Annotated in this window: 70 protein-coding genes and 1 other annotated feature (1 of these 71 only partly in view); all 70 genes read left to right on the forward strand. The window is 51.3% G+C overall.

All coding sequences use genetic code 11. The annotated features are described in order from the left end of the window. Positions 1-255: 255 nt before the first annotated feature. Positions 256-717, forward strand: a complete 462-nt coding sequence (locus PEH01S_RS20880) for a CtsR family transcriptional regulator (RefSeq protein ID WP_025850999.1) — start codon at positions 256-258, stop codon at positions 715-717. Between the two features lie 49 nt (positions 718-766). Beyond that, positions 767-1,285: a UvrB/UvrC motif-containing protein gene (locus tag PEH01S_RS20885; RefSeq protein WP_025851000.1), complete on the forward strand. Its 519-nt coding sequence runs from the start codon at positions 767-769 to the stop codon at positions 1,283-1,285. A 25-nt stretch (positions 1,286-1,310) separates the two neighbouring features. Further along, entirely contained in the window at positions 1,311-2,378 is a 1,068-nt protein-coding gene (locus PEH01S_RS20890) for a protein arginine kinase (protein WP_025851001.1), read from the forward strand. A gap of 61 nt (positions 2,379-2,439) precedes the next feature. Beyond that, positions 2,440-4,884, forward strand: coding sequence for an ATP-dependent protease ATP-binding subunit ClpC (gene clpC, locus PEH01S_RS20895; protein ID WP_025851002.1), 2,445 nt, complete (start codon positions 2,440-2,442; stop codon positions 4,882-4,884). Positions 4,885-5,189: 305 nt separating this feature from the next. Then, positions 5,190-6,557 carry a DNA repair protein RadA gene (radA, locus tag PEH01S_RS20900; RefSeq protein ID WP_025851003.1) on the forward strand — a complete coding sequence of 456 codons (1,368 nt, stop codon included), beginning with the start codon at positions 5,190-5,192 and terminating at the stop codon, positions 6,555-6,557. A 192-nt stretch (positions 6,558-6,749) separates the two neighbouring features. Then, complete coding sequence (gene disA, locus PEH01S_RS20905; RefSeq protein ID WP_025851004.1) at positions 6,750-7,829, forward strand: DNA integrity scanning diadenylate cyclase DisA; 1,080 nt, start codon at positions 6,750-6,752, stop codon at positions 7,827-7,829. 75 nt (positions 7,830-7,904) lie between these two features. Then, positions 7,905-8,639 carry a CDP-diacylglycerol--serine O-phosphatidyltransferase gene (gene pssA, locus PEH01S_RS20910; RefSeq protein WP_127487843.1) on the forward strand — a complete coding sequence of 245 codons (735 nt, stop codon included), beginning with the start codon at positions 7,905-7,907 and terminating at the stop codon, positions 8,637-8,639. Between the two features lie 166 nt (positions 8,640-8,805). Further along, complete coding sequence (locus tag PEH01S_RS20915) at positions 8,806-9,900, forward strand: PIN/TRAM domain-containing protein (protein ID WP_025851006.1); 1,095 nt, start codon at positions 8,806-8,808, stop codon at positions 9,898-9,900. Positions 9,901-9,985: 85 nt separating this feature from the next. After that, positions 9,986-10,693 carry a 2-C-methyl-D-erythritol 4-phosphate cytidylyltransferase gene (gene ispD / locus PEH01S_RS20920; RefSeq protein ID WP_025851007.1) on the forward strand — a complete coding sequence of 236 codons (708 nt, stop codon included), beginning with the start codon at positions 9,986-9,988 and terminating at the stop codon, positions 10,691-10,693. Then, positions 10,690-11,175, forward strand: coding sequence for a 2-C-methyl-D-erythritol 2,4-cyclodiphosphate synthase (gene ispF / locus PEH01S_RS20925; protein ID WP_127487845.1), 486 nt, complete (start codon positions 10,690-10,692; stop codon positions 11,173-11,175). The genes ispD and ispF overlap by 4 nt, the downstream gene beginning before the upstream one ends. A gap of 69 nt (positions 11,176-11,244) precedes the next feature. Further along, on the forward strand, positions 11,245-12,699 hold the full coding sequence (gene gltX, locus PEH01S_RS20930; RefSeq protein WP_174807152.1) for a glutamate--tRNA ligase: 1,455 nt from the start codon (positions 11,245-11,247) through the stop codon (positions 12,697-12,699). Between the two features lie 424 nt (positions 12,700-13,123). Next, positions 13,124-13,774 carry a serine O-acetyltransferase gene (gene cysE, locus PEH01S_RS20935; protein WP_036714690.1) on the forward strand — a complete coding sequence of 217 codons (651 nt, stop codon included), beginning with the start codon at positions 13,124-13,126 and terminating at the stop codon, positions 13,772-13,774. Further along, positions 13,764-15,161, forward strand: a complete 1,398-nt coding sequence (gene cysS, locus PEH01S_RS20940; protein ID WP_127487849.1) for a cysteine--tRNA ligase — start codon at positions 13,764-13,766, stop codon at positions 15,159-15,161. Before cysE ends, cysS begins: the two co-directional genes overlap by 11 nt. 4 nt (positions 15,162-15,165) lie before the next feature. Continuing rightward, positions 15,166-15,633: a Mini-ribonuclease 3 gene (locus PEH01S_RS20945; protein ID WP_025851012.1), complete on the forward strand. Its 468-nt coding sequence runs from the start codon at positions 15,166-15,168 to the stop codon at positions 15,631-15,633. Between the two features lies 1 nt (position 15,634). After that, positions 15,635-16,375 (forward strand): 23S rRNA (guanosine(2251)-2'-O)-methyltransferase RlmB, encoded by a 741-nt coding sequence (rlmB, locus tag PEH01S_RS20950; protein WP_025851014.1) that lies wholly within the window; start codon positions 15,635-15,637, stop codon positions 16,373-16,375. A gap of 24 nt (positions 16,376-16,399) precedes the next feature. Further along, positions 16,400-16,915, forward strand: a complete 516-nt coding sequence (locus PEH01S_RS20955; RefSeq protein ID WP_025851015.1) for an NYN domain-containing protein — start codon at positions 16,400-16,402, stop codon at positions 16,913-16,915. Between the two features lie 129 nt (positions 16,916-17,044). Further along, positions 17,045-17,689 (forward strand): RNA polymerase sporulation sigma factor SigH, encoded by a 645-nt coding sequence (gene sigH / locus PEH01S_RS20960; RefSeq protein ID WP_025851016.1) that lies wholly within the window; start codon positions 17,045-17,047, stop codon positions 17,687-17,689. Positions 17,690-18,027: 338 nt separating this feature from the next. Further along, entirely contained in the window at positions 18,028-18,177 is a 150-nt protein-coding gene (rpmG, locus tag PEH01S_RS20965) for a 50S ribosomal protein L33 (protein ID WP_025851018.1), read from the forward strand. A 17-nt stretch (positions 18,178-18,194) separates the two neighbouring features. Further along, entirely contained in the window at positions 18,195-18,407 is a 213-nt protein-coding gene (gene secE / locus PEH01S_RS20970; RefSeq protein WP_010498901.1) for a preprotein translocase subunit SecE, read from the forward strand. Between the two features lie 28 nt (positions 18,408-18,435). Continuing rightward, the gene (nusG, locus tag PEH01S_RS20975) at positions 18,436-18,969 is read left to right on the forward strand and encodes a transcription termination/antitermination protein NusG (protein ID WP_010498900.1); all 534 of its coding nucleotides are present in this window, start codon (positions 18,436-18,438) and stop codon (positions 18,967-18,969) included. Positions 18,970-19,010: 41 nt separating this feature from the next. Further along, positions 19,011-19,436 (forward strand): 50S ribosomal protein L11, encoded by a 426-nt coding sequence (rplK, locus tag PEH01S_RS20980; protein ID WP_010498899.1) that lies wholly within the window; start codon positions 19,011-19,013, stop codon positions 19,434-19,436. A gap of 57 nt (positions 19,437-19,493) precedes the next feature. Further along, a complete protein-coding gene (gene rplA / locus PEH01S_RS20985; protein WP_010498897.1) occupies positions 19,494-20,186 on the forward strand; it encodes a 50S ribosomal protein L1 in 693 nt (230 codons plus the stop codon). A gap of 54 nt (positions 20,187-20,240) precedes the next feature. Beyond that, positions 20,241-20,386, forward strand: a sequence feature (ribosomal protein L10 leader region). A 190-nt stretch (positions 20,387-20,576) separates the two neighbouring features. Continuing rightward, positions 20,577-21,086: a 50S ribosomal protein L10 gene (rplJ, locus tag PEH01S_RS20990; RefSeq protein ID WP_025851019.1), complete on the forward strand. Its 510-nt coding sequence runs from the start codon at positions 20,577-20,579 to the stop codon at positions 21,084-21,086. 57 nt (positions 21,087-21,143) lie between these two features. After that, positions 21,144-21,509 (forward strand): 50S ribosomal protein L7/L12, encoded by a 366-nt coding sequence (rplL, locus tag PEH01S_RS20995; protein WP_025851021.1) that lies wholly within the window; start codon positions 21,144-21,146, stop codon positions 21,507-21,509. 81 nt (positions 21,510-21,590) lie between these two features. Continuing rightward, positions 21,591-22,187, forward strand: a complete 597-nt coding sequence (locus PEH01S_RS21000; RefSeq protein WP_127487851.1) for a class I SAM-dependent methyltransferase — start codon at positions 21,591-21,593, stop codon at positions 22,185-22,187. Between the two features lie 562 nt (positions 22,188-22,749). Beyond that, positions 22,750-26,304, forward strand: coding sequence for a DNA-directed RNA polymerase subunit beta (rpoB, locus tag PEH01S_RS21005; protein WP_036714680.1), 3,555 nt, complete (start codon positions 22,750-22,752; stop codon positions 26,302-26,304). Positions 26,305-26,394: 90 nt separating this feature from the next. Then, on the forward strand, positions 26,395-30,015 hold the full coding sequence (rpoC, locus tag PEH01S_RS21010; protein WP_025851025.1) for a DNA-directed RNA polymerase subunit beta': 3,621 nt from the start codon (positions 26,395-26,397) through the stop codon (positions 30,013-30,015). Between the two features lie 150 nt (positions 30,016-30,165). Then, a complete protein-coding gene (locus tag PEH01S_RS21015) occupies positions 30,166-30,417 on the forward strand; it encodes a 50S ribosomal protein L7ae-like protein (RefSeq protein ID WP_025851026.1) in 252 nt (83 codons plus the stop codon). A gap of 124 nt (positions 30,418-30,541) precedes the next feature. Further along, positions 30,542-30,961: a 30S ribosomal protein S12 gene (rpsL, locus tag PEH01S_RS21020; protein ID WP_010498884.1), complete on the forward strand. Its 420-nt coding sequence runs from the start codon at positions 30,542-30,544 to the stop codon at positions 30,959-30,961. Positions 30,962-31,003: 42 nt separating this feature from the next. Continuing rightward, positions 31,004-31,474 carry a 30S ribosomal protein S7 gene (gene rpsG / locus PEH01S_RS21025; RefSeq protein ID WP_010498883.1) on the forward strand — a complete coding sequence of 157 codons (471 nt, stop codon included), beginning with the start codon at positions 31,004-31,006 and terminating at the stop codon, positions 31,472-31,474. Between the two features lie 35 nt (positions 31,475-31,509). After that, positions 31,510-33,585, forward strand: coding sequence for an elongation factor G (gene fusA, locus PEH01S_RS21030; protein ID WP_025851027.1), 2,076 nt, complete (start codon positions 31,510-31,512; stop codon positions 33,583-33,585). Positions 33,586-33,617: 32 nt separating this feature from the next. After that, positions 33,618-34,808, forward strand: a complete 1,191-nt coding sequence (gene tuf, locus PEH01S_RS21035) for an elongation factor Tu (protein WP_025851028.1) — start codon at positions 33,618-33,620, stop codon at positions 34,806-34,808. A 246-nt stretch (positions 34,809-35,054) separates the two neighbouring features. After that, entirely contained in the window at positions 35,055-35,363 is a 309-nt protein-coding gene (gene rpsJ / locus PEH01S_RS21040; protein ID WP_006212922.1) for a 30S ribosomal protein S10, read from the forward strand. Between the two features lie 54 nt (positions 35,364-35,417). Continuing rightward, positions 35,418-36,044 (forward strand): 50S ribosomal protein L3, encoded by a 627-nt coding sequence (gene rplC / locus PEH01S_RS21045; protein WP_127487853.1) that lies wholly within the window; start codon positions 35,418-35,420, stop codon positions 36,042-36,044. Positions 36,045-36,068: 24 nt separating this feature from the next. Continuing rightward, complete coding sequence (gene rplD / locus PEH01S_RS21050; protein WP_025851032.1) at positions 36,069-36,692, forward strand: 50S ribosomal protein L4; 624 nt, start codon at positions 36,069-36,071, stop codon at positions 36,690-36,692. Further along, complete coding sequence (gene rplW, locus PEH01S_RS21055) at positions 36,692-36,988, forward strand: 50S ribosomal protein L23 (protein ID WP_010498877.1); 297 nt, start codon at positions 36,692-36,694, stop codon at positions 36,986-36,988. The genes rplD and rplW overlap by 1 nt, the downstream gene beginning before the upstream one ends. A 26-nt stretch (positions 36,989-37,014) precedes the next feature. Then, entirely contained in the window at positions 37,015-37,845 is an 831-nt protein-coding gene (gene rplB, locus PEH01S_RS21060) for a 50S ribosomal protein L2 (RefSeq protein WP_025851033.1), read from the forward strand. Between the two features lie 39 nt (positions 37,846-37,884). Next, the gene (rpsS, locus tag PEH01S_RS21065) at positions 37,885-38,163 is read left to right on the forward strand and encodes a 30S ribosomal protein S19 (protein WP_025851034.1); all 279 of its coding nucleotides are present in this window, start codon (positions 37,885-37,887) and stop codon (positions 38,161-38,163) included. Between the two features lie 45 nt (positions 38,164-38,208). Further along, entirely contained in the window at positions 38,209-38,544 is a 336-nt protein-coding gene (gene rplV, locus PEH01S_RS21070; RefSeq protein WP_025851035.1) for a 50S ribosomal protein L22, read from the forward strand. A gap of 13 nt (positions 38,545-38,557) precedes the next feature. Next, on the forward strand, positions 38,558-39,223 hold the full coding sequence (gene rpsC, locus PEH01S_RS21075) for a 30S ribosomal protein S3 (RefSeq protein ID WP_025851036.1): 666 nt from the start codon (positions 38,558-38,560) through the stop codon (positions 39,221-39,223). Between the two features lie 2 nt (positions 39,224-39,225). After that, a complete protein-coding gene (rplP, locus tag PEH01S_RS21080) occupies positions 39,226-39,660 on the forward strand; it encodes a 50S ribosomal protein L16 (protein ID WP_025851037.1) in 435 nt (144 codons plus the stop codon). Continuing rightward, a complete protein-coding gene (gene rpmC, locus PEH01S_RS21085) occupies positions 39,650-39,850 on the forward strand; it encodes a 50S ribosomal protein L29 (protein ID WP_013921153.1) in 201 nt (66 codons plus the stop codon). Before rplP ends, rpmC begins: the two co-directional genes overlap by 11 nt. Positions 39,851-39,874: 24 nt before the next feature. After that, positions 39,875-40,138 (forward strand): 30S ribosomal protein S17, encoded by a 264-nt coding sequence (gene rpsQ / locus PEH01S_RS21090; protein ID WP_013921152.1) that lies wholly within the window; start codon positions 39,875-39,877, stop codon positions 40,136-40,138. Positions 40,139-40,179: 41 nt separating this feature from the next. Beyond that, positions 40,180-40,548 carry a 50S ribosomal protein L14 gene (gene rplN / locus PEH01S_RS21095; protein ID WP_010498867.1) on the forward strand — a complete coding sequence of 123 codons (369 nt, stop codon included), beginning with the start codon at positions 40,180-40,182 and terminating at the stop codon, positions 40,546-40,548. 60 nt (positions 40,549-40,608) lie between these two features. Then, positions 40,609-40,962: a 50S ribosomal protein L24 gene (gene rplX, locus PEH01S_RS21100; RefSeq protein WP_084159666.1), complete on the forward strand. Its 354-nt coding sequence runs from the start codon at positions 40,609-40,611 to the stop codon at positions 40,960-40,962. Between the two features lie 32 nt (positions 40,963-40,994). Beyond that, positions 40,995-41,537, forward strand: coding sequence for a 50S ribosomal protein L5 (rplE, locus tag PEH01S_RS21105; protein WP_025851045.1), 543 nt, complete (start codon positions 40,995-40,997; stop codon positions 41,535-41,537). Between the two features lie 51 nt (positions 41,538-41,588). Beyond that, positions 41,589-41,774, forward strand: coding sequence for a type Z 30S ribosomal protein S14 (locus tag PEH01S_RS21110; RefSeq protein WP_010498863.1), 186 nt, complete (start codon positions 41,589-41,591; stop codon positions 41,772-41,774). A gap of 33 nt (positions 41,775-41,807) precedes the next feature. Then, positions 41,808-42,206, forward strand: a complete 399-nt coding sequence (rpsH, locus tag PEH01S_RS21115; protein ID WP_010498862.1) for a 30S ribosomal protein S8 — start codon at positions 41,808-41,810, stop codon at positions 42,204-42,206. Between the two features lie 31 nt (positions 42,207-42,237). Further along, positions 42,238-42,780: a 50S ribosomal protein L6 gene (gene rplF, locus PEH01S_RS21120; RefSeq protein WP_025851046.1), complete on the forward strand. Its 543-nt coding sequence runs from the start codon at positions 42,238-42,240 to the stop codon at positions 42,778-42,780. A gap of 65 nt (positions 42,781-42,845) precedes the next feature. Next, entirely contained in the window at positions 42,846-43,214 is a 369-nt protein-coding gene (rplR, locus tag PEH01S_RS21125; protein ID WP_025851047.1) for a 50S ribosomal protein L18, read from the forward strand. Between the two features lie 29 nt (positions 43,215-43,243). Continuing rightward, entirely contained in the window at positions 43,244-43,741 is a 498-nt protein-coding gene (gene rpsE, locus PEH01S_RS21130) for a 30S ribosomal protein S5 (RefSeq protein WP_010498854.1), read from the forward strand. Positions 43,742-43,751: 10 nt separating this feature from the next. Continuing rightward, complete coding sequence (gene rpmD, locus PEH01S_RS21135; protein ID WP_010498853.1) at positions 43,752-43,940, forward strand: 50S ribosomal protein L30; 189 nt, start codon at positions 43,752-43,754, stop codon at positions 43,938-43,940. Between the two features lie 33 nt (positions 43,941-43,973). Next, positions 43,974-44,414 (forward strand): 50S ribosomal protein L15, encoded by a 441-nt coding sequence (rplO, locus tag PEH01S_RS21140; RefSeq protein WP_010498851.1) that lies wholly within the window; start codon positions 43,974-43,976, stop codon positions 44,412-44,414. Continuing rightward, positions 44,414-45,715, forward strand: coding sequence for a preprotein translocase subunit SecY (gene secY / locus PEH01S_RS21145; RefSeq protein ID WP_025851048.1), 1,302 nt, complete (start codon positions 44,414-44,416; stop codon positions 45,713-45,715). The genes rplO and secY overlap by 1 nt, the downstream gene beginning before the upstream one ends. Positions 45,716-45,799: 84 nt before the next feature. Then, positions 45,800-46,450, forward strand: coding sequence for an adenylate kinase (locus PEH01S_RS21150; protein WP_010498847.1), 651 nt, complete (start codon positions 45,800-45,802; stop codon positions 46,448-46,450). Then, positions 46,450-47,202 carry a type I methionyl aminopeptidase gene (gene map / locus PEH01S_RS21155; protein WP_127487855.1) on the forward strand — a complete coding sequence of 251 codons (753 nt, stop codon included), beginning with the start codon at positions 46,450-46,452 and terminating at the stop codon, positions 47,200-47,202. The genes PEH01S_RS21150 and map overlap by 1 nt, the downstream gene beginning before the upstream one ends. A gap of 6 nt (positions 47,203-47,208) precedes the next feature. Further along, positions 47,209-47,517, forward strand: coding sequence for a KOW domain-containing RNA-binding protein (locus PEH01S_RS21160; protein ID WP_025851050.1), 309 nt, complete (start codon positions 47,209-47,211; stop codon positions 47,515-47,517). 2 nt (positions 47,518-47,519) lie between these two features. Continuing rightward, positions 47,520-47,738, forward strand: a complete 219-nt coding sequence (gene infA, locus PEH01S_RS21165; protein WP_009676800.1) for a translation initiation factor IF-1 — start codon at positions 47,520-47,522, stop codon at positions 47,736-47,738. A 162-nt stretch (positions 47,739-47,900) separates the two neighbouring features. Beyond that, positions 47,901-48,014 (forward strand): 50S ribosomal protein L36, encoded by a 114-nt coding sequence (gene rpmJ, locus PEH01S_RS21170; protein ID WP_003333770.1) that lies wholly within the window; start codon positions 47,901-47,903, stop codon positions 48,012-48,014. 16 nt (positions 48,015-48,030) lie between these two features. Next, positions 48,031-48,399, forward strand: coding sequence for a 30S ribosomal protein S13 (gene rpsM / locus PEH01S_RS21175; protein WP_025851069.1), 369 nt, complete (start codon positions 48,031-48,033; stop codon positions 48,397-48,399). 20 nt (positions 48,400-48,419) lie between these two features. After that, positions 48,420-48,815 (forward strand): 30S ribosomal protein S11, encoded by a 396-nt coding sequence (gene rpsK / locus PEH01S_RS21180; protein WP_010498836.1) that lies wholly within the window; start codon positions 48,420-48,422, stop codon positions 48,813-48,815. Between the two features lie 125 nt (positions 48,816-48,940). Further along, positions 48,941-49,885, forward strand: a complete 945-nt coding sequence (locus PEH01S_RS21185) for a DNA-directed RNA polymerase subunit alpha (RefSeq protein WP_025851070.1) — start codon at positions 48,941-48,943, stop codon at positions 49,883-49,885. Between the two features lie 48 nt (positions 49,886-49,933). Continuing rightward, complete coding sequence (rplQ, locus tag PEH01S_RS21190; RefSeq protein ID WP_010498832.1) at positions 49,934-50,299, forward strand: 50S ribosomal protein L17; 366 nt, start codon at positions 49,934-49,936, stop codon at positions 50,297-50,299. Between the two features lie 101 nt (positions 50,300-50,400). Then, positions 50,401-51,177, forward strand: a complete 777-nt coding sequence (truA, locus tag PEH01S_RS21195; protein WP_025851073.1) for a tRNA pseudouridine(38-40) synthase TruA — start codon at positions 50,401-50,403, stop codon at positions 51,175-51,177. A gap of 157 nt (positions 51,178-51,334) precedes the next feature. Beyond that, a complete protein-coding gene (gene rplM, locus PEH01S_RS21200) occupies positions 51,335-51,772 on the forward strand; it encodes a 50S ribosomal protein L13 (RefSeq protein ID WP_025851074.1) in 438 nt (145 codons plus the stop codon). A gap of 18 nt (positions 51,773-51,790) precedes the next feature. After that, positions 51,791-52,183, forward strand: coding sequence for a 30S ribosomal protein S9 (rpsI, locus tag PEH01S_RS21205; protein ID WP_025851075.1), 393 nt, complete (start codon positions 51,791-51,793; stop codon positions 52,181-52,183). Positions 52,184-52,385: 202 nt separating this feature from the next. Continuing rightward, positions 52,386-53,078, forward strand: a complete 693-nt coding sequence (locus PEH01S_RS21210) for a phosphoadenylyl-sulfate reductase (protein WP_025851076.1) — start codon at positions 52,386-52,388, stop codon at positions 53,076-53,078. Between the two features lie 30 nt (positions 53,079-53,108). Beyond that, complete coding sequence (gene sat / locus PEH01S_RS21215) at positions 53,109-54,284, forward strand: sulfate adenylyltransferase (RefSeq protein WP_025851077.1); 1,176 nt, start codon at positions 53,109-53,111, stop codon at positions 54,282-54,284. Between the two features lie 72 nt (positions 54,285-54,356). Continuing rightward, positions 54,357-55,112, forward strand: a complete 756-nt coding sequence (cwlD, locus tag PEH01S_RS21220; protein WP_127487857.1) for an N-acetylmuramoyl-L-alanine amidase CwlD — start codon at positions 54,357-54,359, stop codon at positions 55,110-55,112. 57 nt (positions 55,113-55,169) lie between these two features. Beyond that, positions 55,170-55,563, forward strand: the start of a protein-coding gene (locus PEH01S_RS21225) for an Mrp/NBP35 family ATP-binding protein (protein ID WP_127487859.1). Its footprint extends 713 nt past the window's final position; only the first 394 of its 1,107 coding nucleotides appear in the window; the start codon lies at positions 55,170-55,172; its stop codon lies off the right edge, out of view.

Raw genomic sequence — 55,563 nt, forward strand, 5'->3', positions numbered from 1 at the left:
ATAAGAGCTTCTTTGGATTTTATCCGGAGAGGCTCTTTTTCTTATATCGGCAAGAATAAAAGTGCCCGGACGACCCCAAACTAAGAAATAGGCTGGGGAGTTGCAATCTTACGCAAATCTGCTATAATGTAGTTAAAGTCAAAGAAAGTCAAAGTCAATGCTTTGGGTTTGCTGTTTTGAATGAATTCATCTTTGGCTTTTTGCACTTTATTTTTATAAAATATGGTTTTACTTCTGTCGCGGGAGGTCGAATAGATGCGCAATGTTTCAGAAATTATTGAGCAATATCTGAAGCAGATCTTGCAGCAGAGCCCCGACGGTGTGATCGAGATCCAACGGAATGAGCTGGCCGATCAATTCAACTGCGTCCCATCGCAGATCAATTACGTCATTAGTACCCGTTTTACGTTGGAGAAAGGGTACATTGTCGAAAGCAAGCGGGGCGGGGGCGGTTACATTCGAATTCAACGAATCGAGCTGCAATCGCATGGCGCAGTGATGGACCATATTTTCCAAACCATCGGTACGCAGATGGATCAGCTCGCATCCGAAGGGCTGCTGTATCAGCTGGAAGAAGGAGGTTTCATCACTTCGCGGGAGGCGGCATTGATGAAAGCGGCCATTACCAGGGAGGTTCTGATCTTGAAGCTGCCTCTAAGGGATGAGATCAGGGCAAGAATATTGAAGGCGATGTTGATTTCTTTGCTTAGCAAATGATATGTTCGTATCCTGCCGTCCCAGGGCAAGATTAAAGGAGGGACCCAGAATGATTTGTCAGGAATGTGGCAAGAAGCAAGCGACGCTTCATTTTACGAAAATTTTGAATGGCGAAAAGACGGAGTTTCACATTTGCGAATCGTGCGCCAGAGAAAAAGGGGAGCTCATCCCGGGGACGGCCAATGGGTTCTCCATTCATAATCTGCTCAGCGGCCTCCTCGATTTCGAACCGTCGGCGCACAGTACGCTCGCCAACAAAGTACAGCCCAGCCGCTGCGAACATTGCGGGCTGACTTATACGCAGTTTAGCAAAGTCGGCCGGTTTGGCTGCAGCGAGTGCTACAAGCATTTTGGGGAAAAGCTGGACCCGCTGTTCAAACGCGTCCATGGCAATATTATTCATACCGGCAAGGTTCCCAAGCGGTCCGGCGGGTTAATTAAACATAAACGTGAAATTGATCAGTTGAAAAAGGAATTGCTGATCCGTATCGAAAATGAGGAATTCGAAGAAGCAGCCCGTCTTCGGGATCAAATTCGCGAGCTTGAAAAAAAGGTTGCCGAAGGTTAAATGGGTGAGGTAAGGAGGAGTGCTTATGACGGAAGCAAGCCGTTTTACAGAGAATGCGCTTAGCGATTGGATGAAGGGTGAAGGGCCGGATTCGGATATCGTCATCAGCAGCCGCATACGCATCGCGCGAAATATTCAGGCGTACCCTTTCCCTATGTTGGCAACGAACCAGCAATCGAAGGAAGTGTTGGAACAGGTAGCTCAAGTCATTCATAATGAAGAGCTGGGGACCATCAGCCGGTTTTCGATGCTGCCGCTTTCCGAATTGAATGAACTGGAGAGACGGGTACTGGTCGAAAAGCATTTGATTAGCCCGGCATTGGCTAACGAATCTCGGAACGGAGCTGTCATTCTCAGCGACAACGAGTCTGTGAGCATCATGGTCAATGAAGAAGACCACCTTCGGATTCAGTGCTTGTGCCCGGGTTTTCAGATTAAAGAAGCCTGGGACTTGGCTAACCAGATCGACGATATTTTCGAGACGCATTTGAATTATGCTTTTGACGAAAAACGAGGATACATGACGAGCTGTCCTACGAACGTAGGAACGGGGATTCGCGCATCGGTGATGATCCATCTTCCCGCGCTTGTTCTGACGCAGCAGATCAACCGCATATTATCGGCTATTACCCAAGTTGGGCTGGCCGTGCGCGGCTTGTATGGCGAAGGCAGCGAAGCGCTCGGCAATCTGTTCCAAATCTCGAACCAGATTACGCTGGGACAATCCGAAGAGGAAATCATCGATAACCTGTACAGCGTCGTTCGTCAAATCATTGAGCACGAACGTGCGGCTAGACAGAAGCTGATTTATGAGACAAAAGCGAAGCTTTTGGACCGGGTCAGCCGCTCCTACGGCGTTTTGTCGTATGCGGCGATTATGGATTCCAAAGAAGCGGCGCAGCGCCTGTCGGACGTGCGGCTCGGGATTGACCTTGGGTTTATCAAGAACGTTTCTCCGCATGTGCTTAATGAGCTTTTGGTGATGACCCAGCCCGGTTTTTTGCAGCAGACGGCAGGAGAAAAGCTGACACCTGAAGAAAGAGACATTAGACGGGCACAGCTCATCCGGGAGAAAATTGCGGAAACGGGCTAGCCGTCAACATACGAAACCGCATAATAAGCATACGCTATACCAATCTTTGGAGGTGTTACACATGATGTTTGGCAGATTTACGGAACGCGCGCAAAAGGTATTGTCCTTGGCGCAGGAGGAAGCAGTTCGTTTGGGACACAACAATATCGGAACGGAGCACATTCTGCTCGGTCTGATTCGTGAAGGCGAAGGCATTGCCGCGAAAGCGCTGATTGCGCTCGGACTGGGCCTTGAGAAAATTCAAGACGAAGTCGAATCGCTGATCGGACGGGGACAAGAGCAGCCATCGAATATCGCATACACGCCGCGGGCGAAAAAAGTAATCGAGCTCTCGATGGACGAAGCCCGCAAGCTGGGGCACACATACGTCGGAACGGAGCATATTTTGCTCGGCTTGATTCGTGAAGGCGAAGGCGTTGCAGCACGCGTATTGAACAATCTGGGCGTGAGCTTGAACAAGGCCCGCCAGCAAGTACTTCAACTGCTGGGCAGCAGCGAGGTGGTCTCGCCTAATCATGGTAACCCGACGAATGTGAATACACCGACGTTGGACGGTCTGGCTCGCGACCTGACGGCCTATGCCAAGGAAGGCAATCTGGACCCGGTCATCGGCCGGAGCAAAGAAATTGAGCGCGTCATTCAAGTGCTCAGCCGCCGTACGAAAAACAATCCGGTTCTCATTGGGGAGCCCGGCGTAGGTAAAACGGCGATTGCCGAAGGACTGGCGCAAAAAATTGTGGCGAACGAAATTCCGGAAACGCTGCGCGATAAGCGCGTCATGACCTTGGATATGGGTTCGGTCGTTGCCGGTACGAAATACCGCGGCGAATTCGAAGACCGCCTGAAAAAAATTATGGATGAAATCCGCCAAGCCGGAAATATCATCTTGTTCATTGACGAGTTGCATACGCTGATCGGCGCCGGCGGGGCGGAAGGCGCGATCGACGCTTCGAATATTTTGAAGCCGGCCTTGGCTCGCGGCGAACTTCAGTGCATCGGGGCTACGACGCTTGACGAGTACCGCAAATATATCGAAAAGGACGCGGCGCTGGAAAGACGCTTCCAGCCGATTACGGTCGATCAACCGTCGCCGGAAGAAGCGATTCAAATCTTGCACGGGCTGCGCGACCGTTACGAAGCGCATCACCGCGTGAAAATTACGGATGAAGCCATCGAGCAAGCCGTGAAACTATCCGACCGTTATATCACGGACCGGTTCCTTCCGGACAAAGCGATCGACTTGATCGACGAAGCCAGCTCCAAAGTAAGGCTCCGTTCGTATACGGTACCGCCGGATCTGAAAAAGCTGGAAAGCCGTCTTGAAGACATCCGTAAGGAAAAAGACGCCGCCGTGCAAAGCCAGGAGTTCGAGAAAGCGGCATCGCTGCGCGATACAGAGCAGAAGCTGCGCGAAGAGCTCGATTCAACGAAGAACGAGTGGAAAGAAAAGCAAGGACGTACCGACTCCGAAGTGACGCCGGACGATATCGCTCAGGTCGTAGCAAGCTGGACCGGTATTCCTGTCGTGAAGCTGGCTGAGGAAGAAACTCAGCGCTTGCTGAAAATGGAATCCATCCTTCATGATCGGGTGATCGGCCAGGATGAAGCGGTTAAGGCTGTCAGCCGCGCGATTCGCCGGGCTAGAGCAGGTCTGAAAGACCCGAAACGTCCGATGGGCTCGTTCATTTTCCTTGGACCGACCGGTGTCGGGAAAACCGAGCTGGCGCGTGCGCTCGCCGAGTCGCTGTTCGGTGACGAAAATGCCGTCATTCGGATCGATATGTCGGAGTACATGGAGAAGCACTCTACGTCTCGACTCGTCGGAGCGCCTCCAGGATACGTCGGGTACGAAGAAGGCGGTCAATTGACCGAAAAAGTACGCCGCAAGCCGTATTCCGTTGTCCTGCTGGACGAAATCGAAAAAGCGCATCCCGAAGTGTTCAACATTTTGCTGCAGGTGCTTGAAGACGGCCGCCTGACGGATTCCAAAGGCCGTACGGTCGACTTCCGCAATACGCTGATCATCATGACATCGAACGTCGGAGCCGATACGATCAAGAAAAACTCGACGCTCGGCTTCACCGCGGCGCACGATGCAGGCAAAGATTATAACAATATGAAAGAAAAAGTCATGGGCGAGCTGAAGAAAAGCTTCCGTCCGGAGTTCTTAAACCGGATCGACGAAATTATCGTGTTCCACTCCTTGGAAGAGCAGCATATCGCCCAGATCGTTACTTTGATGGCCGACGACCTTCGCAAACGGTTGAAAGAGCAGGAAGTTGAATTCTTCCTGACCGATTCGGCCAAAGCGTTCCTGGCCAAAGAAGGCTACGATCCGACCTTCGGCGCAAGACCGCTGCGCAGAGCGATTCAGAAGCACATCGAAGACCGGTTGTCTGAGGAATTGCTGCGCGGCAACATTGCCAAAGGCGACACGCTTACGATCGACGAGAAGGACGGCGAATTGGTCGTTCACCGCAACCTAGGCGTCGGTACGCAGGCTTAAGTCATACAATTTGTAGGAGCGCAGGCTCCTTCTATAGCATCCCACGGCTACAGGCTGGGCCGGAGGGATGCTTTTTTTTAGAGTAAAGAAAGTTTAACTTCAATAAGCGCAAAAGCGCGTGTAAACTTGCTGCTCGCAAGAAAAGCTTCCACTAAAACACGAATGTATCTTCCTCGTAAAGGCTTCGATAAGAAGCTTTTTTTATTTACCATTAAAGCTTTTTTTCTTTTCAACGGCGGCAAGGGTTTTCAAGACAGGGGCAAAATGGTAAACTTTGAGTTGGGATAAGAAAGCAGGGTTAAGCGATGGCGAAAACAAAAACGAAGTTCTTCTGCCAGTCATGCGGCTATGAATCGCCGAAATGGCTTGGCAAATGTCCGGGCTGCGAAGCTTGGAATACATTTGTGGAAGAAGTGGAGACCGTTGTTAAGAGCAAAGGGCTGCATACAAATTTTTTGAACAAGAAAGAAAAAGCGGTTTCTATCATAAACATAGAAAGCAGTCAGGAAGAGCGGATCGTAACGGACAATCGAGAGCTGAACCGGGTGCTGGGCGGCGGTATCGTGCCCGGCTCCTTGATTCTGGTAGGCGGAGACCCGGGGATCGGAAAGTCGACACTGCTTCTGCAAACATCGCATTTGCTGACGCAGCTTGACTTGAAGGTGCTGTACATTTCCGGAGAGGAATCCGTCCGCCAGACGAAGCTGAGGGCAGACCGGCTGCAAGCCGTTTCGCCGTTGCTGTTCGTGCTTTGCGAAACGAATGTGGAGCATATCGAAGCGGCGATCGACGAGATCGAACCGGATTTCATCGTCATCGATTCGATCCAAACGGTATACCATGGCGCCGTAGCTTCCGCTCCCGGCTCGGTCTCTCAAGTTCGGGAATGCACAGGGCATTTTATGCGGATTGCCAAAATGAAAGGAATCGCAACCGTTCTCGTTGGTCATGTTACTAAAGAGGGCGCCATTGCGGGACCGCGATTACTCGAACATATGGTCGATTGCGTACTGTATTTCGAAGGGGAGCGGCATCACTCATACCGGGTGCTTCGCGCCGTCAAAAACCGGTTCGGTTCGACCAACGAAATCGGAATTTTCGAGATGCGGGAAAGCGGCTTGGTCGAGGTCAACAACCCGTCGGAGCTGTTTTTGTCCGAGCGGCCGCTGGGCGTTGCCGGCTCGACCGTCGTCGCCAGTATGGAGGGGACTCGTCCGGTACTCGTTGAGCTTCAAGCGCTTGTCTCGTCCACTAACTTCCCATCCCCCCGGCGGATGGCGACCGGCTTCGACCATAACCGGCTGTCGCTTATCATCGCGGTATTGGAAAAGCGGATGGGCATGTTTTTGCAAAATCAGGATGCTTACCTTAACGTTGCAGGCGGCGTGAAGCTGGATGAACCGGCCGTCGACCTTGCGGTGGCGGTCAGCATCGCTTCGAGCTTCCGCGAACAGCCGACGCAGCCGTTCGATGTCGTCTTCGGCGAGGTCGGACTGACGGGCGAGGTGCGCGGTGTTTCGCGCGTCGACCAGCGGGTGCGGGAGGCGGAGAAACTCGGCTTCCGCCGCGTCATTCTCCCGCAAAAAAGCCTGAAAGGCTGGACGCCCCCGGCAGGCATTCAAATTATCGGCGTCAATACCGTAGCCGAAGCGCTATCGGCTGCTTTAGTATAGTATATTTTTTGAAACTAGGGTTTTGATGGAGCGCAGGGGAACTGCCGGAGAGTTTACGTGCCGTCTTTGAACTCGGAAAGCTACCTTAAATTATCATTCGAACTTTCCGAGTTCAAGAGCGGCCGAAGGCAGTTCTCCCTGCTGTGCAATCAACCACCCCTTGCTTCAAAAAATTCGTCAGGAGGGACACCATTGAGCAAGGAAGAAGCAAAACGCGACGTCATGAGCCAGCTGCTGCAGCTCGTTGCGCCAGGCACTCCGTTTCGGGAAGGGCTGGAGAATGTGCTGCGCGCCAAGACGGGCGGCTTAATCGTCGTCGGCTACAGCCCGGAAGTGATGGAGATTGTAGACGGCGGCTTTTCGATCAACTGCGATTTTTCCCCGAACTACTTGTATGAGCTAGCCAAAATGGACGGCGCGATCATCCTCAGCGAGGATTTGAAGCGTATTTTGTATGCGAATACGCAGCTGATTCCGGACTCTTCGATTACGTCTACCGAAACGGGCATCCGGCATCGGACAGCGGAGCGCGTCGCGAAGCAGACCTCCAAGCTTGTGGTATCCATCTCGCAGCGGCGAAACGTCATTACTCTGTATCAAGGCAATCTGCGTTATTCACTGAAAGATATCGGCGTTATCTTAACGAAAGCGAATCAGGCGATTCAAACGCTGGAGAAATACAAGTCCGTCTTGGATCAGGATTTGACGAATCTGGGCGCTTCCGAGTTCGAGGAGCTGGTCACTTTGCACGATGTGACCAGTGTGATGCAACGTGTTGAGATGGTTTTACGTATTAAAGCAGAGATCAAGCGTTACATTAACGAGCTCGGTAACGAAGGCCGGTTGATCAGCATGCAGTTGGAGGAATTGGTTGGGAACACTGAGAATGAGGCTTACCTGCTAATTAAGGATTACGTCAAAGAATTGTCTGAAGAGAAGGTAAAAGAAGTTCAAGCGACCCTCAAGAAGCATTCGACCGACGAGATGCTTGATCATTCGCACATTGCACGGGCGCTCGGCTACCCGCATACGCCAGGCAGTGCAGAAGAGACGATCTCGCCAAGAGGCTACCGGGTACTGAACAAAATACCGCGTCTTCCTTCCGTGATTATACATAATCTGGTGGAACGGTTTGGGCAGCTCCCGCATCTAATGATGGCGACGATTGAAGAATTGGACGAGGTGGACGGCATCGGGGAAGTGCGCGCACGCACAATTAAAGAAGGATTAAAGAGGATTCAAGATCAGGTGCTCATTGACAGACATATTTAACTTGCATACAATCAGAGGGTAGCCAAATATTATTAGGATATTAGGGTACAGTAAAACCAGAGGTGGACTAAAACAATGATAACAAAATCCCTTCCGAACTTGTTTACGATTGGGAACTTGTTCTTAGGTATTATTGCGATTATTTCCGTGTTTAATAGTAAACCCGAGCTTGCGGCGATCATGGTCATCGTCGCGATGCTTCTGGACGGATTGGACGGACGGGTGGCCCGTGCGCTCAATGCGCAGAGCGAATTCGGCAAAGAGCTGGACTCGCTGTCCGATGTCATCTCGTTCGGTGTAGCGCCGGCGTTCATCATGTACGTGGTGGCTTTCACCGAGATGAATGCGGCGGCAGCGTGGATCGTGACGGCGATCTTCCCGATCTGCGGCGCGCTTCGTCTGGCCCGCTTCAATGTCGTTGCCGGGACGCCGGGATATTTTATCGGCTTGCCGATTCCTGCAGCCGGCGGCGTATTGTGTACGCTGGCACTATTCCATAAAGAATTGAACACCGTCGTACTCGTCTTGTCGACGCTTCTGCTGTCCTACTTGATGGTCAGCACCGTCAAATACCCGAACTTCAAAAAGGTCGGCATCCCGAAAGCCGCCATCTGGATTACGCCCGTCGTCGTCGTGATTGCCGTTGTCCTGGCTGTCATGTATCCGGGGCTGTTGTCCAAACTCATCTTCGTACCGCTGCTGCTTTATGCGCTGTACGGCTTAAAAAAAAACGTTGATCGGCTGTTCTTCTGGAAACGCAGAAAACGTCCGTCCGTGGAAGAATCGGAGTCCAAAACAACAACCATCTAAAACCGCATAAGTGGCGTAAGGCTATGAAAATGAAAAGCATTTGTTTTCCGCAAGGAAAATGAATGCTTTTTTTCATTTTCTTCAACTGATACGATTAGGCTTGAGTAATTTGGATCATAATTGTAACGGAAGGCAGAATTTGTTATTTTTATGGAGGTGAAAGTCTATGATGAAAAAATGGTTTCAGCTTCTGTTTGCAGTTATCGGCGGTGCGCTTGGAGTACGGTGGAGTGATACGATAGGGAAACCATGTTTTGAATTCATAGCATCGGTTTTGGGACGGGAAGAGATTCAAGGACAAGCCCTCTGGATGCTGGGGGCCGGCGCGCTGCTTTTCTATTCGATCAGTTCCTGGGCATTAACGTATCTGCTGAAAGTGGTGCAGCGAGGAGAGGAACGCATTGCCAACGTACCGGTGACCGATTTGCTTGCGGGCTCGATCGGGATGGTCGTCGGTTTGCTCTTTTCGTCGGTGCTGCTCCACCCGTTCAGCCAGGCCGGCGTGTTCAGCCCCCTGCTGCACATGCTGCTCATCGCGGCCTTTTCGTATGCGGGGTATCGACTTGGGGCAGTGAAACAGGAAGAGCTGTTCACCGTGCTGGACGCACGCCGATCGGATCGTGGGAAAGCGTCCGGGGAGCCCAAAGGATTCGAGGAGCATAAAATTCTCGATACGAGCGTGATTATTGACGGACGTATTGCGGATATTTGCAAAACCGGATTTATCGAGGGAACCCTCGTCATTCCCGAATTTGTGCTGGAGGAGCTGCAGCATATTGCCGATTCGTCGGATTTGCTCAAGCGTAACCGCGGCCGTCGGGGGCTGGACATTTTGAACAAAATCCAGAAGGAGCTTGATGTCAAGGTACTGATCTACGAAGGGGATTTCGAAGAAATTTCCGAGGTGGACAGCAAGCTTGTGCGGCTGGCCAAAGCTTTGCAGGGGAAAGTGATTACGAACGATTTCAATCTCAACAAAGTATGCGAGCTGCAGGGCGTATCGGTTCTGAATATCAACGATCTGGCGAATGCGGTGAAGCCGGTCGTACTGCCCGGGGAGGAAATCCTCGTGCAAGTCATCAAGGACGGCAAGGAGCATGGGCAAGGCGTCGCCTATTTGGATGACGGCACGATGATTGTCGTGGAAGGCGGCCGGGACTTTATCGGCATGACGCTTGATGTACTTGTGACGAGCGTTCTGCAAACGTCAGCCGGCCGGATGATATTTGCCAAGCCGAAGCTATTGGAAAAAGCGCTCTAACACGGTATGATAAGATAGATGCGCTTAGAATAAGGCAAACGGGTTGGCTTCATTCGGAGCCGAACCATAGTGGCAGGTGGACAAGGTGACGGATAAACTGGGGGTCGTGGTCGTAGCGGCGGGCAGAGGCTCGCGTATGCGAACGCAAGAAAGCAAGCAATACTTGCTGCTGGACGGTAAACCGATTCTGGTACATACGCTGGAGCTGTTCGATCGGCTGGAGGCCGTAAGCGACATCGTGTTGGTTACGGGGGCGGACGATGTAGAGCGGTGCCGGGGCTATATTGAGACTTACAGGCTAAGAAAGGTGAAGCGGGTCATTCCCGGAGGGAAGGAACGCCAAGATTCCGTGTACCAAGGGCTGCTGGCCTTGGACGGCGAGGTCCGTTGGGTGATGGTACACGACGGGGTCCGGCCGTTTGCCGCCCGGGAGCATATCGCCGCATGCCTGGATAAAGCGATAGAGACTGAAGCGGCTGTTCTGGCCGTACCCGTAAAAGATACGATTAAAATTGTGGACGGCGAAGGGTTGATCCAAGCAACCCCGGACCGGCGCAGCTTGTGGGCGATTCAGACCCCGCAGGCTTTTCGTTTTTCTTTGCTGCGCGATGCGCATGAGCGGGCACGGGAGGAAGGGTTCGTCGGGACGGATGACGCCATGCTGGTCGAACGGCTAGGCGTTCGGGTCGCTGTAGTCGAAGCCGACTATTACAATATTAAAATCACGACGCCCGAGGATTTGCCTTGGGCCGAGTGGATCATTCGACATGTCAGGGGAGAGCGAGAGTCATGATACGAGTGGGGCAAGGGTTCGACGTGCATCAACTGGCGGAGGGACGCAAGTGTATTATCGGCGGTGTGGACATCCCGTTTGAAAAAGGGCTGCTCGGGCATTCCGATGCGGACGTGCTGCTGCACGCGCTGACCGATGCGATTCTTGGAGCACTGGGGCTTGGAGATATCGGGAAGCATTTTCCCGATACGGATGCTGCGTATAAGGATGCGGACAGCTATAAGCTGCTTGTACAGGTATGGGAGAGCGCCAAGAAAGCGGGGTACCGTCTGGGCAATGCGGACTGCACGATCATTGCGCAGAAGCCGAAGATGGCGCCGTACATTCCCGCGATGGTCGAGCGGATTGCAACCGCGCTCAAAGCGGAGCCGTCGCAGATTAATGTGAAAGCGACGACGACGGAGCAGCTTGGCTTCACCGGGCGAGGCGAAGGCATTGCCGCACAGGCGGTTGTTTGTCTTGTGAAAGATGTGCTATTATAACAAATAATCTTTTTACGGATCGAATGGCTTCCGGCGAGCGATTGGCGCGGGAGTACGGGAGGAGAGGGCATTATGGCAGAGTTTCGCGTAAGATACGCGCCGAGTCCGACGGGGCATTTGCACATCGGCGGAGCACGGACGGCATTGTTCGATTATTTAATTGCCCGCAAGCAAGGCGGGAAATTTATTGTCCGTTTCGAGGATACGGATCAGACGAGACATGTGGAGTCGGGCGTCGACAGCCAGCTTAACGGTCTCAAATGGCTCGGCGTGGACTGGGACGAGAGCGTGGACATCGGCGGACCGTACGGACCGTACCGGCAAACGGAACGGCTACACTTATATCAGCCGTTTGTTGATCAGCTGCTGGAAAGCGGGCATGCGTACCGCTGCTATTGCTCGGAAGCGGATCTGGAGAAGGAGCGCGCAGAGCAGGAAGCGGCAGGACAGATGCCGATGTATTCCGGGAGATGCCGTCATTTGACGCCGGAGCAAATCCAAGCGTTTGAGGCCGAAGGCCGCAAGCCGTCGATTCGTTTCCGCGTGCCGGAGAACCGGGTGATCGCCTTTGAAGACCGCATCCGCGAGCATGTCGAGTTCGAGAGCAACGGAATTGGCGACTTCATCATCGTGCGTCCGGACGGGATTCCGACGTACAATTTTGCCGTTATTCTGGACGACCACCTAATGAAAATTTCATTGGTCATCCGCGGGGAAGAGCACCTGACCAATACGCCGCGGCAAATTATGATGTATGAGGCACTCGGGCTGCCTGTGCCGGAATTCGCCCATTTGGCGCTTATTTTGAACCCGGACCGCAAGAAGATGAGCAAGCGGGACGAGTCCATCATCCAATTCATCGAGCAGTACAAAGAGCTCGGGTATTTGCCGGAAGCGGTCATGAACTTTATTGCTCTGCTCGGCTGGTCGCCCAAAGGGGAGGAAGAGATCTTCACCAAAGAAGAGCTGATCGAGCAGTTCGACCTGGACCGGGTGTCCAAGAGCCCGGCCGTATTCGACATGGATAAGCTCAATTGGATGAACAACCTCTATATTAAAAAAGCCGATACCGCGCGGATTGCGAAGCTGGCACTGCCACATTTGCAAAAAGCCGGGAAGCTGCCGGAGACGCTCAGTCCCGAGCAGGAGCAGTGGGTCCACGAGCTCGTCGGGCTTTATCAGGAGCAGCTTCGTTATGCCGCCGAAATCGTGCCGCTGTCCGAGCTGTTCTTCCGTGAGGACGTGAGCTACGACGACGAGGCCAAAGCGATGCTTGCGGAAGAGCATGCGCCGATCGTCCTTGGCAGCTTCCTGAAACAGGTCGAGGCCGCAACCGAGTTTACCGTGGATGCGCTGAAAGCGATGATCAAGGCGGTGCAGACGGAGACCGGGTACAAAGGAAAGCAGCTGTTCATGACGATCCGCGTGGCGTTGACGGGACAAATGCACGGGCCCGACCTGAACATGACGCTGCACTTGCTGGGAAAAGAAACGGTAGCCGGACGCATCAAGAAGTTATTGTAATGCCTACAGTTTTCTTATATACTTAGAAAAAAATAAGATCCTTTCTTCGATAACATACATCTACGGCGACGAACGGGAAAGTACGGAAAAGTCGGGATTCCCAGAGAGGACGATCGGTTCGGACACGAACCGGCTGCGAGTCGTCCAATTCCCCTTTTGCGGAAGTGCACCCGGGAGCCGTAAAGACGATCTGACGCGAGCACTCCGGTGCAGCGGCAGGGTAGTCTTTACCGTGACGTTCACGATACGAACGATAGAGACGGATAAACGTTGGGCATGCCATGCCCTCGTACGTTTATCCAAGCAGAGTGGAACCGCGAAAGAAGACGCCTCTGCAGCCTGACGGCTGTGGAAGGCGTTTTTTTGCGTGATGCGTAGATGAAGGCGTACGCACAGGAACGGGGGATGATTCGTGTTTGCCAGAATGAAAGAAGACATCGAGACGATCTTTGAGAACGATCCGGCGGCGAGAAGCTGGTTTGAGGTCGTGTTCACCTATTCCGGTTTGCACGCCCTCTGGGCGCATCGCGTGGCGCACTGGTTTTATAAAAAAAGCTGGTTCACCGTCGCGCGCATCATTTCGCAAGCCAGCCGCTTTATGACGGGGATCGAAATCCATCCCGGCGCCGTGATCGGGAGGCGATTTTTTATCGACCACGGCATGGGCGTCGTCATTGGAGAAACGTGCGAGATCGGCGACGACGTGCTGCTCTATCACGGCGTAACGCTCGGGGGCACAGGCAAGGAGCGGGGGAAGCGGCATCCGACCATCGGCAACAACGTGGTCATCTCGGCCGGGGCGAAGGTGCTCGGGTCCTTCACGGTAGGGGATAACTCGCGGATCGGGTCGAACTCTGTCGTGTTGAGCGAAGTTCCGGCAAATAGCACCGTCGTCGGGATCCCGGGGAAAATCGTCAAACGGGACGGCGTGCGAGTCGGACGGCTGGAGCATGACAAGCTTTCGGACCCCGTTCTCGATATGATTCGCCAAATGCAGCAGCAAATCGACGAGCTGAAGGCTGAGGCTCATAAAGAAAAGACCAGAATTGGAGGAGCCGTGAAACATGAGTCTTAAGATTTATAATACGTTGACTCGGACGAAGGAAGAGTTCAAGCCGCTGGAGCCAGGTAAAGTGAAAATGTACGTCTGCGGTCCCACCGTATACAGCTACATTCACATCGGAAACGCGCGTCCGGTCATTTTTTTCGACGTCGTGCGACGTTATCTGGAATCGATCGGCTACGAAGTGACCTATGCCGCCAACTTTACGGATGTGGACGACAAGCTGATCAAAAAGGCGGCCGAAATGGGAGTCACGGTACCCGAGGTTGCCGAATTGTTCGTGCAAAAATATTACGAAGACACCAAAGGGCTCGGGGTGCGGGAAGCGACGCTTCATCCGCGTGTGACCCAGAACATGGCCGAGATCATCGATTTCATCGCCGGGCTAGTGGAGAAGGGCTTTGCTTATGAAGCCGGCGGCGACGTTTTTTTCCGGACGGCCAAGTTTCCGGAATACGGCAAGCTGTCTCACCAGAACCTGGAAGAGCTGCAGTACGGCATCCGGGTGGACGTCGACGAGCGGAAGGAGAGCCCGCAAGATTTCGTGCTCTGGAAAGCGGCGAAGCCGGGTGAAATCAGCTGGTCGAGTCCGTGGGGCGAAGGGCGTCCGGGCTGGCACATCGAATGCTCGGCGATGATCCGCAAATATTTGGGCGATTCGATTGACATCCACGGCGGCGGACAAGACCTGACCTTCCCGCATCACGAATGCGAGATCGCCCAGTCCGAAGGCCTGACCGGACAGCGGATGGCCAGCTACTGGATGCATAACGGGTTCGTGAACGTCAATGATGAGAAAATGTCGAAATCGCTCGGCAACGGAATCAATGTGCACGAGCTGCTGAAGACGATTCCGGGCCAGGTGATCCGGTACTTCATGCTGTCCGGTCATTACCGCAATCCGCTTAACTTCAGCGACGAAGCCGTGGAGCAGGCCAAAGGAAGCTTGGCCCGGATCGAGAACTGCCTTTCCGCACTGAAGCACCGTCTCAAAACGGCGGAAGCGGGGGAAGTCGATCCTGAAATCGCGGCGGCGGTGCGTACCGTCCAACAGCAGTTCGAAAGCAAGATGAATGACGATTTCAATACGCCGGACGCGATCACGGCGGTATTCGAGCTCGTCAATGCGGCGAATCCGTATATCAACCGCGAGCAAGTGACGGCTCCCACCTTGGAGCTGGTGCTGAAGCAGTTTGAAGCGATGGACCAAGTGCTGGGCATACTAGCTCCTGAAGCCGAGGATCTGCTGGATGAAGAAATCGAACAATTGATCGTAGAGCGGACGGAAGCCCGCAAAGCGAAAAATTGGGCGCGTGCCGACGAAATTCGCAATCTGTTGACCGAGCGCGGCATCGTGCTTGAGGATACGGCCCAAGGCATTCGTTGGCGGCGGAGCTAGAGCGATGGAACGGGATGAACAGGCGCTGTCTTATCTGCAAGCGAATTTGTTTTCTTTTCCGCCTTCGCGCGAGCCGAGGCTGCTGAACCCCCTCGTGCTGGCCTACATGGGCGATGCCGTCTACGAGGTCTTTATCCGGCAATACGTCGTTTCGCAGACGAATCACAAGCCGAACCATCTTCACCGGCTGTCTACCCGGTACGTATCCGCCAAAGCACAGGCGAAGGCGCTGCAGCGCTGGCTGCCGCATCTGACTGACGAGGAGACGGATATCGTCAAGCGGGGAAGAAACGCCAAATCGGGCACAACGGCCAAAAATGCCGATGTGCTCGAGTACCGCCACAGCACGGCGTTCGAGTGCCTGATCGGCTACTTGTATTATACGCAGCGGTGGGAGAGGCTTCAGCAGCTGCTGATGCTCTCCTTGGAGCGGGACGAAACACCAACGACAACAGGAAAGGGGGACGCCTGACGTGGAAGAATTTATCGGAGGCAAGCATTCCGTGCTCGAAGCGCTGCGTTCCGGGCGGACCATCAACAAAATTTGGATCGCCGAGCAGGCTCAAAAACAACTTACCCAGCCAATCCTCGCGGAAGCGAAGCAGAACGGCGTCATCGTGCAATTTGCCGACAAGCGCAAGCTGGACCAAATGGCCGGCGGCGTGCAGCATCAGGGCGTTGTTGCCCAGGTCGCGGCGTATGCCTATGCCGAAGTGGAGGATTTGCTGGCTTTGGCCGCGGAACGCAACGAAATGCCGTTCCTGCTCATTCTCGACGAAATCGAGGACCCGCATAACTTGGGATCCATTCTCCGGACGGCGGACTGTACCGGCGTACACGGGGTCATCATTCCGAAACGGCGTTCCGTGGGGCTGACCGCAACGGTATCCAAAACTTCCGCAGGTGCGGTCGAATACGTGCCCGTGGCCCGCGTCACCAACCTGGCGCAGACGATCGAGCAGCTTAAGGAGCAGGGCGTCTGGATCGCCGGGGCCGATGTAGGCGCGCAGCAGCCGGTCTATCAAACGAACTTGAATCTGCCTCTGGCTATCGTGATCGGCAATGAGAACAAAGGCATCGGGCGGCTCATTCGCGAAAAATGCGATTTTTTGTTGAAGCTGCCGATGTTCGGTCAAATCAACTCGCTTAACGCCTCGGTCGCGGCGTCGGTGTTCATGTATGAAGTCGTCCGGCAGCGAATGGCTTCGGAATAGCGTCATGCTGCGGGGCGATGCGGCATGATTCAGGAAATCCTCATCGTAGACGGTTACAACATCATCGGATCATGGCCGGAATTGCAAAGGCTGAAGGAGATCCGGCTGGAGGAAGCACGCGACCGGCTGATCGAAACGATGGCCGAATACCAGTCGTTCTCCGGGATGAAGGTTATCGTGGTGTTTGACGCTTACTACGTTCCGGGACTTGGCGGCAAATATTTGCAAAGCAAGCTTCCGGTTTACTACACCAAGGAAAAGGAAACGGCGGACGAGCTGATCGAAAGGCTCGTCACCGCCCATATCGGACGGCGCAAGCAGGTATACGTCGCCACCTCCGATATGACGGAGCAGCATGTGATTTTTGGCAAAGGGGCTTTCCGGATTCCGGCAAGCGAGCTTTTGGTCAAGGTGAGGCAGGTTCGTCAGGAAATTCGCCGCACGATCGATACCGAAGCATCGCCGAAGCGCAATACGTTTGACAGCAGACTTAGCGGCGATATACGCGATAAGCTGGAGCAATGGCGCAGGGGGAATTAGGGGCTTGGAAGGTGACGCCTGCAAGTCCGGCAACAATCTAGCTTTTTGTAGTAGGAATCCGGTTGACGATGTTAGATTACATAATGTATACTAGTCCTATCTTTCAAGCGTTGGGCCGGAGGGATTGTAGTGAGTGTCGACCTCAAAGAGTTGAGAATGTACGAATACGACCTCAAGGCAGACGAAGATGTGGTCGAAGCGGTCCGTGAAGGGGATAGCGACGCCCTGGAGTACTTGATCAACAAGTACAAGAACTTCGTTCGCGCCAAAGCGCGCTCTTATTTTTTAATCGGCGCTGATAGAGAGGATATCGTACAAGAGGGAATGATCGGCCTGTATAAATCGATCCGCGACTTCCGCGGCGACAAGCTAGCCTCCTTCAAAGCGTTTGCCGAGCTTTGCATTACCCGCCAAATCATTACGGCCATCAAAACCGCCACTCGCCAGAAGCATATCCCCCTGAATTCCTACGTTTCGTTGGACAAGCCCATCTATGATGAAGATTCCGACAGGACGCTGCTCGATGTCATTTGCGGCTCCCGCGTATCCGATCCCGAGGAATTGATCATTAATCAAGAGGAGTTCAGCGGGCTGGAAGATAAAATGGGAGAGATATTGAGCGACCTGGAGCGCAGGGTGCTGATGCTGTATTTGGACGGACGGTCCTATCAGGAAATCGCCGTCGATTTGGACCGGCACGTAAAGTCGATTGACAATGCATTGCAGCGTGTGAAGCGCAAATTGGAGAGGTATCTGGAAGTACGTGACGCATAAACGTAGATAAGCGCCTTTATTGCTGCGAAAGCAAGGTGCTTTTTTTGTTTTATAAAGGCTTCGATAAGAAGCTTTTTATAGGTTTAGAGAATATTATAGAACTAATGTTCGCGCATGACAAGATGTCTTTTTGTAAAAAAATGATCAAGTTTTCGTTTAGGAACGAGCTGCCTGGTCAATAATGGATGAGACGGGACAGGCGCTATGTTAATCCTTTTTCCTTGACAGAAGATAGGCCGTATGCTAAAGTATATCGGGTAGCCTTAGACGAAAAGGCGTTTTTTTGCTGGTCGTGTAAGGTTGTAAATTTCGAGGCTGGTCCGTAGGAGGTGTACATCATGCGGGTGATCATCACGTTAGCGTGCACAAACTGCAAGCAAAGAAACTATACATCCACCAAAAATAAGCGCAACCATCCTGACCGCATGGAGCTCAAGAAATATTGCAAGTTTTGCAATGAACAAACTGCTCATCGCGAGACTCGCTAGTTTTTGGAGGTGTAGTTGTGTCCTTTTTGGCTAAAATGAAGCAGGGATTCGGCAACACATTTTCCTTTTTCGGCGATAGCTGGTCTGAGCTGAAAAAAGTGAAATGGCCTACCCGTAAAGAGCTGATTAGCTATACGCTGGTCGTGTTGTTTACGGTTGCCTTCGTGACGGTGTACTTCTACGTTCTGGACTTAGGAATTTCTGAGCTGCTTCGCCTCGTGTTTAAATAAATTTAGGCTGACGGGTGGCGCTATGGAAATGGAAAAAAGATGGTACGTCGTTCATACCTACTCCGGGTATGAAAACAAGGTAAAGGCCAATTTGGAGAAACGCGTCGAATCCATGGATATGAAGGACAAGATCTTTCGTGTGCTCGTTCCCATGGAGGAGGAGCTTGTGAATAAGGATGGCAAGAAAAAAACGGTTATGCGCAAAGTGTATCCGGGGTACGTTCTTGTGGAGATGATCCAAACGGACGACTCTTGGTACGTGGTGCGCAACACGCCCGGTGTTACCGGGTTCGTGGGTTCAACCGGTTCGGGGTCGAAGCCGACGGCTTTGCTTCCGGAGGAAGTCGATTCTATTCTCAAGCATATGGGCATCGAAGAGCCGAAGCCGAAAATCGACTTCGAACTCAAAGAGACCGTGCGCGTGAAAGTCGGGCCGTTCGCCAATTTTGTCGGATCCGTGGAAGAAATTCTGCTCGACAAAAGCAAGCTGAAGGTCCATGTCAACATGTTCGGCAGAGAAACGCCGCTTGAGCTCGACTACCACCAGGTGGAAAAGCTGTAGCGTGAAACACTGCCATACTACGGGCGAGGAGGTGTCACACAATGGCAAAAAAGGTTATTAAAGTTGTGAAACTGCAGGTTCCTGCGGGGAAAGCGAATCCGGCTCCGCCGATCGGTCCGGCTCTTGGTCAAGCAGGCGTGAACATCATGGCATTCTGCAAAGAGTTCAACGCTCGTACTGCCGATCAAGCGGGTCTGATCATTCCGGTTGAGATCTCCGTATTCGAAGACCGTTCTTTCACGTTCATCACGAAAACGCCGCCGGCTGCCGTATTGCTGCGCGTAGCTGCAGGGATCGAAAAAGGATCCGGCGAACCGAACAAGAAGAAGGTTGCAACTGTAAAACGTGCGAAAGTGCGTGAAATCGCCGAGCAAAAAATGCCTGACCTGAACGCTGCATCCGTCGAGGCTGCTATGCGCATGGTCGAAGGTACGGCTCGCAGCATGGGCGTAGTCATCGAAGACTAATCGCTGGCTGCATCAGTGGGAGGATATTCCGCTAATACCACATAGGAGGACATAAAAGTGGCTAAACACGGTAAGAAATACCTTGAAGTTGCTAAGCAAATCGATGCTGAGACGTTCTATGAGCCGCTCGAAGCCATCGAACTGGTTAAGAAAACGGCACGCGCCAAATTCGACGAAACCGTTGAAGTGGCTGTGCGTTTGGGCGTAGACCCGAGAAAACAAGACCAAGCCGTTCGCGGTGTGGTTGTACTGCCTCACGGCACAGGTAAAACGAAACGCGTTCTTGTATTTGCCAAAGGCGACAAAGCCAAAGAAGCGGAAGCGGCAGGCGCCGATTTCGTAGGCGATCAAGACATGATCAACAAAATTCAGCAAGGCTGGTTCGACTTCGATGTCTGCGTAGCTACGCCGGACATGATGAGCGAAGTGGGTAAACTCGGCCGTATCTTGGGTGGTAAAGGTTTGATGCCGAACCCTAAAGCGGGTACCGTTACGTTCGACGTAGCGAAAGCCGTTCAGGAGATTAAGGCAGGTAAAATCGAGTACCGTCTGGATAAAGCCGGACAAATCCATGCGCCGATCGGTAAAGTTTCCTTCGACGCCGAGAAGCTTGCTGAGAACTTCAAAGCTTTGATCGATGCGCTCAACAGAGCAAAACCGGCTGCAGCCAAAGGGGTATACCTGAAAAACATCGCGGTATCCTCGACGATGGGGCCGAGCGCTCGCGTCAATGCAACAGCCCTGAGATAAGGTACAGCTTGGCAGTTGACTTTTGAAGTCATCCATGCTAACCTGTTTTAGGTTGACAAACGAATATGCTTACCGTAGACAGCAGGTGCTTTCGGGCTTAATTTCCTGCCGAGGTGTTGTGATATAAATTCGATATTCTGTACGGAATATATGAATCGTCATGCCTTCGCCGTGTCTGCGAAGGCATTTTCGCTTTTAGCGGGAATGTCGCTGGCAGATTGCGGCGAGGAAACGGAACGACCTCGAGAACGTGTTTACGAAGTAAGTTTTCGGACGCTTAAGAAGCAGTTTTCTCACGAGAGCTGATGCTTACGAAGACGGCTTTCCTCTGGAAAGCTAGGTTGATGCTTAAGGAGCAGTTTTCTTACGAAAACTTGTAGGAGGTGCAAAATGGCAAACGTAAAAATTATCGAGCAAAAAGCTCAGCAAGTTACGGAAGTAGCTGCAAAGCTGAAAGAAAACTCTTGCTCTATCGTGGCTGATTACCGCGGTTTGAACGTGAAGCAAGTAACCGAGCTTCGCAAACAACTGCGTGAAGCGGGCGTAGAATTCCAAGTGTTGAAAAACACGCTGATTCGCCGTGCGACAGCTAATGCGGAATTGTCTGACCTGGATGAGTACTTGACCGGTCCTACCGCGATTGCATTCAGCAAAGAAGACGTTGTGACTCCGGCCAAAATTTTGACCGAGTTCGCCAAGAAAAACGACAAGCTCAGCGTAAAAGCGGGTGTCGTTGAAGGTAAAGTGGTTGATTTCAACCAAATCAAAGCGCTGGCTGAACTGCCTTCCAGAGAAGGTCTTCTGTCCATGTTGCTCAGCGTGCTTCAAGCTCCGGTTCGCAACTTCGCCCTTGCGGTTAAAGCTGTGTCCGAGAAGCAAGAAGGCGGCGCGCAAGCGTAATTGTACCGCTTGAAATGATTAAAAAACATTCTTATTTGAGATAATGGAGGTTTAACCATGAGCAAAGAGCAAATCTTGGAAGCCATTAAAGGCATGACTGTTTTGGAACTGAACGATCTGGTTAAAGCAATCGAAGAAGAGTTCGGCGTAACAGCAGCAGCTCCGGTAGCTGTTGTAGCAGGCGGCGGCGCTGCGGCAGAAGCTGCAGAGCAAACAGAATTCGACGTTGTATTGGCAAGCGCTGGCGCGTCCAAAATCAACGTTATCAAAGTTGTTCGCGAAATCACGGGTCTCGGCCTGAAAGAAGCAAAAGATCTCGTAGACAACGCTCCGAAGCCGCTTAAAGAGAAAGTTTCCAAAGAAGAAGCTGAATCCATCAAAGCAAAATTGGAAGAAGCAGGCGCTTCCGTAGAAGTGAAGTAATTCGAGCTACAGCACCCCTTGCAGAGGCGATCCTCTCCAAGGGGTTTTCCTTTTCAATCCGAACCAGGAGGCGGTGGATACGTGTCCGAGCATTACTATACCCCGAGACCCAGCGTAGAGCACGATTTGCATACGATCGAGGAAACGCTGCGCGGTCGCAGCTTTGTTTTTTGGACGGATGCCGGGGTCTTCTCCAAAAAGGGGGTTGATTACGGATCAAGGCTGCTTGTGCAGACCATGGAGTTTTCCAAGCAAGCCAAAGTGCTGGATGTAGGCTGCGGGTACGGCCCAATTGGATTGGCGGCCGCCGTAGTAGCCGAACAGGGAACCGTTACGATGGTAGACATCAACGAGCGTGCCATTGAACTCGCGAAACGAAACGCCGAACGCAATCGGATCGCAAACGTTCGGATCTTGCAGAGCGATTTGCTGGCAGAGGTGATGGACCAGACGTTTGATGCGGTGCTGACCAACCCGCCCATACGTGCCGGCAAAGAGACGGTGCACCGCGTGTTTGAGCAGGCTCACCACGTATTGGTTCCCGGCGGGGCGCTGTGGGTGGTCATCCAGAAAAAGCAGGGAGCCCCTTCCGCCTACGCCAAGCTTGAGTCTCTTTACTCCCGAGTGGAAGAAGTCGAGCGCGACAAAGGCTATTGGATTATCAAGGCCGTGAAGTGATTTTACGGATCCTATTAATAAAGTTTGCTTAGTTTTTTGCTTGAAGGTTTTGATGCTTCCGCGAAATCGGCCTGCGTTGGCGGAGGAATATATCGGTTGGCGGTGAGTTGGATTCAGTAGGACGGAAGAGTATGACCATTTACCGCGAGTTTTTTGCAAGCTTGCAGACCTATAGGTGTATTTAAAATGGAAGTTTGCAAAACGTGTTTGAGGTTAGGTAAATGGTTATACTCTGGAGTTGGAAATATGTTGACTTGAGTTTTGCTTTGTGATATTATTATAAAATGTCAGCATTAAGATAGGGTGAAATCTCTTTAGTTGACTAAAATGTCAAGATTTTTTTATACCAGTATGAATAAAATTTTTCCATTTGACGTATAATGTTAAAATTTTAGGTAAACCATACAAGGTATAAGGAAATTTATGGCAAGTCAAAGGGGCGGACACCCGTATTGCTATTTGTATTTAGTCATTAGAAGCTTCCTGAAGAAGTGACACTTCGCGCAGTATTTACTCGAGAAGGCTTCCCAAAGAGGCTTTTATTTTGTTCTATTGAGTAGACATGAGGGGTGAATCTAAGTTGGCGGGACATCTTGTTCAATTAGGTAGACGTAAACGCAGGTCATACGCTCGGATTCATGAGGTTTTGGAGGTTCCGAACCTGATCGAAATCCAACAAAAATCATATCAATGGTTTTTGGATGAGGGATTGCGTGAAATGTTTCAAGATATTTCCCCGATCCAAGACTTTACGGGGAATTTGGTGTTGGAATTTATCGACTACAGCTTGGGAGAGCCTAAGTATTCGGTCGACGAATCCAAGGAACGCGACGTCACCTTTGCTGCACCGCTTCGTGTGAAAGTACGCTTGATCAATAAAGAAACCGGCGAGGTTAAAGAGCAGGAAGTGTTTATGGGCGACTTCCCTTTGATGACCGAGACGGGTACCTTTATTATCAACGGCGCTGAACGGGTTATCGTCAGCCAGCTGGTTCGTTCCCCTAGCGTTTATTTTAGCACGAAAGTCGATAAGAACGGAAAGAAAACATATACCGCAACCGTTATTCCGAACCGCGGCGCCTGGCTGGAGCTGGAAACGGACGCCAAGGACATTATCTACGTGCGGATCGACCGTACGCGGAAAATTCCGGTCACGGTGCTGCTCCGCGCTCTTGGTTTCGGTACCGATGCGGAAATCATAGATTTGCTCGGCGACAACGAGTATATCCGCAACACGCTGGACAAGGATAACACCGATTCGACGGACAAGGCCTTGATCGAGATTTACGAGCGTCTTCGTCCGGGTGAACCGCCTACGCTGGATAATGCGAGAAGCTTGCTTGTGGCGCGCTTTTTCGATCCGAAACGGTACGATCTGGCCAATGTCGGCCGGTACAAAATCAACAAGAAGCTGCACATCAAAAACCGTCTGTTCAATCAACGGCTGGCAGAGACGCTTGTCGATACGAATACCGGAGAAATCGTTGCCGAGGCTGGTCAACTGCTGGACCGCCGTCTGCTTGACACGATCATTCCTTATCTGGAAGAAAGCGTCGGCTTCACGGAATACAGCGTAACCAACGGCGTGACCGAATCGGATAAAATTCCGCTGCAATGCGTCAGCGTATATTCTCCGCTTGAGGATGGGAAGGTCGTCAAGGTTATTGCCAACGGCAAGATCGATAAAACGGTCAAAAACATTACCCCGGCCGATATTATCTCGTCCATCAACTATTTCATTAACCTGCTGCACGGGATCGGCAGCACGGACGACATCGACCACTTGGGGAACCGTCGTCTGCGCTCCGTCGGCGAGCTTCTGCAGAACCAGTTCCGGATCGGGTTGTCCCGGATGGAGCGCGTTGTGCGTGAGCGGATGTCGATTCAAGACGTGAATACCATTACTCCGCAGCAGCTTATCAATATTCGTCCGGTTATTGCGTCCATCAAAGAGTTTTTCGGAAGCTCCCAGCTTTCGCAGTTCATGGACCAAACGAACCCGCTTGCCGAGCTTACGCACAAACGCCGTTTGTCCGCATTGGGACCCGGCGGTTTGACGCGGGAGCGCGCCGGTTTCGAAGTCCGGGACGTTCACCACTCGCACTATGGACGGATGTGTCCGATCGAGACGCCTGAGGGACCGAACATCGGGTTGATCAACTCTTTGTCCACCTTTGCGCGTGTCAATGAGTTCGGCTTTATCGAAGCTCCGTATCGGCGGGTCGACCCGAATACGGGTGTGGTGACGGAAGAAATCGCCTATTTGACAGCTGATGAAGAGGACAACTATGTTGTCGCTCAGGCGAACGCCGAACTGACCGAGGACGGCAAGTTTGCCAACGACTCTGTCATTGTGCGTTACAAAGACGATATTTTGACCTTGCCTAAAGACCGCGTCGATTACATGGACGTTTCTCCGAAACAGGTTGTGTCCGTGGCGACGGCCTTGATTCCGTTCCTTGAAAATGACGACTCCAACCGCGCCCTGATGGGTTCGAACATGCAGCGTCAGGCGGTGCCGCTTCTCATTCCGAAAGCGCCGCTTGTCGGTACGGGGATGGAGCATAAATCGGCCAAAGACTCCGGCGTATGTATCGTTTCCAAAGTGAATGGCGTCGTCGAACGGGTTTCGGCTAACGAAATCTGGGTGCGCCGTCAAGAGATGGTGGACGGCCGCTTGGTTAATGGAGACATTATCAAGCACAAGCTTCATAAGTTTTTGCGCTCCAACCAAGGAACTTGCATCAACCAGCGTCCGATTTGCCATAAGGGCGAACAGGTGCGCGTCGGCGACATTTTGGCCGACGGTCCTTCGACCGAACAGGGCGAGCTTGCGCTCGGCCGCAACGTCGTCGTCGCTTTCATGACTTGGGAAGGCTACAACTACGAGGACGCTATTCTGCTTAGTGAAAAATTGGTGAAGGAAGACGTTTATACTTCCATTCACATTGAAGAATACGAATCGGAAGCGCGCGATACGAAGCTCGGACCGGAAGAGATCACCCGAGATATTCCGAACGTGGGCGAAGACGCGCTGAAGAACTTGGACGAACGCGGCATTATCCGCGTCGGTGCGGAGATCGCCGCCGGCGACATCCTGGTCGGAAAAGTAACGCCGAAAGGGGTTACCGAGCTGACGGCGGAAGAGCGCCTTCTGCACGCGATCTTCGGTGAAAAAGCCCGCGAAGTCCGCGACACTTCGCTCCGCGTGCCTCACGGTACGGACGGAATCGTAGTCGATGTGAAGGTGTTCACCCGCGAGAATGGCGACGAGCTTCCTCCTGGAGTCAACCAGTTGGTGCGCGTCTACATCGCTCAAAAACGGAAAATTTCCGAGGGCGACAAAATGGCGGGACGCCACGGAAACAAAGGGGTTATCGCGCGCATTTTGCCGGAAGAGGACATGCCGTTCCTGCCGGACGGAACACCGGTTGAAGTTGTATTGAACCCGCTGGGGGTTCCTTCCCGGATGAACATCGGACAGGTGCTGGAAGTTCACTTGGGGATGGCGGCGAAATATCTCGGTATTCATACGGCTACGCCGGTATTCGACGGCGCCCGCGAATACGACGTTTTCGATACGATGGAAGAAGCCGGAATGCAGCGCAACGGCAAAACGTTGCTGTACGACGGCCGGACTGGAGAACCGTTTGAACGCGAAGTTACCGTTGGCGTCATGTACATGATCAAGCTGGCGCACATGGTTGACGATAAAATCCATGCCCGCTCCACGGGACCATACTCTCTCGTTACGCAGCAGCCGCTTGGTGGTAAAGCGCAGTTCGGCGGCCAGCGCTTCGGGGAGATGGAAGTTTGGGCGCTTGAGGCGTACGGCGCAGCTTATACGCTGCAGGAAATTTTGACGGTCAAATCCGACGATGTCGTCGGCCGCGTGAAGACGTACGAATCGATCGTCAAGGGCGAGAACGTTCCGGAGCCGGGCGTACCGGAATCCTTTAAAGTCTTGATCAAAGAGCTTCAGAGCTTGGGTATGGACGTCAAAATCTTGTCCGAGAACGAAGAAGAGATCGAAATGAAGGAAATGGACGACGAGGATGAGGTAACCAGCGACAAGCTGAACCTGAATCTCGAAGGCGCGGAGCTTGGTGTAGAGTAAGGCTGTGATGGAAATGCTTTACGGACGTAAGTCATGGGCATATGCCCGCACACAGATTTTGCTGCACAAAACATGGAGGAGGGTTGCTCCTTGATCGACGTCAACAATTTTGAGTACATGAAAATCGGATTGGCTTCCCCCGACAAGATACGTTCATGGTCCAGAGGCGAAGTGAAGAAGCCGGAGACGATCAACTATAGAACGTTGAAGCCGGAAAAGGAAGGCTTGTTCTGCGAGAAAATCTTCGGGCCGACCAAAGACTGGGAATGTCATTGCGGTAAATATAAACGCGTCCGTTACAAAGGCGTCGTCTGTGACCGATGCGGCGTAGAGGTTACCCGCCAAAAAGTGCGCCGCGAACGTATGGGCCACATCGAACTGGCTGCGCCGGTTTCGCATATTTGGTACTTCAAAGGCATCCCGAGCCGTATGGGTCTTGCGCTTGATATGTCTCCCCGTTCGCTGGAGGAGATCATCTATTTTGCATCCTATGTTGTAACGGATCCGGGAGACACGCCGCTGGAGAAAAAACAGCTGCTCTCCGAGAAAGAATACCGCAGCTATCGCGAAAAGTACGGCTATGCGTTCCAAGCCGGCATGGGCGCCGAAGCGGTGAAGAAGCTTCTGCAGGACATCGACATCGAGAAAGAAGTCGACATGCTGAAGGAAGAACTGAAAACCGCACAAGGTCAACGCCGTAATCGCGCAATCAAGCGGTTGGAAGTCATGGAAGCTTTCCGTAACTCGAAAAATATGCCGGAGTGGATGGTGCTGGACGTACTGCCGGTCATTCCTCCGGAGCTCCGGCCGATGGTGCAGCTGGACGGTGGGCGTTTTGCGACCTCCGACTTGAACGATCTGTACCGCCGGGTTATTAACCGGAACAACCGTCTGAAAAGACTGCTTGACTTGGGCGCTCCCGACATTATCGTGCAGAACGAGAAACGGATGCTGCAGGAAGCCGTAGACGCCTTGATCGACAACGGCCGCCGCGGCCGTCCGGTTACGGGTCCGGGCAACCGTCCGCTCAAATCGCTTAGCCATATGCTCAAAGGGAAACAAGGCCGTTTCCGTCAAAACCTGCTCGGTAAACGGGTTGACTATTCCGGCCGTTCCGTTATCGTTGTCGGACCGAGTCTTAAGATGTATCAATGCGGACTTCCGAAGGAAATGGCGCTTGAGCTGTTTAAGCCTTTCGTCATGAAGGAGCTTGTCAACAAAGGTCTCGCACACAACATCAAGAGCGCGAAGCGCAAAGTGGAACGCGTCAGCCCGGAAGTATGGGACGTGCTCGAAGAAGTGATCAAGGAGCATCCGGTCCTTCTGAATCGTGCCCCCACGCTTCACCGTCTCGGGATTCAGGCGTTTGAGCCGATCCTGGTCGAAGGGCGCGCCATCAAGCTGCATCCGCTCGTATGTACGGCTTATAACGCCGACTTCGACGGTGACCAGATGGCCGTTCACGTGCCGCTCTCTGCAGAAGCGCAGGCGGAAGCACGCGTTTTGATGCTGGCTTCGGGGAACATCTTGAACCCGAAAGACGGCAAGCCGGTCGTTACGCCTTCGCAGGACATGGTTCTCGGCAGCTTCTATTTGACGACCGAGAACAAGCAGGCCAAAGGCTCGATGACGATTCTGCGCTCCGTGGCTGAAGCGGTATCGCTGTACCATCGCGGAGACGCATCGCTTCATGCGCGCGTAGCCATTCCGGCCAAAGCGCTCGGGAAAACGAGCTTTACGCCGGAACAGCAAGAAGCCATGCTTATTACAACGGTCGGAAAAATCATCTTTAACGAGATTTATCCTCCGGACTTCCCGTACATCAACGAAGCGACCAAAGCGAATTTGTTGAACGGACCGTCGGATACGTATTTCGTATTCGAAAAAGGCAGCGACATCCGTCAAAAAATGGAAGAGCTGCCGGAGACGAAGGCCGTAGGTAAAGACTATCTGGGTACAATCATTGCCGAATGTTTCCGCCGTTATCATACGACGCAAACGTCGATTACGCTGGATAATATTAAGCAGCTTGGTTTTACCTACTCTACTCGGGCGGGAATCACGATCGCGGTGGCGGACGTTACCGTTCCGAAGGAGAAGGATCAAATTCTTCAAGAATCCGACGAGAAAGTCCGGGTCGTGACAAACCAATACCGCCGCGGTCTGATTACGGACGACGAGCGATATGAGCGCGTCATTGCGATCTGGAGTAAGGCGAAGGATGAAATTACCGACATTTTGATGAAGTCGCTTGATAAATACAACTCCATCAACATGATGGTGGAGTCTAAGGCGCGCGGTAACAAATCGCAGATCACCCAGCTTGGCGGGATGCGCGGTTTGATGGCGACGCCGACAGGCCGGATCTACGAATTGCCGATCAAATCGAACTTCCGCGAAGGCTTGACGGTCTTGGAGTACTTTATCTCCACGCACGGCGCGCGGAAAGGTTTGGCCGATACGGCGCTTCGTACCGCCGACTCCGGTTACCTGACCCGTCGTCTTGTCGACGTAGCGCAGGACGTCATCGTACGCGATGAGGATTGCGGTACGGACAAAGGCTTCTTGGTCAGCCGTATTCAAGACGGCAAAGAGGTTATTGAGGATCTGTACGACCGGATCGAAGGCCGTTATTCCTTCGAAACGATCCGCGATCCGAAGACCGGTGAAGTCATTGTTTCCCGCAACGATCTGATCGATGCAGGGAAAGCGGACCGGATTATCGAAGCCGGCATAGAAAAAGTACAAATTCGTTCCGTGCTCAGCTGCCGCTCCAGACACGGGGTGTGCAAGAAGTGTTACGGACGTAACTTGGCGACAGGCCAACACGTCGAGATCGGTGAAGCCGTAGGGATTATCGCGGCGCAATCCATCGGGGAACCAGGAACGCAGCTGACGATGCGCACATTCCATACCGGGGGCGTTGCGGGCGACGATATTACCCAAGGTTTGCCGCGGATTCAGGAGCTTTTCGAAGCGCGGAATCCGAAAGGGCAAGCGACGATTTCGGAGATCGACGGCGTGGTGAAAGAAATTCGCGAAGCCAAAGACCGCCGGGAGATCGAGGTCCAAGGCGAAGCGGAATCCAAGGTGTACTCCATCTCTTACGGTTCCCGGATCCGGGTCTCCGTCAACCAGACCGTAGAGGCTGGCGACGAGCTGACCGAGGGTTCGATCGACCCGAAAGAAATGCTGCGTATCAAAGGGATCCGCGGCGTGCAGAACTATATTTTGCAAGAGGTTCAGCGCGTATACCGGAACCAAGGGGTAGAAATCAACGACAAGCACGTTGAGGTTATGATCCGTCAGATGCTGCGCAAAATCCGTATCGTCGACGCGGGCAATACGACGCTGCTTCCGGGCTCGTTCGTGGATATCCACGAATACGAGGAAGCGAACAAAGTGGCTCTCTTCGCGGGCGAAGAGCCTGCAGTAGCGAAGCCGGTGCTCCTCGGGATCACCAAAGCGTCGCTGGAGACCGACTCGTTCCTGTCCGCGGCATCGTTCCAAGAAACGACGCGGGTTCTTACCGATGCGGCAATCAAAGGCAAAGTCGACCAACTGCTCGGCTTGAAAGAGAATGTCATCATCGGGAAGCTGATTCCGGCCGGTACGGGGATGTCGAGATACCGCAACATCCGTATTACCGACCCGAACGCCGTTCCGTTGGATGAAGAAATGACCGAAGCGGAAGCCGTAACGGTAGAATAAAGCACGTCAATAGACTTGCCTTTAAAATTTGGATTGAAAAATCTCATTTAAAGGCAAGTCTTTATTCTTGACAGGGTATAACTGAAATGCTAATATATCAAAGTGTGCCATTTTAGAGGCTCGTCACCTGTCCCTTGGAGGGTGTGTCACATGTCTTATGATAGAGTGAAGCAGGCAGCGAAACTGACTATCGGCACGAAGCAAGCGATGAAGACGGTGGAGCAAGGCCAAGCCACGGAAGTGTTCATTGCGAAAGATGCAGATCCGCGAATTACGATAAAAATAGTTAACCTCTGCAAGAAATTCGGGGTTAAAGTGACATACGTGGACTCCATGAAAATGTTAGGTAAAGCGTGTGGAATCGATGTAGGCGCAGCTGTGGCTGCGGTGGTGAATGAATAGATGTTTTTGTCTGAGAAACAGAGATGGATCGAGGGCAAAAACTTTTCCTTTGTTCATTTACGACTCGCCTGGATCTGTGGGCTTGAAAAAATGCAACATCATTACGATGAAGGAGGTGGCCAATATGCCAACAATTAACCAGCTCGTTCGTAAAGGACGTCAAGCTAAAGTTGTAAAATCCAAATCCCCTGCTCTTCAAAGAGGCTTCAACGCCCTGAAAAGAGAAGCGACGGATCTGAGCTCCCCTCAAAAACGCGGTGTGTGCACTCGTGTAGGTACGATGACGCCGAAGAAACCGAACTCCGCACTTCGTAAATATGCGCGTGTTCGTTTGACCAACCGTGTCGAGGTTACGGCTTATATCCCGGGTATCGGACACAACCTGCAAGAGCACAGCGTGGTGCTGATCCGCGGCGGCCGGGTAAAAGACCTTCCGGGGGTACGTTACCATATCGTTCGCGGTGCGCTTGATACTGCAGGCGTGAACAACCGTAAACAAGCTCGTTCCAAGTACGGCGCGAAACGCCCGAAAGTGAAAAAATAATGAGTAGTAATCCAATGAACTTTTTGAGAAAGGGGGATAACTATGCCTCGTAAAGGTCCAGTTACTCGCAGAGACGTATTGCCAGATCCGGTGTATAACAGCAAGCTTGTTACCCGTTTGATCAACCGCATCATGATTGATGGTAAAAGAGGAGTAGCTCAACAGCTGCTTTACAATGCTTTCAATCTGATCCAAGAGCGTACAGGCAAAGAGCCGATGGAAGTTTTCGAACAAGCCATCAAAAACATCATGCCTGTTCTCGAAGTCAAAGCCCGCCGTGTGGGGGGAGCTAACTACCAAGTACCGATTGAAGTTAGACCTGAACGCCGCACGACGCTCGGACTTCGCTGGCTCGTCAACTACTCCCGCCTGCGCGGTGAGAAGACGATGGAAGAAAGATTGGCGCAAGAGATCATCGATGCAAGCAACAACACGGGCGCTTCCGTTAAAAAACGTGAAGACACGCACAAAATGGCTGAAGCCAACAGAGCGTTCGCGCACTATCGTTGGTAAAATTTTATTCCTATCAATAGGAAGGAGACAACCTGATGGCAAGAGAGTTCTCCTTAAAAGATACGCGTAACATCGGGATCATGGCGCATATCGATGCCGGTAAGACGACCACGACCGAGCGTATTCTGTTCTACACAGGCCGCGTGCACAAAATCGGTGAAGTTCACGAAGGTGGCGCAACGATGGACTGGATGGAGCAGGAACAGGAGCGCGGAATCACGATCACGTCCGCCGCTACGACCGCTCAATGGAAAGGTCACCGCATCAATATTATCGACACCCCGGGTCACGTTGACTTCACCGTTGAAGTTGAACGTTCCCTGCGCGTATTGGATGGAGCAGTTGGCGTATTCAGTGCCAAGGAAGGCGTTGAGCCGCAATCGGAAACCGTTTGGCGTCAAGCGGACCGTTACGGCGTTCCTCGGATTGCTTACGTTAACAAGATGGATATCATCGGTGCAGACTTCTTGGGTGCCGTACAGCAAATGCGCGACAAATTGGGCGCAAATGCCGTTGCCATCCAACTGCCGATCGGTGCCGAGAGTGATTTCAAAGGCATCATCGATCTGGTAGAGCAAGTCGCTTATATGTACAAAGACGACCTCGGTAAAGATATCGAGCAAGTCGAAATTCCGGCTGAATACAAGGACAGAGTGGAAGAGCTTCGCCTTGAGCTTGTAGAGAAAGTAGCCGAGCTGGACGAAGAACTCATGATGAAATACCTCGAAGGCGAAGAGCTTTCCGTCGAGGAAATCAAAGCCGCGCTCCGTAAAGGCGTGTGCGAAGTGAAAATCTTCCCGGTTATTTGCGGTTCTTCCTACAGAAACAAAGGCGTTCAGCTTATGCTCGATGCGGTTGTCGCTTACCTTCCTTCCCCGCTCGACGTACCGGACATCAAAGGTACGCTGGAAGACGGAACGGAAGTTGTGCGCAAATCCTCCGACGACGAGCCTTTCGCGGCGCTTGCGTTCAAAATTATGACCGACCCGTTTGTCGGTAAGTTGACATTCTTCCGCGTATACTCCGGTATTCTGAATTCCGGTTCCTACGTGCTGAATGCAACGAAAGGCAAACGTGAGCGGATCGGCCGGATCCTTCAAATGCACGCGAACAGCCGTCAAGAAATCAGCGTCGTTTACGCTGGTGACATTGCAGCTGCCGTAGGCTTGAAAGATACGACGACAGGCGATACGCTTTGCGACGAGAAAAACACGGTTATCCTGGAGTCCATGAACTTCCCAGAGCCGGTTATCGAACTCGCGGTAGAGCCGAAAACGAAAGCCGACCAAGACAAAATGGGTGTTGCTCTGGCGAAGCTTGCTGAAGAAGACCCGACGTTCCGCGCAAAAACGAACGAAGAAACAGGCCAAACGATCATCGCCGGTATGGGTGAGCTTCACCTGGAGATTCTCGTTGACCGTATGCTTCGCGAGTTCAAGGTAGAAACCAACGTGGGTAAACCGCAGGTTGCTTACCGCGAAACGTTCCGTCAAGCGGCTAAAGTTGAAGGTAAGTTCGTTCGCCAATCGGGTGGCCGTGGTCAATACGGACACTGTTGGGTGGAGTTCGAACCGCTTGAGCCGGGAACAGGCTTCCAATTCGAAAGCAAGATCGTCGGCGGTGCGATTCCGAGAGAATACATTGCTCCGATCCAAGCTGGTATCGAAGAGTCGATGAAAAACGGCGTGTATGCAGGCTTCCCGCTTGTAGACATCAAAGCTACCGTTGTCGACGGATCTTACCATGATGTTGACTCCTCCGAGATGGCGTTTAAAATCGCAGGTTCCATGGCCCTCAAAGCCGCTGCGGATAAATGCCGCCCGGTTCTGCTTGAGCCAATCATGAAAGTGGAAGTTACCGTACCGGAAGAGTACATGGGCGACGTTATGGGCGACCTGAACTCCCGCCGCGGACGGATCGAGGGTATGGATACTCGTCACGGAGCTCAAATCATTCGTGCGAAAGTGCCTCTCTCCGAAATGTTCGGTTACTCCACGACACTGCGTTCCCGTACGCAAGGTCGCGGCGTATACTCGATGGAAATTTCCCATTATGAAGAAGTGCCTAAGTCCATTGCAGACGAAATCGTCTCCAAGCACAAAGGCGCCTAATATAATTAGTTATTTAAGGAGGCAATCTACTCATGGCAAAAGCGAAATTTGAGCGTAATAAACCGCACGTTAACATTGGTACCATCGGTCACGTTGACCATGGTAAAACAACTTTGACTGCTGCGATCACGACTGTATTGTCCAAAAAATACGGCGGTGCTGCTGTAGCATTCGACCAAATCGACAAAGCTCCGGAAGAGCGCGAGCGCGGTATCACGATCTCCACTGCGCACGTTGAATATGAAACTCCTAACCGTCACTACGCACACGTTGACTGCCCAGGCCACGCCGACTACGTTAAAAACATGATCACTGGCGCAGCTCAAATGGACGGCGCGATCCTGGTTGTATCCGCAGCTGACGGCCCTATGCCGCAAACTCGCGAGCACATCCTGCTCTCCCGCCAAGTAGGCGTTCCTTACATCGTCGTATTCCTCAACAAATGCGACATGGTTGAAGACGAAGAGCTTCTTGAACTGGTTGAAATGGAAGTTCGCGACCTGCTCAACGAGTACGAGTTCCCGGGCGACGACACTCCGATCGTTCGCGGCGCAGCTCGTGAAGCACTGCAAAACCCAGACGGTCCTTGGGCTGACAAAATCGTTGAGCTGTTCGAGCACATCGATACTTACATCCCGACGCCTGAGCGCGACACTGACAAGCCTTTCTTGATGCCGGTAGAGGACGTGTTCACGATCACTGGTCGTGGTACCGTTGCTACAGGTCGTGTAGAGCGCGGTGTAGTTAAAGTCGGCGACGAGATCGAAATCATCGGTCTGGCTGAAGAAACTCGCAAATCCGTTGTTACGGGCGTAGAAATGTTCCGTAAACTTCTTGATTCCGCTCAAGCGGGCGACAACATCGGCGCACTGCTTCGCGGTGTAGACCGTAAAGACATCGAGCGTGGACAGGTATTGGCGAAACCGGGTTCGGTTAAACCGCACACGAACTTCTCCGCTCAAATCTACGTTTTGACAAAAGAAGAGGGTGGACGTCATAAGCCGTTCTTCACTGGCTACCGTCCGCAATTCTACTTCCGTACAACGGACGTTACGGGTATCATCAACCTGCCGGAAGGCACAGAGATGGTTATGCCTGGCGACAACATCACGGTAACGGTTGAGCTGATCGCTCCGATCGCTATCGAAGAAGGTACTCGCTTCGCTATTCGCGAAGGCGGCCGTACCGTTGGTGCCGGTGCCGTTGCTTCCATCACGAAGTAATTCTAGTCTCCGGACTTTGCCCTTCATCTCTATGAGATGGAGGGCTTTTAATTTTTTTTAGGCAAATGTCGAATTTTTTCTTGCTTTTTAGTTTTGTTTTTAATATAATAGTGAACGTTGGTCTGTGACGTTGCGATGATGTGAGAGGTTGCTGACACACCCGGCCCCTTTGCCATAGGGACGGCGTCAGGAGATTTTCACGGAGTATGTCCGATACTAAATTGGGCGATAGAAGGAGGGAATACTATGGCAAAGCAAAAGATTCGTATTCGTTTGAAGGCTTATGATCACAGAGTGCTGGATCAATCCGCTGAGAAGATCGTGGAAACAGCCAAACGTTCCGGTGCAGGAGTGTCTGGTCCGATTCCGCTTCCGACTGAGAAGCAAATCATCACGATTCTGCGTGCGGTTCACAAGTACAAAGATTCGCGTGAGCAATTCGAAATGCGCACGCATAAGCGTTTGATCGATATCGTCAATCCGACGCCGCAAACCGTTGATGCGCTAATGCGTCTGGATCTGCCGTCCGGTGTGGACATCGAAATCAAACTGTAATATACGATTGTGGATAAATAAGCGACAAGCAAGAGAGGAAAAGAGGTGTCAACGATGACAAAAGGTATCTTAGGTAAAAAGCTTGGGATGACTCAAGTATTTACACCGGAAGGATTGGTTGTACCGGTAACTGTAATTCAAGCGGGTCCTTGCACAGTGCTGCAGAAGAAGGATTCGGAGAACGACGGTTACGAAGCCATCCAAATCGGTTTTGCCGATAAGAAAGAAAAGAACGCGAACAAACCTGAGTTGGGCCATGCGAAAAAAGCGGGCGCAACGCCTAAGCGCTACGTTAAGGAGCTTCGCGGCGTTCAGATTTCCGAGTATGAAGTTGGCCAAGAAATCAAAGCCGACGTATTCTCCGAAGGTGAATTCGTTGATGTAACAGGAACGTCCAAAGGTAAAGGGTTCCAAGGCGTTATCAAAAGACATAACCAATCTACTGGTCCGATGGCTCACGGTTCCCGTTACCACCGCGGTCCGGGTTCGATGGGTTCCATCCAAGCTAACCGTGTTCCTAAAGGTAAGAAATTGCCGGGTCACATGGGTACGGAAACCGTTACGATTCAAAAGCTCGAAGTTGTGAAAGTAGACGTAGAACGCAACGTTCTTCTGATCAAAGGCTCCATTCCGGGTCCTAAAAACAGCTTCGTTACGATAAAGTCTTCGGTGAAGAAGTAAGAAAGCGGGAAAGGAGGATAACAAATGCCAAAAGTAGCAGTGTTTAACGTTAGTGGTGCCCAAGTAGGCGAAGTGGAACTCGCGGATAGCGTGTTCGGAATCGAGCCGCACGTTCATGTGTTGAATGAAGCGGTATTGATGCAGCGTGCGTCCCTTCGTGCCGGTACGCATAAAACGAAAGGTCGTTCCGAGGTTCGCGGCGGTGGCCGTAAGCCGTGGAAACAAAAAGGCACAGGCCGTGCTCGTCAAGGTAGCATCCGCTCTCCGCAATGGAAAGGCGGCGGTACCGTTTTTGGTCCGACACCTCGCAGCTATGCCTACAAACTGCCTAAAAAAGTTCGTCGTTTGGCGATCAAATCCGCGTTGTCTTCCAAGGTGAAGGCGAGCGAAATTATCGTGCTTGACCAATTGCAAATGGCTCAGCCGAAAACGAAAGAATTTGCAGCGATTTTGAATAACCTCAAAGTGGATCGTAAAGCTTTGGTTGTGACGGCTGCGTATGACGAGAACGTAGCATTGTCCGCACGTAACATTCCTGGCGTGAAGTTTGTTGCTGCTGAAGGAATCAACGTGCTTGATGTTATGGTTTACGACAAGCTGATCATTACGAAGGATGCGGTGCAAAAGGTAGAGGAGGTGTTTGCGTAATGAAAAACCCTCGCGATATTATTAAGCGCCCGGTCATTACCGAACGTTCCAGCGAAATGATGGCGGAAAAGAAATATGTGTTCGAAGTGGACATCCGTTCGAACAAAACGGAAGTCAAACAAGCGATCGAGCAAATCTTCAAAGTAAAAGTAACGAACGTGAATACGCTCAGAATGCCGGCGAAGCCGAAGCGTTATGGCCGCTATTCCGGATATACGTCCGAATGGAAAAAAGCGATCGTTACTTTAAGCGCAGACAGCAAAGAACTGGAGTTCTTTGAAAACTCGCAAGTTTAATTTTTTGAAGTAAGGAGGGAATCCACGTGCCAATTAAAAAATATAAACCAACCTCTCCTGCAAGACGTGCGATGTCGGTTTCTACTTTTGAAGAAATCACAACATCCACACCGGAGAAATCGCTTTTGGCTCCTCTGAGCAAAAAAGCGGGTCGGAACAACCAAGGTAAAATTACGGTTCGTCACCAAGGCGGCGGACACAAACGTAAATACCGCATCATCGATTTCAAACGGAACAAAGATGGAATACCTGGTCGCGTTGCTACAATCGAATACGACCCGAACCGTTCCGCTAACATCGCATTGATCCACTACGTGGATGGCGAGAAACGCTACATCATCGCTCCGAAAGGCTTGAAAGTGGGCGATCAAATCGTATCCGGTCCGGATGCCGACATCAAAATCGGTAACGCGCTTCCTTTGGAAAACATTCCGGTAGGTACGGTTATCCACAACATCGAGCTGAAGCCTGGCAAAGGCGGACAATTGGTTCGCGCAGCTGGTACGGAAGCTCAATTGCTCGGTAAAGAAGAGCAATATGTAACGGTTCGCTTGTCTTCCGGCGAAATGAGAAAAATCCTCAAAGTTTGCCGCGCAACCATCGGTTCCGTAGGTAACGAGGATTACGAACTCGTGAAGATCGGTAAAGCCGGCCGTGCTCGTTGGCTGGGTCAAAGACCGGAAGTTCGCGGTTCCGTTATGAACCCGAACGATCACCCGCACGGTGGTGGTGAAGGTCGCTCCCCGATCGGCCGCAAATCCCCGATGTCTCCTTGGGGCAAACCGACGCTCGGATACAAAACGCGGAAGAAAAACAAAGCTTCCAATCAATATATTGTACGTCGCCGCACGAAGTAATTACTTTTTCGGTTCGGTTAAAGAAGGGAGGAACGAAGCATGGGTCGCAGTTTGAAAAAAGGGCCTTTCGTAGATGGCTACCTTTTGAAGAAAGTGGAAGACATGAACGCAAGCAGCAAGAAGCAAGTGATCAAAACTTGGTCTCGCCGCTCGACGATTTTCCCGCAATTCATCGGTCACACGTTCGGTGTGTATGACGGCAGAAAGCATGTTCCGGTATACGTAACGGAAGATATGGTCGGACATAAACTCGGTGAGTTTGCACCAACCCGTACTTACAAAGGGCACGACGACGACAAGAAGACGGGTAAACGCTAGGCTCGGAACCTACAGATCAGTTTGTGAATGAGAGGAGGTACATCCATGCAACAAGCTAAAGCTATTGCAAGATACGTTCGAATTGCTCCGCGCAAAGCGCAACTCGTTGTTGACTTGATCCGCGGTAAGCAAGTGGGCGAAGCGATTGCGATTCTGCGTCACACGCCGAAAGCGGCTTCCCCGATCGTTGAGAAATTGCTCAACTCGGCTATTGCCAATGCGGAGCATAACTACTCCATGGATCCTAATAGTCTGGTGGTTTCGCAAGTATTTGTGGACCAAGGCCCGACTTTGAAAAGATTCCGTCCTCGTGCGATGGGTCGTGCGAGCCGCATCAATAAACGTACCAGCCACATTACATTAGTGGTATCTGAGAAATAAGGAGGGACAACGTGTGGGTCAAAAAGTAAACCCGGTAGGACTTCGTATCGGCATTATCCGTGATTGGGAATCCAAATGGTACGCCGGCAAAGATTTCGGCGATCTGCTGATGGAAGACGTAAAAATCCGTGAATATTTGAAACAAAAGTTGAAAGAATCTGCCGTTTCCCGCATTGAGATCGAGCGTGCCGCTAATCGCGTGAACGTGACGATTCATACGGCGAAGCCAGGTATGGTTATCGGTAAAGGCGGTTCCGAGGTTGAAGTTATCCGCGGCTACCTGACTAAGCTGACGAACGGCAAAAAAGTACACATCAACATCTCTGAAGTAAAACAACCGGAACTGGATGCGATCTTGGTTGCAGAAAGCATTGCACAACAATTGGAGCGTCGCGTATCGTTCCGTCGTGCATTGAAACAAGCAATTCAAAGAACGATGAGAGCCGGTGCAAAAGGGATCAAGACATCGGTCAGCGGTCGTCTGGGCGGAGCGGAAATCGCCAGAACGGAAGGTTACAGCGAGGGTACGGTTCCTCTTCATACATTGCGTGCGGACATCGACTATGGTACGGCAGAAGCTCACACCACTTACGGTCGGATCGGCGTAAAAGTATGGATCTATCGTGGCGAAGTTCTTCCAACGGCTAAGAAAAAGGCTGCTACGGAAGGAGGCAACTAATCATGTTAGTTCCTAAACGTGTGAAACACCGCAAAGAGCACCGTGGCAACATGCGCGGTCGCGCCAAAGGCGGTACGGAAGTTCATTTCGGAGAATACGGCTTGCAAGCGATGGAGCCGGCTTGGGTAACCAACCGTCAAATCGAAGCTGCCCGTATTGCGATGACTCGTTACATCAAGCGGGGCGGTAAAGTTTGGATCAAAATTTTCCCTTCCAAACCGATCACCCAAAAGCCGCTTGAAGTTCGGATGGGTAGCGGTAAAGGTAACGTAGAAAAATGGGTTGCTGTCGTTAAGCCGGGTAAAGTTCTGTTCGAACTGGCCGGCGTAAGCGAAGAAATCGCCCGTGAAGCTATGCGTCTCGCCTCTCACAAGCTGCCGATCAAAACGAAGTTTGTGAAAAGAGAAGAAGTGGGTGGTGAAGCAAATGAAAGCTAGTGAATTTCGCAACTTAACCACTGCTGAGATCGAACAAAAGATTGCCGGATTTAAAGAGCAGCTCTTTAACCTCCGTTTTCAACTGGCTACAGGTCAACTGGATAATCCCGTACAAATTCAAAAAGTCCGCAAAGAGATTGCCCGGGCAAAGACTGTTTTGCGTGAAAGAGAATTGGGAATCACTAGTTAATGAATGAGAGAGGAGGATCTCAGAATGGCTGAACGCAACGAGCGTAAAACGCAGCTGGGTAAAGTCGTAAGCGACAAAATGGACAAAACCATCGTTGTGGCTGTAGAAACCTACAAAAAACACGACTTGTACCACAAACGCATTAAATATACGAAAAAATTCAAAGCTCATGACGAAAACAACGAAGCGAAAATCGGCGATGTTGTTAAAATCATGGAAACTCGTCCGCTTTCCAAAGACAAGCGTTGGAGACTGGTCGAAGTCGTAGAAAAAGCGGTTATCGTTTAATATAAGCTTCGGGCATCAATTCCGGAAGGAGGGAATACACAATGATTCAACCTTTTACTCGTTTGAACGTAGCTGACAACTCTGGTGCGAAGCAACTGATGTGTATCCGCGTGTTGGGTGGTACGGGTCGTCGTACGGCTAACATCGGTGATCTGATCATCTGCTCCGTGAAAGAAGCAACACCAGGTGGCGTTGTCAAAAAGGGCGACGTTGTTAAAGCAGTAGTCGTGCGTACGAGACGCGGTGCTCGCCGTAAGGACGGATCCTACATCAGCTTTGACGAGAACGCAGCCGTAGTTGTAAAAGAAGATAAGAGCCCGCGCGGCACACGTATCTTCGGACCGGTTGCCCGCGAACTTCGCGACAGAGACTTCATGAAAATCGTTTCTCTGGCTCCGGAAGTTATCTAATAAACAAGCAGCTGCTTACGAAGTCGGCTTTCATAGGAAAGTTTGTAGGAGGTGTACACAGTGCCAAAACAACCGAAGAAACTCGAGTCTCATAACAATAAATTGCACGTGAAAAAAGACGATACGGTTTTTGTTATCACCGGTAAAGACAAAGGGAAGAAAGGCCGCGTTATCGCAGCATTCCCTCGTGAAAACCGTGTGTTGGTCGAAGGCGTGAACATGATCAAGAAGCATTCCAAGCCTTCCCAACAAAATCCGCAAGGCGGCATTATCACGCAAGAAGCTCCGATCCACGTGTCCAACGTGATGCTGGTAGATCCGAAGAGCGGCCAACCTACTCGCGTAGGTTACAAAGTGCTGGATAACGGCAAAAAAGTTCGCGTTGCGAAAAAATCCGGCGAAGTTATCGACTAATCGTATAAGTAAGAAAGGAGGTACACGGATTCATGGCTGCAAGAATGAAAGATCGCTTTTTGAACGAAATTACGCCTGCCCTGATGCAGAAATTCAACTACACCACGGTGATGCAGGTTCCGAAAATTGAAAAAGTGGTTATCAACATGGGTGTAGGCGAAGCAGTTGCCAACTCCAAAGTGCTCGATACCGCTGTTAACGATCTGCAGATGATCTCCGGACAAAAGCCGGTTATCACCAGAGCGAAAAAATCGATCGCAGGCTTCAAGCTGCGTGAAAATATGCCGATCGGTGTGAAAGTTACGCTTCGCGGCGAGCGTATGTATCACTTCCTGGATAAATTGTTCAATGTTGCTCTTCCTCGCGTACGCGACTTCCGCGGTGTATCGACCAAGGCTTTTGACGGCCGCGGCAACTACACGCTCGGTTTGAAAGAACAACTCATCTTCCCGGAGATTGAGTACGATAAAGTGGATAAAGTGCGCGGTATGGATATCGTTATCGTCACAACGGCTAAAACGGACGAAGAGTCCCGCGAATTGTTGGCTCAATTGGGCATGCCGTTTTCCAAATAACATGCTTATGAAGCAAGTTTCCTAATGGAGACTTTGGAGGTGTAAACTGAAGTGGCAAAAACTTCGATGAAGATTAAGCAGCAGCGTCCTCCGAAATTCAAGGTGCAGGCTTACACACGCTGCGAACGCTGCGGTCGCCCGCATTCCGTATTACGGAAATTCAAAATTTGCAGAATTTGCTTCCGCGAATTGGCATACAAAGGCCAGATTCCTGGCGTGAAGAAAGCAAGCTGGTAAACTTTAAGCTCTCGGGAAGGAGGTTCACTACACATGGTTATGTCCGATCCAATTGCAGATATGCTTACACGCATCCGCAACGCTAATGTCGTTCGTCATGAAACTGTCGAAATTCCGGCTTCGAAGGTCAAAAGAGAAATCGCTGAGATCCTCAAGAAGGAAGGCTTCATTCGTGACGCTGAATATATCGAAGACAGCAAGCAAGGCATCATCCGCTTGTTCCTGAAATACGGCCCTAACAATGAGCGCGTTATTACAGGACTTAAAAGAATCAGCAAACCGGGCCTTCGCGTTTACGCGAAAAGCCAAGAAGTGCCTCGCGTACTTGGCGGTTTGGGAATCGCAATTCTGTCCACGTCCAAAGGCGTGATGACGGATAAAGAAGCTCGTCAATCCAAAGCTGGCGGAGAGGTAATCTGCTACGTTTGGTAATCAAGATTTTGAATGAACGGAGGTGCACAACATGTCCCGTATTGGTCGCAAACCGATCACGATCCCAAGCGGAGTAAACGTGACTATTGACAATACACTCATTACGGTAAAAGGTCCGAAAGGCACTTTGAGCCGTGAATTGCATAGAGATATGAAGATCAGCGTTGAGGACAATGTTCTGACCGTAGAACGTCCTTCCGACAATAAATTGCACCGCTCTCTGCATGGTACGACCCGCAGCGTCGTACAAAACATGGTTAGCGGAGTAACTGATGGTTTTGTTAAAACTCTTGATCTCGTCGGCGTAGGTTACCGTGCGAACAAATCCGGCAACAAGCTGGTTCTGAACGTCGGTTACTCCCACCCGGTCGAAATCGAGCCGGAGAACGGCATCGAGTTCGAAGTTCCTTCCAACACCAAGATCATCGTTAAAGGGATCGACAAAGAGTTGGTTGGAGCTACAGCAGCAAAAGTTCGTTCCGTTCGTGAGCCTGAGCCGTACAAAGGCAAAGGTATCAAATACGAAGGCGAGCGTATCCTTCGCAAAGAAGGTAAAGCCGGTAAAAAGAAATAAGGCTGCTTAAGCTGATCGCATAATCCGAACTTCGGATGATCCAACTCGAAAGGAGTGAACCTCGAATGATTACCAAAGGCGACAAAAACAAAGCGCGTTTGAAAAGACATCTTCGCGTTCGTAAGAAAATTCAAGGAACGGCGGAACGTCCTCGTCTGAACATTTTCCGTTCCTCTAAGCATATGTACGCACAACTGATCGACGACGTTAAAGGCGTAACGATCGCAGCTGCTTCCACGCAGGACAAAGAGCTCAGAGAAGGCCTTGGCAACGGCGGTAACGCTGAAGCGGCTTCGAAAGTCGGAACTCTGATCGCTGAGCGTGCGAAAAAAGCAGGTGTCGTGAAAGTCGTTTTCGACCGCGGCGGTTACCTGTACCATGGACGTGTTAAAGCACTTGCAGACGCTGCTCGTGAAGCAGGTCTTGAATTCTAATCCAATTCATCAATAAGGAGGTAAAGGACTTGCGTATTGATCCCAATACATTAGAACTGACTGAAAAAGTCGTTCATATTAACCGCGTAGCTAAAGTCGTAAAGGGCGGTCGCCGTTTCAGCTTTAGCGCACTCGTGGTTGTGGGCGACGGCAAAGGTTGGGTAGGCGCGGGAATCGGTAAAGCTTCCGAGGTACCTGATGCGATTCGCAAAGGCATCGAAGACGCGAAGAAAAACCTGATTCACGTTCCTATCGTCGGAACGACTATTCCTCACATGGTGATCGGACATTTCGGCGCAGGACGCGTATTGCTTAAGCCTGCTTCGAAAGGTACCGGAGTTATCGCCGGCGGCCCGGTTCGTGCGGTTCTTGAACTGGCAGGCGTAGGCGACATTCTGACGAAGTCCCTCGGGTCTTCGAACTCCATCAACATGGTTAACGCTACTCTGGAAGGCTTACAGCGCCTGAAGCGTGCGGAAGAGGTTGCTAAGCTTCGCGGTAAAACCGTAGAAGAACTCTTAGGTTAGGAGGGATACCATGGCTAAGCAACTGCAAATTACCCTCAAGCGCAGCCTGATCGGTCGTCCTGAAACTCAGCGTCGTACGGTTACGGCTCTCGGACTTCGCAAATTGCATCAATCCGTTACTCAACAAGACAATGCTGCGATCCGCGGCATGGTTAACCAAGTAAGTCACTTGGTCGAAGTTAAAGAAATCGAAGCTTAAGGTTTTAACATATAGCTAGAGGAGGTGCAAACGATGAAATTGCATGAGCTTTCTTCCGCTCCAGGTTCCCGCGATACGCGCAAGCGTGTAGGTCGTGGTATCGGTAGTGGAATGGGTAAAACAGCTACTCGCGGTCACAAAGGTCAAAACGCCCGTTCCGGCGGCGGTGTCCGTCCGGGCTTCGAAGGCGGTCAGAACCCGCTTTATCGTCGCTTGCCAAAACGTGGATTTAACAACAGATTCCGTACGGAATATGCGGTTATCAACGTAGAGGATTTGAACAAGTTTGCAGCAGGTACGGAAGTAACTCCTGAAGTTCTTTTGGAATCCGGCATCGTGAAAAACCCTAAAGACGGCATCAAAATTTTGGGTAACGGTGAAATCACGGTTCAGCTGAACGTTAAGGCTAGCAAGTTCTCCCAATCTGCGGTAGAGAAAATCCAGGCTGCCGGCGGTAAAACCGAGGTGATTTAATGTTTCGTACCATATCCAATATTATGAAAGTAGACGATCTGAGGAAACGGATCCTGTTCACCCTTCTGGTGCTGATCGTCTACAGAATTGGTGCTTTTATTCCGGTACCTAACATCAACACAGACATTCTCAAGCTTCAAGACCAAGCTAACGCAGGTGGTGTATTCGGCTTGCTGAATACATTCTCCGGCGGCGCGTTGTTCCAATTCTCCATCTTCGCGATGGGGATTATGCCGTATATCACGGCATCCATCATCGTGCAGCTTCTTTCCATGGATGTCATTCCGACATTCACGCAATGGGCTAAAGAAGGAGAAGTCGGCAGAAAGAAGTTAAGTCAAATCACTCGTTACGGGACCATTGTGCTGGGAATTATTCAAGCTTTTGGTCTGGCGATCGGATTTAACCGTCTATATGCCGGTCTTGTGATCAATCCGAACTTTACGACGTATGCGTTGATCGCGATCGTGCTTACGGCTGGGACTGCTTTTCTGATGTGGTTAGGGGAACAAATCACCGAAAATGGCATTGGAAATGGTATTTCCATTATCATCTTCGCAGGGATTGTTGCGGCAATCCCGACTGGCATCGGACAAATATACCAAACGCAATTTGCAGATGCAGGCGGCGCGCTCTTCCTTAACATCTTGAAGGTCGTCATTATTGCCGTCGTGGTCATTGCCTTGATCGCCGGTGTGATTTTCGTCCAGCAGGGCGTTCGTAAAATTCCGGTGCAGTATGCAAAACGGGTGGTAGGCCGCAAAATGTTCGGAGGGCAGTCGACGCACATTCCGCTTAAAGTAAATGCGGCTGGCGTCATTCCGGTCATCTTCGCGCTTTCGCTGCTAGTGTTTCCTCCGACGATTGCAAGCTTCTGGAGAGGTAACGCTGTGGCGGAATGGATTATCACCAACTTGAACTACACGCATCCGCTCGGTATGGTGTTGTACGTTTTGTTGATCATCGGCTTCACGTATTTCTACACGTTTGTACAGATGAATCCTGTGCAAATGGCGGATCAGATGAAGAAAAATGGCGGATATATCCCAGGCATCCGTCCCGGCAAAACCACCTCGGTTTACTTGACGCGAGTCATGACCCGAATCACATTGTCCGGTGCGCTTTTCCTGGCTGCCATCTCGATCCTTCCAATGATTATCGGTTCTGTGGCCGGGCTGCCGAACTCCGTTACCATTGGCGGTACGTCTTTGCTGATCGTTATCGGTGTAGGACTTGAGACGATGAAACAAATCGAGAGCCAACTGATCAAACGCCACTACAAAGGCTTCATTAATAAATAGCAAATAGGTACTGATAGTGAGCTTTAGGCTATCGGCACCTATTGTGCTGTTAGTATCGATAGATGCCAGTGGGGAGGAAGTCTGATGAACGTCATCTTTATGGGGCCCCCGGGTGCAGGAAAAGGTACTCAGGCGGAACGAATCGTTGATGAGTTTCAAATTCCGCATATTTCTACGGGAGACGCCTTTCGGCTGGCGATGAAGCAGGAAACGCCGCTCGGGCTAGAAGCGAAGAAGTATGTGGATCAAGGTTTGCTCGTACCGGATGAAATTACGATCGGGATCGTTCGCGAACGCCTTCAGCAGCCGGACTGCAGCAAAGGCTTTTTGCTGGACGGTTTTCCAAGAACCATCTCCCAAGCCGAAGCCTTGGATGAGATTGCGGCTTCGCTGGGTAAAACCATCGAGCACGTGATCAATCTGAAAGTGGATCGGGATTTGCTGCTTGCACGTTTGACAGGTCGCCGGATCTGTAAATCCTGCGGAGCTACGTATCATGTCTTGTTTAACCCTCCTGCACGTGAGCATGTTTGCGACAAATGTTCTGGTGAGTTGTATCAACGTTCGGATGACACCGAAGAAAAAGTAGGGACTCGTTTGGACGAGTATACCAATAAAACCGCTCCGCTTCTGGAGTATTATCGTAACAAGGGAATATTGCGTGAGGTTAACGGTGAGCAAGAGATTAATACGGTTACTGCACAAATCAGTTCACAATTGCGGGGGCTTGCGTAATGATCATCTGTAAGTCAGCTGCTGAATTGGAATTGATGCGAGAGGCGGGTCGGATTGTCGCCGAAACGCATCGGGTGCTGCGGCAAGCCATTCAGCCCGATATTACAACGAAACAGCTCGATCAGATCGCAGAAGATTTTATTCGCAGTCAGGGCGCAATTCCGTCTTTTAAAGGCTACAATGGTTTTCCTGGCAGTATTTGCGCTTCGGTCAACGACGAACTGGTTCACGGCATACCCAGTCAACGAAAGCTTAAAAACGGTGACATCATCAGTATCGACATCGGTGCAGAGTACAAAGGATATCATGGAGATTCCGCATGGACTTACGGTGTTGGCGAGATTTCCGAGACGGCCCGCAAGCTGCTCGAAGTAACCGAAAGGTCGCTTTATGCAGGACTTGCCGAAGCCAAGCCGGACGCCAGACTGTACACGATATCCCACGCCATTCAAAAAGTGATTGAAGATGAAGGTTTTTCGGTTGTTCGGGAGTACGTAGGACATGGCATCGGAACAAAGCTCCATGAGGAGCCGCAGATTCCGAACTACGGCATTCCAGGGCGCGGTCCGCGGCTGAAGCCCGGTATGGTACTTGCAATCGAGCCGATGGTCAACGTGGGCGAACGTTATGTGAAGACCCTTGAAGACAATTGGACGGTTGTGACGGTGGATGGCACACTGTGCGCGCATTTTGAGCATACCATAGCGATTACGCCGGACGGCTACGAGATTTTTACGCTGCCCGGTAAGTAAAGCACGATGGCAACATCGAACATGCCCCAGATCGGACAAATCGTAAGGGTGAATCGGGGACGGGAATCCGGATCGTACGCCGTCATAATCGGCGTCGTAGACCAACGGTACGTGTGGATTGCAGACGGCGGAAAACGGAAATCAGACGCACCCAAAAAGAAAAACGTGATTCATCTTGAGCTTCTGCCGGCGATCAGCAGCGAAGTGGCTGATAGTATTATGACTACCGGTCGAGTCACCAATGGAAAGCTGCGGTTTGCATTGACAAAGTATGCGGACCACGAATCAGCGAAAGCGCAAGAGAAAGGAGAATGACTGTGGCCAAAGAAGATGTGATTGAAGTTGAAGGTACAGTGATTGAACCTCTTCCGAATGCAATGTTTAAGGTTGAACTGGAGAACGGTCATAAGATACTTGCTCACGTATCCGGGAAAATCAGAATGCACTTTATCCGGATCCTGCCCGGCGATAAAGTGACGGTCGAGCTCTCGCCCTATGATTTGACCAGAGGCCGTATAACCTATCGTTTTAAATAAATGTACGAAGACAGTTTTGCTCCGCTAAACTTAGCAACGCTTACGAAGTAAGTTTTCTTACGAAAACTCAGCTTATCCTTACGAAGACAGTTTTGCTCCGCAAAACTTAGCAACGCTTACGAAGTAAGTTTTCTTTACGAAAACTCTTAGGAGGTTAACACCATGAAGGTTAGACCGTCGGTCAAGCCGATTTGCGAAAAATGCAAAGTCATTCGCCGCAAAGGGAACGTTATGGTAATCTGCGAAAATCCGAAACATAAACAAAAACAAGGTTAAGGAGGTGCTGTGTTAAATGGCACGTATTGCTGGTGTAGACTTGCCTCGTGACAAACGAGTAGTCATCGCGCTGACCTACATTTTCGGGATCGGTAACACGACTGCTCAGAAAATCGTCGCTCAAACCGGTATCAATCCGGACACTCGCGTCCGCGATTTGACGGAAGACGAAGTAAGCAAAATCCGCGACGTCATCGACAAAACGCTGAAAGTGGAAGGCGACCTGCGTCGTGAAATCGCACTGAACATTAAGCGCCTGATCGAAATCGGCTGCTATCGTGGCGTTCGTCACCGCCGCGGCCTGCCTGTTCGCGGTCAACGTACCAAAACAAACGCTCGTACGCGCAAAGGTCCTCGTCGTACGGTAGCTAATAAGAAAAAATAGTAAAGGGGGGTAACCTTTAAATGGCTAAACCTAAAAAAGTCGTTCGTACCAAACGTCGTGATCGGAAAAATATCGACTCCGGAGTGGCTCATATCCGCTCTACGTTCAACAACACTATCGTAACCATCACCGACCCGCACGGGAATGCAATCTCCTGGGCAAGCGCCGGTAACCTCGGGTTCAAAGGCTCGCGTAAAAGCACTCCGTTTGCTGCGCAAATGGCTGCCGAATCTGCGGCAAAAGCTGCAATGGAGCATGGCATGAGAGCAGTTGAGGTTATGGTTAAAGGACCGGGTGCAGGTCGCGAAGCTGCGATTCGTTCGCTGCAAGCTGCAGGTTTGGAAGTAAACCTGATTAAAGACGTAACACCGATTCCTCATAACGGTTGCCGTCCTCCGAAACGTCGTCGTGTCTAATTAGGATTGCTAAGTCAAGCGGTATATTTTTCCAAAAGTTGTGAATACTATTTGGATAGGCATACTGCGCGTTTATACGTCCTAAGTTATCCAAAGGGAAACGACGTTTGAAGGAGGGTGTAACCATGATCGAAATCGAAAAGCCGAAAATAGAAACCGTATCATTGAGCGAAGACGGCACCTACGGCAAGTTTGTCGTAGAGCCATTGGAACGAGGCTACGGAACGACTCTTGGGAACTCGCTTCGCAGAATTTTGCTTTCGTCTTTGCCGGGCGCCGCTGTGACATCCGTGCAAATCGATGGCGTGCTGCATGAGTTCTCCACGGTTCCTGGCGTCATGGAAGATGTTACGGAGATTATCCTGAACCTGAAAGGACTGTCGCTCAAGATTCACTCCGACGAGGAGAAAGTGCTTGAGATCGATGCCGAAGGCGAAGGGGCTGTTGTGGCTGGCGATATTCGCGGCGATAGCGATGTGGAGATCTTAAACCCGGATTTGCACATTGCTACGCTGTCCTCCGATGCAAGGCTGCATATGAGAATTCATGCGAACCGCGGCCGGGGATACGTATCGGCAGATAAGAACAAAAAAGAGGATCAGCCGATCGGCGTGATTCCGATCGATTCGATCTACACTCCGATTACTCGTGTCAATTACAGCGTAGAAAACACTCGCGTCGGTCAAGTTACCAACTACGATAAGTTGACCCTTGAAGTTTGGACGGACGGAAGCATCCGCCCGGAAGAAGCCGTGAGCTTGGGCGCCAAAATTTTGACGGAGCATCTGATGCTGTTTGTCGGTTTGACCGACGAAGCCAAGGACGCCGAGATTATGGTGGAGAAGGAAGAGGACAAGAAGGAGAAAGTTCTGGAGATGACTATCGAAGAACTCGATCTCTCTGTCCGCTCCTACAACTGCCTGAAGCGCGCCGGCATCAATACAGTGCAGGAATTGATTACGAAGACGGAAGAAGACATGATGAAGGTTCGCAACTTGGGTCGCAAATCTCTGGAGGAAGTTCAAGAGAAGCTCGAAGAGCTTGGTCTTGGCCTGAGAATGGAAGATTAGTCTTAAGTCGCGCACCTCTGACCAATCAAGCAGAAGGAGGTTGCTCACATGGCATACCAAAAGTTGGGTCGTGACTCCAGCGCACGTAAAGCTTTGTTTCGTGATCTGGTAACCGACTTGTTCATACATGAGCGCATTCAAACGACGGAAGCGAAAGCCAAAGAACTTCGTTCCATCGCAGAAAAATTAATCACCTTGGCAAAACGTGGAGACTTGCATGCACGTCGGCAAGTGGCTTCCTTCGTTCGTCGCGAAGCGGCAAACGAAAACCAAGATGCGATTCAAAAGCTTTTCTCCGATCTGGCTCCTCGCTACGCTGAGCGTCAAGGCGGCTATACCCGCATTTTGAAGCTTGGACCTCGTCGCGGCGATGCTGCTCCAATGGTTTACTTGGAGCTTGTAGACCGGGCTTAAGAGAAAAAGGATGGGAAAGGGTGGACGGGATCTTACGATTCTGATGAAACCCTTTTTTTTGTAGGATCGAAAATTCGTTTTTCCAAGCGCGGAGGACTGCCGTGAGAAACATCTGCATGACGGTATCCTATGACGGAACGGCTTATCATGGCTTCCAGACACAGCCTCAGAAGACTACGGTTCAGCAGCAGTTGGAGCAAGCTTTGCGTCAGCTCACCTCCGAGGAGATCAAAGTGACGGCTTCGGGTCGCACGGATGCGGGGGTTCATGCGCGGGGACAGGTTTTTAATTTTCATACCGTTTCACAAATCCCGATTGAACGCTGGTGCATGGCGATCAACTCGCGGCTGCCGGATGATATTGTGGTATGGGATGCTAGGGTGGTGCCGGAAGATTTTCATGCCCGAAGGTCCGCCAAGCGCAAGACGTACCGCTATACGATGCGCTGCGGGAAATATCCGGACCTGTTTAAGCAGCATACGGAGTTTCACCATCCGACTCCTCTTGATATCACGGCCATGCAGGACGCGTTGAGCAGCTTTGTCGGCGAGCATGACTTCACATCGTTTTGTTCGAGCCGATCGTCGGCGGAAAGTCATGTTCGCACGATTTTCGAAGCTCGCTTGGAGTGCGAACCTATTGAGCCGCACTTGCAGTCGTACGCGATCCACATTTATTTGACCGGCAGCGGTTTCTTATATAATATGGTGCGGATCATTGTAGGTACCTTGATTGAGGTCGGTGAAGGGAAGCGGAGCCCGTCCAGTATTCGCGGCGTATTGGCGGCGAAAGATAGGGCTTTGGCTGGACCGACGGCGATGGCGCACGGGCTTATGCTGTGGGAAGTTTTTTACGGAAAAGATGCGCCAAATGCTTGATTACTGCATGCCAATGTAGTAAAATAACAGATGGTGTTTCTGATGACTGGCTACCCCACGGCCCCGGGTCAATGAAACGGCCAACCAACTTGTTTTAACCTATAACCATGATAAATGAATGACCTGTGATGAAGATAGATTTAGGAGGAACATTAACATGCGTACCACATATATGGCGAAGCCAAATGAAGTTGAACGCAAATGGTACATCATCGATGCTACCGACAAGACGCTCGGACGTCTGGCCAGCGAAGCGGCAAGCATTCTGCGCGGCAAGCATAAGCCTCAATTTACTCCGCATGTAGACACTGGCGATTTCGTTGTTGTCATCAATGCCGAGAAAATCGTTTTGACAGGTAAAAAACTGCAAAACAAAATGTACTATCGTCACTCCCTGCATCCGGGCGGTCTGAAAGTGACTTCGGCTCAAGATATGCTGAATAACAAGCCTGAGCGTATGTTGGAACTGGCGATTCACGGTATGCTTCCGAAAAACCGTTTGGGCAACCGCCTGAAAACGAAGCTTAAAGTGTATGCAGGTTCGGAACATCCGCATCAAGCACAACAACCTGAAGTTTGGGAACTTCGCGGTTAATAAAGGGAGGACTGTCTTGTGGCACAAGTACAATATTATGGCACCGGTCGTCGTAAGCATTCGGTAGCACGTGTACGTTTGGTACCGGGCGAAGGCCGTATCATTATTAATAAACGCGAACTGGACGACTACTTTGGTCTGGAAACGCTGAAATTGATCGTAAAACAACCGCTTAACCTGACTGAAACATTGTCCAAGTACGATGTATTGGTTTTGGCTCATGGCGGCGGGATCTCCGGACAAGCCGGCGCGATCCGTCACGGAATTTCCCGCGCTCTGCTGAAAGCAGATCCGGAATTCCGCGGCGCCCTGAAAAAAGCGGGCTTCCTGACTCGTGACCCGCGGATGAAAGAGCGTAAAAAGTACGGCTTGAAAGCTGCTCGTCGCGCTCCTCAATTCTCCAAACGTTAAGATCGACGCAAACGAACCTTTCCGAATTCACTTCGGAAAGGTTTTTTTATTTTCACCGAACAAGCCCGCAAGCAATAAAATAAGGCAGAAGCCTAGAGAAAATTTTAAATTGACAAAAAGGGTCCATCGTTTATAATTAAACTAAAATACAATAAAACACATACTTATACTCGGAATTAAATTGTCGGAGGTGCGAAATAGTATGAATTTATTTGAAAAAGAGGAGTTAATCCGCCAAGCCGCAGAGGATTTTGAATCGCAAAGCCCGGAGGCACTTTTATCCTGGGCGGTAGAAAGGTTCCCGAATATCACGTTAGCCTGTAGTTTCGGAGCAGAGGACGTCGTATTGGTCGATATGCTCCAGAAGGTCAGCCCCAAAACCGATATCTTTTATCTGGATACGAATGTGCATTTTCAGGAAACCTATGAAACCCGCGACCGTCTGCAGCAGCACTATGGACTCGAATTCGTACAAGTGCTTCCGAAGCTTACGCTGGAGGAGCAGGCGCAGCAGTTTGGCGAAGAACTGTGGAAGACTGCTCCCAACCAGTGCTGCAACATCCGCAAAGTCGATCCGTTAACGGATATCCTCAAAAATTATGATGCCTGGATCACGGGAATTCGCCGCGACCAAGCGCCGACACGCGCCAATGCCAAGAAGGTCGAATACGATGTGAAGTTCGGTCTTGTCAAATTCAATCCGCTCGCCAGCTGGACATCTGAAGACGTATGGAATTATATTCGAAGCAACAACATTATTTACAACCCGCTTCATGACCGGAACTACCCAAGCATCGGCTGCGAGCATTGTACTCGTCCGGTAGCGGCGGGTGAGGACCCGAGAGCGGGCCGTTGGGCCGGTTTCGAAAAGACGGAATGCGGGCTTCATAAATAAGCAGAGAGGTTAATAGGAGGAGCAATAGCGATGGGAGAAACCATTCGACCGCACGGCGGGACGCTTATTCATCGGGTGATTGAGGGCGAGAAAAGAACAAGCCTGCTTGAGCGCGCCGCAACGTTATATTCGCTTAAAATCGATGCATGGACGATCTCCGATCTTGATTTGATCGGTGTCGGCGCTTTTTCGCCGCTTACAGGCTTTTTGGGTGAACAGGATTATCATTCGGTCGTGGAACGTATGCGTTTGGAAGACGGAACGGTCTGGAGCATCCCGATTACGTTAGCCGTCGAGCCGCAAATCGCCCGTGACCTCGCTGTCGGGCAGGACGTAGCTCTTGTAGGGGCGCAAGACGGCGTCATCTATGGCATTATTGAAGTCCAAAGCATATATCATGTTGACCAGCGCAAAGAGGCGCTGAACGTGTTTAAAACCGATGACGAAGCGCATCCCGGCGTACAGAAGCTTTTCTCCAGGCCGTCTACCTATGTTGGCGGGCCGATCCAGGTATTAAACCGCCCGAAGCCGGATAAATTCGAGGAGTTTTACTACGATCCGGCCGTAACGCGACGGCTTTTTTCCGAAAAGGGCTGGAAGAGCGTAGTCGGCTTTCAAACCCGGAATCCGGTTCACCGGGCGCATGAATATATTCAAAAAAGCGCGATGGAAATCGTCGATGGCCTTTTTTTGAACCCGCTGGTGGGCGAAACCAAGTCTGATGACATCTCGGCGGATGTCCGGATGCGCAGCTACTTGGTCCTGCTGGAAAATTACTATCCGAAGGATCGCGTATTTTTGGGCGTATTCCCCGCAGCGATGCGCTATGCCGGGCCACGCGAAGCGATTTTCCATGCGATGGTCCGGAAAAACTACGGTTGCACGCATTTTATTGTAGGGCGTGATCATGCGGGCGTAGGCGACTATTACGGAACATATGAGGCGCAGGAAATCTTCAGCAATTTCACGGCCGAAGAGCTTGGCATCACGCCGTTGTTCTTTGAGCACAGCTTCTTTTGCACCAAATGCGGCAACATGGCCTCCAGCAAGACGTGTCCGCACGGCAAAGAAGATCATCTTCATCTCTCCGGAACAAAAGTTCGCGCACTGCTGCGTGACGGCCAATGCCCGCCACCTCAGTTCACGCGGCCGGAAGTAGCGGAAGTGTTGATTCAAGGTATGAAAAACCCTGAATATCAGGTGTAAGCATCAGGTATATTTGTCCACCTCGTCCCATAAGATGAAAGAGAGTCTAGGGGATGTGAGGTGGATTTTTTCATGTTCGGAAAAAGAAAGAGGGTCGTCGTTTGGCTGACCATGCATAGCGGGATCAAAATCGTCATGTCAGCCTTGTTGGTGGCGCTCATGCTGTTCATGTTCACCTACGAGCTCCCATCCACCAAAACATGGACGTATTGGACGATGCCGCTGTCCGGTAAAATTATCGCCTTGGATGCCGGGCACGGCGGGCCGGACGGAGGCGCTCGAAGCAAGGACGGGCTGGAGGAGAAGGATGTAAATTTGGCCATTGCTTTGCACCTTCGGGATTATTTGCAGCAGTCGGGAGCATTGGTGGTCATGACTCGGGAGGACGACCGGGACCTGGCTTCTCCGGAAACGAAAGGGTACAGTAAACGCAAAACCGAAGATTTGCTGAAACGGGCGGAGTTTGTTATCAAGCAAAAGTCCAATTTATTCGTAAGCATTCATCTGAACAGCATCCCGTCTCCCCGCTGGTCGGGTGCGCAGACGTTTTTTTATCCGAATCATGCGGACAATGCGACATTAGCAACATTGATTCAGGAGGAGATTAAAAGGAATTTGAAAAATACGGATCGGGTTGCGAAGCAGGCCGACAAAGAGATCTATTTGCTTAAAGCGATGACGATTCCGAGCGCTCTCGTGGAAGTCGGCTTTTTATCCAATCCGGGTGAGGCGCAGCTTCTCCGGGACCCGGCTTATCAGAAAAAGATAGCCACTTCCATTTATCAAGGCATTCTCCGGTATTACTCGGGTGAAAAAGTGGGCTCTTGATGAATTTGTGGTATAATATACCGCAGGAACTTAACATTGGATCGCCGAGGTGACATCGTGATAACCAAAGAACAATTGCTGGCTTCTGTAAGCCCGCTGAAGGACCTGGAATTCGGCCTAAGCTTGGCCGATTTGAATTTTATTCGCGATATCATGATCAAAGAGCAACATGTTTCGGCTACCGTACTGCTGTCCAGTGCTAGCGAATCGTACAAGCAGCAGCTGCAGGATCAGGTTATCGAGGCGTTCAAACAAGCGGGCGCCGCGGACGTTCACCTGCGCTTTCGGCTGCTGTCCGAATTCGAGCGCAACGAAGCCGCGCGTAAGGCCCAAGAATCGGCTTCTGCTCGTGAAAACGCGGAACAGCCTTCCGTCCCTTCCGTCAACGTGCTTGACCCGCAATCGGGCGTCCGCTTCATTGCTATTGCGAGTGGAAAGGGCGGTGTCGGGA

The sequence above is a fragment of the Paenibacillus ehimensis NBRC 15659 genome, from assembly GCF_004000785.1.
Classification (GTDB): Bacteria; Bacillota; Bacilli; order Paenibacillales; family NBRC-103111; genus Paenibacillus_G; species Paenibacillus_G ehimensis.

What these genes read in the sequence shown, in the direction of transcription:
- sat (WP_025851077.1), top strand. Translation starts at nt 53,109, where the DNA reads ATGGGAGAAACCATTCGACCGCACGGCGGGACGCTTATTCATCGGGTG.
- pssA (WP_127487843.1), top strand. Translation starts at nt 7,905, where the DNA reads ATGATAACAAAATCCCTTCCGAACTTGTTTACGATTGGGAACTTGTTC.
- PEH01S_RS20915 (WP_025851006.1), top strand. Translation starts at nt 8,806, where the DNA reads ATGATGAAAAAATGGTTTCAGCTTCTGTTTGCAGTTATCGGCGGTGCG.
- rplM (WP_025851074.1), top strand. Translation starts at nt 51,335, where the DNA reads ATGCGTACCACATATATGGCGAAGCCAAATGAAGTTGAACGCAAATGG.
- rplJ (WP_025851019.1), top strand. Translation starts at nt 20,577, where the DNA reads ATGGCAAACGTAAAAATTATCGAGCAAAAAGCTCAGCAAGTTACGGAA.
- cysE (WP_036714690.1), top strand. Translation starts at nt 13,124, where the DNA reads ATGAAAGAAGACATCGAGACGATCTTTGAGAACGATCCGGCGGCGAGA.
- rplF (WP_025851046.1), top strand. Translation starts at nt 42,238, where the DNA reads ATGTCCCGTATTGGTCGCAAACCGATCACGATCCCAAGCGGAGTAAAC.
- secY (WP_025851048.1), top strand. Translation starts at nt 44,414, where the DNA reads ATGTTTCGTACCATATCCAATATTATGAAAGTAGACGATCTGAGGAAA.
- cysS (WP_127487849.1), top strand. Translation starts at nt 13,764, where the DNA reads ATGAGTCTTAAGATTTATAATACGTTGACTCGGACGAAGGAAGAGTTC.
- rplK (WP_010498899.1), top strand. Translation starts at nt 19,011, where the DNA reads ATGGCAAAAAAGGTTATTAAAGTTGTGAAACTGCAGGTTCCTGCGGGG.
- rpsK (WP_010498836.1), top strand. Translation starts at nt 48,420, where the DNA reads ATGGCTAAACCTAAAAAAGTCGTTCGTACCAAACGTCGTGATCGGAAA.
- nusG (WP_010498900.1), top strand. Translation starts at nt 18,436, where the DNA reads ATGGAAAAAAGATGGTACGTCGTTCATACCTACTCCGGGTATGAAAAC.
- rpmC (WP_013921153.1), top strand. Translation starts at nt 39,650, where the DNA reads ATGAAAGCTAGTGAATTTCGCAACTTAACCACTGCTGAGATCGAACAA.
- rpsM (WP_025851069.1), top strand. Translation starts at nt 48,031, where the DNA reads ATGGCACGTATTGCTGGTGTAGACTTGCCTCGTGACAAACGAGTAGTC.
- rplW (WP_010498877.1), top strand. Translation starts at nt 36,692, where the DNA reads ATGAAAAACCCTCGCGATATTATTAAGCGCCCGGTCATTACCGAACGT.
- PEH01S_RS20945 (WP_025851012.1), top strand. Translation starts at nt 15,166, where the DNA reads ATGGAACGGGATGAACAGGCGCTGTCTTATCTGCAAGCGAATTTGTTT.
- PEH01S_RS21150 (WP_010498847.1), top strand. Translation starts at nt 45,800, where the DNA reads ATGAACGTCATCTTTATGGGGCCCCCGGGTGCAGGAAAAGGTACTCAG.
- rplD (WP_025851032.1), top strand. Translation starts at nt 36,069, where the DNA reads ATGCCAAAAGTAGCAGTGTTTAACGTTAGTGGTGCCCAAGTAGGCGAA.
- rpmD (WP_010498853.1), top strand. Translation starts at nt 43,752, where the DNA reads ATGGCTAAGCAACTGCAAATTACCCTCAAGCGCAGCCTGATCGGTCGT.
- PEH01S_RS20880 (WP_025850999.1), top strand. Translation starts at nt 256, where the DNA reads ATGCGCAATGTTTCAGAAATTATTGAGCAATATCTGAAGCAGATCTTG.
- cwlD (WP_127487857.1), top strand. Translation starts at nt 54,357, where the DNA reads ATGTTCGGAAAAAGAAAGAGGGTCGTCGTTTGGCTGACCATGCATAGC.
- PEH01S_RS20885 (WP_025851000.1), top strand. Translation starts at nt 767, where the DNA reads ATGATTTGTCAGGAATGTGGCAAGAAGCAAGCGACGCTTCATTTTACG.
- rpsQ (WP_013921152.1), top strand. Translation starts at nt 39,875, where the DNA reads ATGGCTGAACGCAACGAGCGTAAAACGCAGCTGGGTAAAGTCGTAAGC.
- rplQ (WP_010498832.1), top strand. Translation starts at nt 49,934, where the DNA reads ATGGCATACCAAAAGTTGGGTCGTGACTCCAGCGCACGTAAAGCTTTG.
- rplE (WP_025851045.1), top strand. Translation starts at nt 40,995, where the DNA reads ATGGCTGCAAGAATGAAAGATCGCTTTTTGAACGAAATTACGCCTGCC.
- rpsL (WP_010498884.1), top strand. Translation starts at nt 30,542, where the DNA reads ATGCCAACAATTAACCAGCTCGTTCGTAAAGGACGTCAAGCTAAAGTT.
- rpsJ (WP_006212922.1), top strand. Translation starts at nt 35,055, where the DNA reads ATGGCAAAGCAAAAGATTCGTATTCGTTTGAAGGCTTATGATCACAGA.
- tuf (WP_025851028.1), top strand. Translation starts at nt 33,618, where the DNA reads ATGGCAAAAGCGAAATTTGAGCGTAATAAACCGCACGTTAACATTGGT.
- map (WP_127487855.1), top strand. Translation starts at nt 46,450, where the DNA reads ATGATCATCTGTAAGTCAGCTGCTGAATTGGAATTGATGCGAGAGGCG.
- ispF (WP_127487845.1), top strand. Translation starts at nt 10,690, where the DNA reads ATGATACGAGTGGGGCAAGGGTTCGACGTGCATCAACTGGCGGAGGGA.
- rplL (WP_025851021.1), top strand. Translation starts at nt 21,144, where the DNA reads ATGAGCAAAGAGCAAATCTTGGAAGCCATTAAAGGCATGACTGTTTTG.
- PEH01S_RS20890 (WP_025851001.1), top strand. Translation starts at nt 1,311, where the DNA reads ATGACGGAAGCAAGCCGTTTTACAGAGAATGCGCTTAGCGATTGGATG.
- rplC (WP_127487853.1), top strand. Translation starts at nt 35,418, where the DNA reads ATGACAAAAGGTATCTTAGGTAAAAAGCTTGGGATGACTCAAGTATTT.
- rpsS (WP_025851034.1), top strand. Translation starts at nt 37,885, where the DNA reads ATGGGTCGCAGTTTGAAAAAAGGGCCTTTCGTAGATGGCTACCTTTTG.
- PEH01S_RS21210 (WP_025851076.1), top strand. Translation starts at nt 52,386, where the DNA reads ATGAATTTATTTGAAAAAGAGGAGTTAATCCGCCAAGCCGCAGAGGAT.
- PEH01S_RS21185 (WP_025851070.1), top strand. Translation starts at nt 48,941, where the DNA reads ATGATCGAAATCGAAAAGCCGAAAATAGAAACCGTATCATTGAGCGAA.
- rpmG (WP_025851018.1), top strand. Translation starts at nt 18,028, where the DNA reads ATGCGGGTGATCATCACGTTAGCGTGCACAAACTGCAAGCAAAGAAAC.
- fusA (WP_025851027.1), top strand. Translation starts at nt 31,510, where the DNA reads ATGGCAAGAGAGTTCTCCTTAAAAGATACGCGTAACATCGGGATCATG.
- rpsG (WP_010498883.1), top strand. Translation starts at nt 31,004, where the DNA reads ATGCCTCGTAAAGGTCCAGTTACTCGCAGAGACGTATTGCCAGATCCG.
- PEH01S_RS21015 (WP_025851026.1), top strand. Translation starts at nt 30,166, where the DNA reads ATGTCTTATGATAGAGTGAAGCAGGCAGCGAAACTGACTATCGGCACG.
- rpoB (WP_036714680.1), top strand. Translation starts at nt 22,750, where the DNA reads ATGAGGGGTGAATCTAAGTTGGCGGGACATCTTGTTCAATTAGGTAGA.
- PEH01S_RS20955 (WP_025851015.1), top strand. Translation starts at nt 16,400, where the DNA reads ATGATTCAGGAAATCCTCATCGTAGACGGTTACAACATCATCGGATCA.
- rplR (WP_025851047.1), top strand. Translation starts at nt 42,846, where the DNA reads ATGATTACCAAAGGCGACAAAAACAAAGCGCGTTTGAAAAGACATCTT.
- clpC (WP_025851002.1), top strand. Translation starts at nt 2,440, where the DNA reads ATGATGTTTGGCAGATTTACGGAACGCGCGCAAAAGGTATTGTCCTTG.
- rplP (WP_025851037.1), top strand. Translation starts at nt 39,226, where the DNA reads ATGTTAGTTCCTAAACGTGTGAAACACCGCAAAGAGCACCGTGGCAAC.
- radA (WP_025851003.1), top strand. Translation starts at nt 5,190, where the DNA reads ATGGCGAAAACAAAAACGAAGTTCTTCTGCCAGTCATGCGGCTATGAA.
- rplV (WP_025851035.1), top strand. Translation starts at nt 38,209, where the DNA reads ATGCAACAAGCTAAAGCTATTGCAAGATACGTTCGAATTGCTCCGCGC.
- rplN (WP_010498867.1), top strand. Translation starts at nt 40,180, where the DNA reads ATGATTCAACCTTTTACTCGTTTGAACGTAGCTGACAACTCTGGTGCG.
- rpsH (WP_010498862.1), top strand. Translation starts at nt 41,808, where the DNA reads ATGGTTATGTCCGATCCAATTGCAGATATGCTTACACGCATCCGCAAC.
- rplO (WP_010498851.1), top strand. Translation starts at nt 43,974, where the DNA reads ATGAAATTGCATGAGCTTTCTTCCGCTCCAGGTTCCCGCGATACGCGC.
- rpmJ (WP_003333770.1), top strand. Translation starts at nt 47,901, where the DNA reads ATGAAGGTTAGACCGTCGGTCAAGCCGATTTGCGAAAAATGCAAAGTC.
- PEH01S_RS21160 (WP_025851050.1), top strand. Translation starts at nt 47,209, where the DNA reads ATGGCAACATCGAACATGCCCCAGATCGGACAAATCGTAAGGGTGAAT.